The organism is Streptomyces sp. NPDC002156 (assembly GCF_053593675.1).
Genome location: NZ_JBSFDA010000038.1, coordinates 1 through 56,606, shown reverse-complemented (window position 1 = coordinate 56,606; position 56,606 = coordinate 1). Strand labels below are relative to the sequence as shown.

53 protein-coding genes (1 of these 53 running past the window's edge) are annotated in these 56,606 nt (G+C 70.5%); 36 read left to right on the top strand and 17 right to left on the bottom strand.

Annotated features, from left to right (window positions below):
• The 5 genes from ACWCRB_RS18200 to ACWCRB_RS18180 form a co-directional block, all read left to right on the top strand.
• A protein-coding gene (locus ACWCRB_RS18200) for an NAD(P)-dependent alcohol dehydrogenase (protein ID WP_450997004.1) crosses the window boundary here: on the top strand, positions 1-46 show its 3' end. Its footprint begins 1,022 nt before the window's first position; 46 of the gene's 1,068 nt are visible here — the last part of the coding sequence; its start codon lies beyond the left edge, outside the window; the stop codon is at positions 44-46.
• Between the two features lie 158 nt (positions 47-204).
• A complete protein-coding gene (locus tag ACWCRB_RS18195) occupies positions 205-1,581 on the top strand; it encodes an FAD-dependent oxidoreductase (protein ID WP_450997003.1) in 1,377 nt (458 codons plus the stop codon).
• A gap of 162 nt (positions 1,582-1,743) precedes the next feature.
• The gene (locus ACWCRB_RS18190; RefSeq protein WP_450997002.1) at positions 1,744-2,613 is read left to right on the top strand and encodes a branched-chain amino acid ABC transporter permease; all 870 of its coding nucleotides are present in this window, start codon (positions 1,744-1,746) and stop codon (positions 2,611-2,613) included.
• A 12-nt stretch (positions 2,614-2,625) separates the two neighbouring features.
• On the top strand, positions 2,626-5,157 hold the full coding sequence (locus ACWCRB_RS18185) for a branched-chain amino acid ABC transporter ATP-binding protein/permease (protein ID WP_450997001.1): 2,532 nt from the start codon (positions 2,626-2,628) through the stop codon (positions 5,155-5,157).
• Between the two features lie 35 nt (positions 5,158-5,192).
• Positions 5,193-6,401, top strand: a complete 1,209-nt coding sequence (locus ACWCRB_RS18180) for an ABC transporter substrate-binding protein (RefSeq protein WP_450997000.1) — start codon at positions 5,193-5,195, stop codon at positions 6,399-6,401.
• Between the two features lie 50 nt (positions 6,402-6,451).
• On the opposite strand, the gene ACWCRB_RS18175 is transcribed toward ACWCRB_RS18180, so the two are convergent.
• The 3 genes from ACWCRB_RS18175 to ACWCRB_RS18165 all read right to left on the bottom strand — a co-directional run bounded on the left by ACWCRB_RS18175 (position 6,452) and on the right by ACWCRB_RS18165 (position 9,141).
• Complete coding sequence (locus tag ACWCRB_RS18175; RefSeq protein ID WP_450996999.1) at positions 6,452-6,646, bottom strand: YbdD/YjiX family protein; 195 nt, start codon at positions 6,644-6,646, stop codon at positions 6,452-6,454.
• Positions 6,643-8,820 carry a carbon starvation CstA family protein gene (locus ACWCRB_RS18170; protein WP_450996998.1) on the bottom strand — a complete coding sequence of 726 codons (2,178 nt, stop codon included), beginning with the start codon at positions 8,818-8,820 and terminating at the stop codon, positions 6,643-6,645. The genes ACWCRB_RS18175 and ACWCRB_RS18170 overlap by 4 nt, the downstream gene beginning before the upstream one ends.
• 99 nt (positions 8,821-8,919) lie before the next feature.
• Entirely contained in the window at positions 8,920-9,141 is a 222-nt protein-coding gene (locus ACWCRB_RS18165; RefSeq protein WP_450996997.1) for a DUF3311 domain-containing protein, read from the bottom strand.
• 169 nt (positions 9,142-9,310) lie between these two features.
• Here ACWCRB_RS18165 and ACWCRB_RS18160 point away from each other — a divergent pair, with 169 nt between their 5' ends.
• The 3 genes from ACWCRB_RS18160 to ACWCRB_RS18150 are packed head-to-tail and all read left to right on the top strand — an operon-like array spanning position 9,311 to position 11,810.
• On the top strand, positions 9,311-10,873 hold the full coding sequence (locus tag ACWCRB_RS18160; RefSeq protein ID WP_450996996.1) for a sodium:solute symporter family protein: 1,563 nt from the start codon (positions 9,311-9,313) through the stop codon (positions 10,871-10,873).
• A complete protein-coding gene (locus ACWCRB_RS18155) occupies positions 10,870-11,508 on the top strand; it encodes a sigma-70 family RNA polymerase sigma factor (RefSeq protein WP_450996995.1) in 639 nt (212 codons plus the stop codon). The genes ACWCRB_RS18160 and ACWCRB_RS18155 overlap by 4 nt, the downstream gene beginning before the upstream one ends.
• Positions 11,505-11,810, top strand: a complete 306-nt coding sequence (locus tag ACWCRB_RS18150) for a hypothetical protein (RefSeq protein ID WP_450996994.1) — start codon at positions 11,505-11,507, stop codon at positions 11,808-11,810. The genes ACWCRB_RS18155 and ACWCRB_RS18150 overlap by 4 nt, the downstream gene beginning before the upstream one ends.
• Before the next feature lie 79 nt (positions 11,811-11,889).
• Here ACWCRB_RS18150 and ACWCRB_RS18145 read toward each other — a convergent pair whose 3' ends face one another.
• Positions 11,890-12,396, bottom strand: coding sequence for a MarR family winged helix-turn-helix transcriptional regulator (locus ACWCRB_RS18145; RefSeq protein WP_450996993.1), 507 nt, complete (start codon positions 12,394-12,396; stop codon positions 11,890-11,892).
• Positions 12,397-12,543: 147 nt separating this feature from the next.
• Between ACWCRB_RS18145 and ACWCRB_RS18140 the strand changes: the two genes are divergently transcribed.
• Complete coding sequence (locus ACWCRB_RS18140; RefSeq protein ID WP_450996992.1) at positions 12,544-13,677, top strand: ABC transporter substrate-binding protein; 1,134 nt, start codon at positions 12,544-12,546, stop codon at positions 13,675-13,677.
• 270 nt (positions 13,678-13,947) lie between these two features.
• Positions 13,948-15,177: an MFS transporter gene (locus tag ACWCRB_RS18135; protein ID WP_450996991.1), complete on the top strand. Its 1,230-nt coding sequence runs from the start codon at positions 13,948-13,950 to the stop codon at positions 15,175-15,177.
• Between the two features lie 135 nt (positions 15,178-15,312).
• Here ACWCRB_RS18135 and ACWCRB_RS18130 read toward each other — a convergent pair whose 3' ends face one another.
• Positions 15,313-16,224, bottom strand: a complete 912-nt coding sequence (locus tag ACWCRB_RS18130) for a LysR family transcriptional regulator (RefSeq protein WP_450996990.1) — start codon at positions 16,222-16,224, stop codon at positions 15,313-15,315.
• A gap of 120 nt (positions 16,225-16,344) precedes the next feature.
• Between ACWCRB_RS18130 and ACWCRB_RS18125 the strand changes: the two genes are divergently transcribed.
• From ACWCRB_RS18125 to ACWCRB_RS18085, 9 genes are all read left to right on the top strand, one after another.
• The gene (locus ACWCRB_RS18125) at positions 16,345-17,328 is read left to right on the top strand and encodes a fumarylacetoacetate hydrolase family protein (protein ID WP_450996989.1); all 984 of its coding nucleotides are present in this window, start codon (positions 16,345-16,347) and stop codon (positions 17,326-17,328) included.
• Positions 17,325-18,314, top strand: a complete 990-nt coding sequence (locus tag ACWCRB_RS18120) for a cyclase family protein (protein WP_450996988.1) — start codon at positions 17,325-17,327, stop codon at positions 18,312-18,314. The genes ACWCRB_RS18125 and ACWCRB_RS18120 overlap by 4 nt, the downstream gene beginning before the upstream one ends.
• Before the next feature lie 152 nt (positions 18,315-18,466).
• Complete coding sequence (locus ACWCRB_RS18115) at positions 18,467-19,615, top strand: FAD-dependent oxidoreductase (RefSeq protein ID WP_450996987.1); 1,149 nt, start codon at positions 18,467-18,469, stop codon at positions 19,613-19,615.
• The gene (locus ACWCRB_RS18110) at positions 19,612-20,640 is read left to right on the top strand and encodes an amidohydrolase family protein (RefSeq protein ID WP_450996986.1); all 1,029 of its coding nucleotides are present in this window, start codon (positions 19,612-19,614) and stop codon (positions 20,638-20,640) included. The genes ACWCRB_RS18115 and ACWCRB_RS18110 overlap by 4 nt, the downstream gene beginning before the upstream one ends.
• Positions 20,633-21,571, top strand: a complete 939-nt coding sequence (locus tag ACWCRB_RS18105; RefSeq protein WP_450996985.1) for a VOC family protein — start codon at positions 20,633-20,635, stop codon at positions 21,569-21,571. Before ACWCRB_RS18110 ends, ACWCRB_RS18105 begins: the two co-directional genes overlap by 8 nt.
• Before the next feature lie 10 nt (positions 21,572-21,581).
• Positions 21,582-22,508: a fumarylacetoacetate hydrolase family protein gene (locus ACWCRB_RS18100; protein WP_450996984.1), complete on the top strand. Its 927-nt coding sequence runs from the start codon at positions 21,582-21,584 to the stop codon at positions 22,506-22,508.
• Positions 22,505-23,248 carry an SDR family oxidoreductase gene (locus ACWCRB_RS18095; RefSeq protein ID WP_450996983.1) on the top strand — a complete coding sequence of 248 codons (744 nt, stop codon included), beginning with the start codon at positions 22,505-22,507 and terminating at the stop codon, positions 23,246-23,248. The genes ACWCRB_RS18100 and ACWCRB_RS18095 overlap by 4 nt, the downstream gene beginning before the upstream one ends.
• Positions 23,249-23,277: 29 nt before the next feature.
• Complete coding sequence (locus ACWCRB_RS18090; protein WP_450996982.1) at positions 23,278-24,033, top strand: CoA transferase subunit A; 756 nt, start codon at positions 23,278-23,280, stop codon at positions 24,031-24,033.
• A 20-nt stretch (positions 24,034-24,053) separates the two neighbouring features.
• A complete protein-coding gene (locus ACWCRB_RS18085) occupies positions 24,054-24,689 on the top strand; it encodes a 3-oxoacid CoA-transferase subunit B (protein WP_450997020.1) in 636 nt (211 codons plus the stop codon).
• Positions 24,690-24,761: 72 nt separating this feature from the next.
• On the opposite strand, the gene ACWCRB_RS18080 is transcribed toward ACWCRB_RS18085, so the two are convergent.
• The 4 genes from ACWCRB_RS18080 to ACWCRB_RS18065 all read right to left on the bottom strand — a co-directional run bounded on the left by ACWCRB_RS18080 (position 24,762) and on the right by ACWCRB_RS18065 (position 29,001).
• Complete coding sequence (locus ACWCRB_RS18080) at positions 24,762-25,580, bottom strand: IclR family transcriptional regulator (RefSeq protein WP_450996981.1); 819 nt, start codon at positions 25,578-25,580, stop codon at positions 24,762-24,764.
• A gap of 143 nt (positions 25,581-25,723) precedes the next feature.
• Positions 25,724-26,344 carry a TetR/AcrR family transcriptional regulator gene (locus tag ACWCRB_RS18075; RefSeq protein ID WP_450996980.1) on the bottom strand — a complete coding sequence of 207 codons (621 nt, stop codon included), beginning with the start codon at positions 26,342-26,344 and terminating at the stop codon, positions 25,724-25,726.
• Positions 26,345-26,445: 101 nt separating this feature from the next.
• Entirely contained in the window at positions 26,446-28,104 is a 1,659-nt protein-coding gene (locus tag ACWCRB_RS18070; RefSeq protein WP_450996979.1) for an FAD-binding protein, read from the bottom strand.
• A 243-nt stretch (positions 28,105-28,347) separates the two neighbouring features.
• Entirely contained in the window at positions 28,348-29,001 is a 654-nt protein-coding gene (locus tag ACWCRB_RS18065) for a TetR/AcrR family transcriptional regulator (protein ID WP_450996978.1), read from the bottom strand.
• A 123-nt stretch (positions 29,002-29,124) separates the two neighbouring features.
• Between ACWCRB_RS18065 and ACWCRB_RS18060 the strand changes: the two genes are divergently transcribed.
• From ACWCRB_RS18060 to ACWCRB_RS18015, 10 genes are all read left to right on the top strand, one after another.
• The gene (locus ACWCRB_RS18060) at positions 29,125-29,775 is read left to right on the top strand and encodes a TetR/AcrR family transcriptional regulator (protein ID WP_450996977.1); all 651 of its coding nucleotides are present in this window, start codon (positions 29,125-29,127) and stop codon (positions 29,773-29,775) included.
• Positions 29,776-29,890: 115 nt separating this feature from the next.
• Positions 29,891-30,040 (top strand): hypothetical protein, encoded by a 150-nt coding sequence (locus tag ACWCRB_RS18055; RefSeq protein WP_450996976.1) that lies wholly within the window; start codon positions 29,891-29,893, stop codon positions 30,038-30,040.
• Positions 30,041-30,068: 28 nt separating this feature from the next.
• The gene (locus tag ACWCRB_RS18050; protein WP_450996975.1) at positions 30,069-31,316 is read left to right on the top strand and encodes a cytochrome P450; all 1,248 of its coding nucleotides are present in this window, start codon (positions 30,069-30,071) and stop codon (positions 31,314-31,316) included.
• 5 nt (positions 31,317-31,321) lie between these two features.
• Positions 31,322-32,116 carry an SDR family NAD(P)-dependent oxidoreductase gene (locus ACWCRB_RS18045; protein WP_450996974.1) on the top strand — a complete coding sequence of 265 codons (795 nt, stop codon included), beginning with the start codon at positions 31,322-31,324 and terminating at the stop codon, positions 32,114-32,116.
• A 25-nt stretch (positions 32,117-32,141) separates the two neighbouring features.
• A complete protein-coding gene (locus ACWCRB_RS18040; RefSeq protein WP_450996973.1) occupies positions 32,142-33,305 on the top strand; it encodes an amidohydrolase family protein in 1,164 nt (387 codons plus the stop codon).
• Between the two features lie 27 nt (positions 33,306-33,332).
• The gene (locus ACWCRB_RS18035; RefSeq protein WP_450996972.1) at positions 33,333-34,544 is read left to right on the top strand and encodes a M24 family metallopeptidase; all 1,212 of its coding nucleotides are present in this window, start codon (positions 33,333-33,335) and stop codon (positions 34,542-34,544) included.
• On the top strand, positions 34,534-35,649 hold the full coding sequence (locus ACWCRB_RS18030; RefSeq protein ID WP_450996971.1) for a M24 family metallopeptidase: 1,116 nt from the start codon (positions 34,534-34,536) through the stop codon (positions 35,647-35,649). The genes ACWCRB_RS18035 and ACWCRB_RS18030 overlap by 11 nt, the downstream gene beginning before the upstream one ends.
• 71 nt (positions 35,650-35,720) lie before the next feature.
• Entirely contained in the window at positions 35,721-36,695 is a 975-nt protein-coding gene (locus ACWCRB_RS18025; RefSeq protein ID WP_450996970.1) for an enoyl-CoA hydratase/isomerase family protein, read from the top strand.
• Positions 36,692-39,043 carry a CoA transferase gene (locus ACWCRB_RS18020; RefSeq protein WP_450996969.1) on the top strand — a complete coding sequence of 784 codons (2,352 nt, stop codon included), beginning with the start codon at positions 36,692-36,694 and terminating at the stop codon, positions 39,041-39,043. Before ACWCRB_RS18025 ends, ACWCRB_RS18020 begins: the two co-directional genes overlap by 4 nt.
• A 34-nt stretch (positions 39,044-39,077) precedes the next feature.
• Entirely contained in the window at positions 39,078-39,395 is a 318-nt protein-coding gene (locus ACWCRB_RS18015) for a hypothetical protein (RefSeq protein ID WP_450996968.1), read from the top strand.
• Positions 39,396-39,589: 194 nt separating this feature from the next.
• Here ACWCRB_RS18015 and ACWCRB_RS18010 read toward each other — a convergent pair whose 3' ends face one another.
• Positions 39,590-41,047, bottom strand: coding sequence for an MFS transporter (locus ACWCRB_RS18010; protein WP_450996967.1), 1,458 nt, complete (start codon positions 41,045-41,047; stop codon positions 39,590-39,592).
• Positions 41,048-41,291: 244 nt separating this feature from the next.
• Between ACWCRB_RS18010 and ACWCRB_RS18005 the strand changes: the two genes are divergently transcribed.
• Positions 41,292-42,512 carry an MFS transporter gene (locus ACWCRB_RS18005; protein ID WP_450996966.1) on the top strand — a complete coding sequence of 407 codons (1,221 nt, stop codon included), beginning with the start codon at positions 41,292-41,294 and terminating at the stop codon, positions 42,510-42,512.
• 219 nt (positions 42,513-42,731) lie between these two features.
• On the opposite strand, the gene ACWCRB_RS18000 is transcribed toward ACWCRB_RS18005, so the two are convergent.
• Entirely contained in the window at positions 42,732-43,529 is a 798-nt protein-coding gene (locus ACWCRB_RS18000) for a VOC family protein (RefSeq protein ID WP_450996965.1), read from the bottom strand.
• Positions 43,530-43,732: 203 nt separating this feature from the next.
• Here ACWCRB_RS18000 and ACWCRB_RS17995 point away from each other — a divergent pair, with 203 nt between their 5' ends.
• The 3 genes from ACWCRB_RS17995 to ACWCRB_RS17985 all read left to right on the top strand — a co-directional run bounded on the left by ACWCRB_RS17995 (position 43,733) and on the right by ACWCRB_RS17985 (position 46,612).
• Positions 43,733-44,605: an alpha/beta fold hydrolase gene (locus tag ACWCRB_RS17995; RefSeq protein ID WP_450996964.1), complete on the top strand. Its 873-nt coding sequence runs from the start codon at positions 43,733-43,735 to the stop codon at positions 44,603-44,605.
• Between the two features lie 119 nt (positions 44,606-44,724).
• Entirely contained in the window at positions 44,725-46,212 is a 1,488-nt protein-coding gene (locus ACWCRB_RS17990; RefSeq protein ID WP_450996963.1) for an MFS transporter, read from the top strand.
• Between the two features lie 76 nt (positions 46,213-46,288).
• Entirely contained in the window at positions 46,289-46,612 is a 324-nt protein-coding gene (locus tag ACWCRB_RS17985; protein WP_450996962.1) for a DUF6332 family protein, read from the top strand.
• Here ACWCRB_RS17985 and ACWCRB_RS17980 read toward each other — a convergent pair.
• From ACWCRB_RS17980 to ACWCRB_RS17970, 3 genes are all read right to left on the bottom strand, one after another.
• On the bottom strand, positions 46,573-47,238 hold the full coding sequence (locus ACWCRB_RS17980; protein ID WP_450996961.1) for a response regulator: 666 nt from the start codon (positions 47,236-47,238) through the stop codon (positions 46,573-46,575). The two genes, ACWCRB_RS17985 and ACWCRB_RS17980, sit on opposite strands and share 40 nt — an antisense overlap.
• On the bottom strand, positions 47,235-48,494 hold the full coding sequence (locus ACWCRB_RS17975; protein ID WP_450996960.1) for a sensor histidine kinase: 1,260 nt from the start codon (positions 48,492-48,494) through the stop codon (positions 47,235-47,237). Before ACWCRB_RS17975 ends, ACWCRB_RS17980 begins: the two co-directional genes overlap by 4 nt.
• Positions 48,495-48,586: 92 nt before the next feature.
• Positions 48,587-49,294, bottom strand: coding sequence for a TetR/AcrR family transcriptional regulator (locus ACWCRB_RS17970; protein WP_450996959.1), 708 nt, complete (start codon positions 49,292-49,294; stop codon positions 48,587-48,589).
• Positions 49,295-49,480: 186 nt separating this feature from the next.
• Between ACWCRB_RS17970 and ACWCRB_RS17965 the strand changes: the two genes are divergently transcribed.
• Complete coding sequence (locus ACWCRB_RS17965) at positions 49,481-49,936, top strand: nitroreductase family deazaflavin-dependent oxidoreductase (RefSeq protein WP_450996958.1); 456 nt, start codon at positions 49,481-49,483, stop codon at positions 49,934-49,936.
• Between the two features lie 25 nt (positions 49,937-49,961).
• Here ACWCRB_RS17965 and ACWCRB_RS17960 read toward each other — a convergent pair whose 3' ends face one another.
• Complete coding sequence (locus ACWCRB_RS17960) at positions 49,962-51,170, bottom strand: geranylgeranyl reductase family protein (RefSeq protein WP_369032011.1); 1,209 nt, start codon at positions 51,168-51,170, stop codon at positions 49,962-49,964.
• Positions 51,171-51,305: 135 nt separating this feature from the next.
• Here ACWCRB_RS17960 and ACWCRB_RS17955 point away from each other — a divergent pair, with 135 nt between their 5' ends.
• Positions 51,306-52,661 carry a M20/M25/M40 family metallo-hydrolase gene (locus ACWCRB_RS17955; protein ID WP_450996957.1) on the top strand — a complete coding sequence of 452 codons (1,356 nt, stop codon included), beginning with the start codon at positions 51,306-51,308 and terminating at the stop codon, positions 52,659-52,661.
• 179 nt (positions 52,662-52,840) lie between these two features.
• On the opposite strand, the gene ACWCRB_RS17950 is transcribed toward ACWCRB_RS17955, so the two are convergent.
• Both ACWCRB_RS17950 and ACWCRB_RS17945 read right to left on the bottom strand, forming a co-directional pair.
• Entirely contained in the window at positions 52,841-53,896 is a 1,056-nt protein-coding gene (locus ACWCRB_RS17950; protein WP_450996956.1) for an NUDIX hydrolase, read from the bottom strand.
• Positions 53,897-54,038: 142 nt separating this feature from the next.
• Positions 54,039-54,242: a hypothetical protein gene (locus ACWCRB_RS17945; RefSeq protein WP_389348262.1), complete on the bottom strand. Its 204-nt coding sequence runs from the start codon at positions 54,240-54,242 to the stop codon at positions 54,039-54,041.
• Between the two features lie 210 nt (positions 54,243-54,452).
• Between ACWCRB_RS17945 and ACWCRB_RS17940 the strand changes: the two genes are divergently transcribed.
• Entirely contained in the window at positions 54,453-56,480 is a 2,028-nt protein-coding gene (locus ACWCRB_RS17940) for an NPCBM/NEW2 domain-containing protein (RefSeq protein ID WP_450997019.1), read from the top strand.
• The last annotated feature ends 126 nt before the right edge of the window (positions 56,481-56,606 follow it).

Genomic DNA, 56,606 nt, shown 5'->3' with positions numbered 1-56,606 from the left:
TCGCTCCGGCGGGGTGCGGGGACGGGCCGTTCTCGTACCCGACTGATCCGGCCGTCGCGACCGATGCGAATCGTGCGGCCCGCCCCGGCCTGAACTCGCACTGCCCGACCGTCCGCCGTCCGACCCCTCGACTCCAGAAGTGAGTTCAATTAGCGTCGTGTTTCATCCCGGTGACACGAAGCGGACGAAGGCGGTGGGCCCGCTATGGGTGCGGAATCAGTGGAGTCGGTGGAGCCAGTCGATCTTCTGGTGATCGGCGGCGGGATGGCCGGCCTCTCGGCCGCCGCGCAGGTGGCGGCCGAGGGCGGCTCGGTGGTGCTGGTGGAGAAGGCGGAGCGCGTCGGCGGCTCCGCGCGCTTCGCGGGTTTCGTGTGGACCGCTCCGACCATCGAGGAACTGCGCCGAGTCAATCCGGACGGCGACCCGGAGCTGGCCGAGGCCCTGATCGACGGGTTCGCGGACGGTGTCGCGTGGATCCGGTCGCTGGGTGTGGAGTGCCGGCCGCCGGTGCCCGTGCTCGGGTTCGGGCGCGGCCACCAGGTCGACACCAACCACTACCTCGACACCTGCGAGCGGCTGATCCGCGATCGGGGCCAGGAGGTGCTGACCGGCACCTGGACACGCGCCCTCCTCACGGAGAACGGCACGGTCAAGGGGGCGGAGTGCCTCCTGCCGGACGGAACCGCCCGCCGGATCGAGGCCACCTGGACCCTGCTCGCCACCGGCGGCTTCCAGGGCGATCCGGCCCTGCGCACCGAGCACATCCACGCCCAGGCCGCGGACATCGGGCTGCGGGCCAACCCGTACAGCCGGGGCGACGGTCTCGCGCTCGGGCGTGCGGCGGGCGCGGCGTTCGGCAAGAAGGACGCGGGGTTCTACGGGCATCTGATGCCGGCCGGTGTGTCCCTGGCCGACCCGGCGCGCTTCGTCGACCTGGCGCTCTACTACAGCGAGCACGCCCTGCTGTTCGACACGACGGGCGAGCGCTTCGTCGACGAGACGGTCGGCGACCATCTGACCACGATGGCGCTGCTGGAACGGCCGGGCGCCCGTGGCCTGTTGGTCGCCGACGCACGGGTGCACCGCGAGTGGATCAGCGCCTCGTACGTGGAGGGCATCCCCGGCGTCGACAAGTTCCAGCTCTGCCATCGCGCCGGGGCCCGCAGCGCGGTGGCGGAGAGCCTGGACGACTTCGCGTCGATGCCCGAGGAGTGGGGCTATCCGGGCGCCGTAATCCGCGACCGCATCAGGGAGTTCAACGCCACCGCGAGCACGGACGGCACCCGGACCCCCGGGCGGCTCCTCGACGGCAGGCCGCTCGACGAACCGCCCTTCTACGTCATCGAGGCGGCCCCGGCGATCACCTTCACCTTCGGTGGCCTGCTGATCGACGCGGGAGCGCACGCGCTGTCCGCGGACTCGGACGGGCACAGCCGGATCCCCGGCCTGCTGGCGGCCGGGGCGGACGCGGGCGGGCTGTACCGGCGCGCCTACGCCGGCGGTCTCGCTCCCGCCCTGGTGTTCGGCCTCGCGGCGGCACGCACCGCGCTCGGCGGGGCGCCGACCGTCACCGGCTTCTGAATCCCGGTCGCCCTACGGCACAAATCCCGTGCACGAGGCTTGCCCGTCCGGCACCGGAGTGCCTAGCTTACTGAATTGAGTTCACTTTAACTCTGCGGCTCGTGAGGTGATCATGCTTCCTGTATGGGTGGCGCGAATGTGCCCTTCCCCGAGGGAGGGGTTGTGAGTCAGTTCCTGCTCGTCCTGGTCAGCGGTGTGGCCAGTGGAGCCGTGTACGGCCTCATGGGTCTGGGGCTGGTCATCATCTACCGGGCCACGGACGTCGTGAACTTCGCGATGGCGTCCCTCGCGACCCTGGGCCTGTACGTGGCGGTCTCGCTGCACGACCGGGGCGTGGCGACGGTGGTCGGCATCCTCGCCGCCGTCGCGATCACCGTGGCGGCCGGTCTCCTGGTCCGCGAGACGGTCATCAGGCCGCTGGGGCAGGGCCAGCTGTTCTCCGCGCTCGTCGTGACGATGGGTGTGTCCCTGGTGCTGGAGAGCGTGGCCGGGTCGATCTGGGGCGACCAGCCCAAGGCCTTCCCCAACCTGGTCGACGGGACGGTGCGCTGGTCGGGCGCCGCGGTACCGGTCCAGAGCCTGGTGACGATCGCCGTCGCCGCCGTGGCGATGGCGCTGGTGGGCTATCTGTTCGCCCGCACCACGCTCGGCTCGGCCATGCGCGCGGTGGCGGAGTCGGCGGACACGGCCCGGATCGTCGGCCTCGGCGCCCAGCGCATCGCCCGGCTCTCCTGGGCCCTCGGCCTGGGTCTCGCCGCGCTCGCCGCCTGTCTGTACGCGCCCCGCTCCGGACTGGTGCCCACCGCCCTGGTAGCCCCGCTGTTCAGGGCCTTCGCCGGGATCTTCCTCGGCGGCCTCACCAGCATGTACGGGGCGGTCATCGGCGGGCTGACCATCGGCGTCCTGGACAACCTGGCGGCGAACTACGTCTCCGCGAGTTTCCGGGACACCTTCGTGTTCGCGTTCACCGTGCTGGTCCTGCTGATCCGCCCGCAGGGCATGTTCGGCACCCGCACCTTCCAACGGGTCTGAGGGGTCGCATCCATGGTCTTCAACCGTTCCCTCCTGGCGAAGGCCGCTCTGGGCCCGGCCGCAGGCGCGGTGCTCATGGCGTTCATGGCGTCCGGTGCCATCCCCGCGTACCAGATGTACTCGGTGGGGCTGGCGGCCGTGTACACGATCGTCGTGCTGTCGGTCGGTCTGCTGGCCGGCTGGTCGGGCATCTGGTCGGTGGGCCATCCCGCGTTCTTCGCCATCGGCGCCTACTTCGCCGCGTACGGCAGCGGCCACGACTGGACGCTGGAGGCGGTGGTCCTCGGGGCGGTCGCCACCGGTGCCGTCCTGGGCGGCTTCATCGGGTACGCGGGTGCCAGGTTCTCGGTGCTCTACATCGCCCTGCTGACACTCGCCTTCACCACGGTCACGCTGGAGCTGATCAACCGCTGGAGCAGCGTGACCGGTGGCGACCAGGGCGTCCCGGTGCTGCAACTGCGCAGTGTCCTCGGCCTGGGCACCGTCCTGGGCGGTGGCACCGACGCGCAGTACCTGGCGGTGGGCGCCGCCGCGGTGGTGCTCGGACTCGCGGTGCCTGCCTCCGCCTCGGGGCTGCGGATGCGGCTGGTGGCCGCCAAGTCGCATCCGCTGGCCGCCCGTACGATCGGGATCGCGCCCGAGGCGCAGTCGGCGCTGTCGTTCGCGGTGAGCGGCGCGTGCACGACGTTCGCGGGTGTGCTGCTCGGTCTGCTCACCGGGTTCGTCAGCCCGGATCCGTTCTCGCTCACCTTCGGCATCTCGCTGATCGCGGCGTGTGTGCTCGGCGGGGTGGGGACCATCGTCGGCGCGGTGGCCGGCGGCATCTACCTGACCTGGAACCCCTCGCTGTCGTCGGCGGTCGGTCTGCCCCAGCCGGTGGTGCAGGGCATCGTGCTGATCGCGGTGCTGCTCTTCCTGCCGGGCGGAGTCGTGCCGTTCCTCGCCAAACCGGTGCGCGCTCTCGTACGACGTGTTCTGCGACGGCCGGATGTCCAGCGCCCGTTGGCCCCCGAGCCGGCGGCGGACCCCGTACCGCTGCGGCCCGCGTCCGACAACACCGTCCTTCTGAACCTGGAGCATCTGTCCGTCTCGTACGGCGGGCTCAAGGCCCTGGAGGACGCCTCGCTGACCCTGCGGCAGGACGAGATCCTGGCCGTGATCGGGCCCAACGGGGCGGGAAAGACAACCCTGTTGAACGCCCTGTCGGGGCTGACCGGCAACGGCCGGGTGAGTGGGACCGCCGAGTTCGCCGGACGGCCGCTGCTGAACGCGAGGGCGACCGCGCGGCGACGGTTGGGCATCGGGCGTACGTTCCAGCACGCGGAGGTGTTCTCCGAACTGACCGTCGCCGAGAACGTGTTGTGCACCCGGCGCCGGGTCACGGCCCGGGACCGCGCCCAAGTCATGCGGCTGCTGCACTCCGTGGGCCTCGCGGACGTGGCGGACCGGCGGCCCACGGAGCTGCCGTTCGGGCTCCAGAAGCGCCTCGACCTCGCCCGGGCGATGGCCGAGGAACCCAAACTGCTGGTGCTGGACGAGCCGTTCGGCGGCCTCGACTCGGCTGAACGGGCCCTGCTGGCCGGGCACATCAGGCGGCTGCACGCGAACGGAACCGCCGTGGTGGTCATCGACCACGTCCTCGACGACCTGTTCTCCGTCGCCCACCGGGTGATCGCGTTCGACTTCGGGCGCACGATCGGCGGGGGCACCCCGGACACCGTTTTGCAGGATCCCAAGGTGCGGTCGTCGTACCTCGGGACGGTCGGCAACCGGGCCCAACTCCCTGAGCACGTGGGCGAACAGAGCATGATCCGGCTGCGCGGTGTCGGCCATGTCTACGGCGGTGTGGCCGCCCTGCGGGATGTCGACCTCAACGTCCGCAAGGGCGTCGTCCTGGGGATCGCGGGCGCCAACGGCGCGGGCAAGAGCACGCTGGCCGGCATCCTGCACGGTTCCCTCAAACCCGCCCACGGCGACCGGGAGACGGGCGGTGCCGTCCGCACCAGCCTGGCGCCCGAGGGCCGCGCCCTGTTCAAGACGCTGACCCTGCGCGAGAACCTCGAAGTCGCGGCGTACGCGGCGGGGATCACCGGCGCACCCCTGCGCGAGCGGCTGACGGAGACCGTCGAGTGGCTGCCGCCCCGACTGCGCGACCGGATGAACGCCTCCGCCGCCGGGCTGTCCGGCGGCGAGCAGCAGATGCTCGCCATCGCCCGGGCGCTCATCGTCCGCCCCGACGTCCTGATCGTCGACGAACCGGCGCTCGGGCTGGCCCCGGCGCTGGTCGACGAGGTCTACGACCGGCTGGTGCGGCTGGCCCACGACGGTCTGACGGTCGTCCTGCTCGAACAACTGCTCAGCCGCGCGATGTCCGTCTGCCACGAAGTGGCCGTGCTGCACGAGGGCGTCGTCGCGGCCCACGGACGGCCGGGCGACCCGGAGTTCGCCGCCCTCGCCGAAGCCGCCTACTTCAGCGGCGGCCTGGAAGCCGCCGCGACCGCCACGACCGCGGCGACCGCCGCCCGGGCACCCCAAGTGAACTGAAATCACGTCATGAACGAGCATGAACGAGGTGGATCGTGTTCCGGACAACCAAAAGATCTCGCCGCACCCTGGGAGCCCTCGCCGTCCTGGCCGTGGTCTCGCTGACCGCCAACGCCTGCGCCGACCAGGACTCCGCGGGCGCCGCCGGCAGCGATACGGAGATCCACATAGGCGCGTGGCTCCCCCTGACCGGGGCCACCGCCTCGTACGGCGTGCCCGAGAAGGCGGGCGCCGACGCGTACTTCAAGATGATCAACGCGGCCGGAGGGATCAACGGCCGCAAGGTCAAGTGGACGGCCAAGGACAACGCGGCCGACCCGCAGCAGACCGTGCAGATCGCCCGTGAACTCGTCGGCCAGGACAAGGTCGTGGCCATCGTGAACGCGAACGGCACCTCCCAGGCGGAGGCGGCCTTCCCGTTCGTCCTCACCCAGTCCAAGGTCCCGGTCCTCAACGAGGTGGGTGGCAGCGAGTCCTGGTACGACCCGCCGCGCGCCGGCCTGTTCGGCACGCAGACCCTGTACGAGGACCAGGCCGCCGCGGTCGCCGCGTGGGCGGTACAGGACGGCGCGAAGAAGATCCTCGTCGTGCACAGTGACCCGGCCGCGTTCGTGAACGTGGCCGAGCAGGTCGAGCCCGTCGCGAAGAAGGTGGACCCCTCGGTCGAGGTCGAGCGGCTGGCGGTCAAGTACCAGACCACCGACTACACCCCGGTGATCAGCAAGGTGAAGGCCGCGAAGACCCAGGCGGTGATCGTGATCCTCACCTCCCCCGAGGCCGCCGCCTTCCTGAAGGAGGCCAAGCTCCAGGGGCTCGACCTGCCCACCTACGCCTACGCGCCGGTGGCCGCCGAGTCGACGGTCTCGCTGGCCAAGGACGCCGCCGAGGGCCTCAAGGCCGTCCAGCTGGTGAAGGCGCCCTCGGACCCGGACCCCTCGGTGAAGGAGTTCCGCACCGCGATGGCCAAGTACGAGCCCGGTCAGGACGCCGGTTTCCTCGCGCTGTGGGGCTGGAGCAACGCGAAGGTGTTCGCCGAGATCGCCAAGACCATCAAGGGCCCCGTCACGTCCGAGGCCATCAGCGCGGCGTACGCGAAGGCGTCCTCCGTGGACCCGGGGGTGTCGCCGGTGATGAAGTTCGGCGCCAGCAACCACCTCGGCACGCGAAGTGTGCAGCGGGTGGAGGTGAAGAACGGCGTCTGGACGTCCGTCGGCGACTTCTACACTCCCCCGACGCGCGACTGAGCGACCGCTGTCCGGCCCTCGGAGTCGAAACGCCGGGGGCCGGCAGGGTGTCAGCAGCAGCGGCTCTGCGGGTGGGCCTCCCGGTGCCGGGTGCGCAGCACCTCGTACTCGCGCCGGGTCGGTACGGGGGTGTGCGGGTGGTGGCTGCGATGGCGCTCGCAGTGGCGGTCGTACTCCGCCTCTCCGGTCAGTTCACGCAGGTACCAGCGCACGTTCCGGAACACGGCCCGAACCTTGGCCTTCATGAGCGGGCCCCCACCAGCGGCTCGGAGGCCTGTGTCGGCAGGTCGATGCGGGATTCGACGTACGGCGTCTCGGTCGTCGGGAGCGGGACGGGCGAACGTACGGCCCGTACGCAGACCACGGCCGCGTTGGCGATGACCACCGTGACCAGCAGCAGGAACAGGGCGATCAGGACGCCGTCGACCGTGGAGTTGGTGACCACGGTGTGCATGTCGTCGAGGGTCTTGGCGGGCGCGATGACCTGGCCGGCGTCGATGCCGTCGGCGTACTTGGCGCGCTGGGCGAAGAAACCGACCCGGGGGTCGTCCGAGAAGATCTTCTGCCAGCCCGCGGTGAAGGTGATCGCGACCACCCAGGCCAGCGGGACTCCGGTGACCCAGGCCCAGCGCAGCCGCCCGGACTTGATCAGCACCGTCGTGCAGACGGTGAGGGCGACGGCGGCCAGCAGCTGGTTGGCGATGCCGAACAGCGGGAAGAGCTGGTTGATTCCGCCGAGGGGGTCGGTGGCGCCAGTGTAGAGGAAGTAGCCCCAGGCGGCCACGACGATTCCGCTACACAGCCAGATGCCGGGCTTCCAGTTGACCCGGCCGATGGGCTTCCAGACGTTGCCGAGCATGTCCTGGAGCATGAAGCGTCCGACCCGGGTGCCCGCGTCGACCGTCGTCAGGATGAACAGCGCCTCGAACATGATCGCGAAGTGGTACCAGAAGGCCTTCAGGGCGGTACCGCCGAAGACTCCGGAGAAGATCTCCGACATGCCGACCGCGAGGGTCGGCGCGCCGCCGGAGCGGGCGATCAGCGTCTGTTCCTCGACGGCCTTGGCCGCCTGGGTCAGCTGGTCGGGGGTGATGGTGAAGCCGAGGCCCGCGACCGCCTGGGAGGCGGACTCGGCGGTGGTGCCGAGGAGTCCGGCGGGGGCGTTCATCGCGTAGTACAAGCCCGGTTCGAGGGTGGCGGCGGCGATCAGGGCCATGATCGCGACGAACGACTCCATCAGCATGGCGCCGTAGCCGATCATCCGGACCTGGGACTCCTTCTGGATCAGCTTCGGAGTCGTCCCGGAGGCGACCAGCGCGTGGAAGCCCGACAGGGCGCCGCAGGCGATGGTGATGAAGAGGAACGGGAAGAGCGACCCGGCGAAGACCGGCCCGGCACCCGAGGAGGCGAAGTCGCTCACCGCGTCCGCCCGCATGACGGGGGCGGCCATCACGACCCCTACCGCGAGGAGCGCGATGGTGCCGATCTTCATGAAGGTGGAGAGGTAGTCGCGCGGCGCGAGCAGCATCCACACCGGGAGGACGGAGGCGACGAAGCCGTAGCCGACCAGACAGAAGACCAGGGTGGTCGGGCTGAGGGTGAAGGTGTCCGCGAGCGAGGAGTTCTGGATCCAGCTGCCGCCGACGATCGCGAGCAGCAGCAGCGCGACCCCGATGAGGCTGGTCTCGACGACCCGGCCGGGGCGTACGACATGCATCCAGAAGCCCATGAACAGGGCGATGGGGATGGTCATGGCGACGGAGAAGGTGCCCCACGGCGAGTGCGCGAGGGCGTTGACCACGACCAGGGCCAGCACCCCGAGCAGGATGATCATGATGGCGAACACCGCGATCAGCGCCGCCGCGCCGCCCGCCCTGCCGATCTCCTCCCGGGCCATCTGCCCGAGCGATTTCCCGTCCCGCCGCATGGACAGGAACAGCACCACCATGTCCTGCACCGCCCCGGCGAAGATCACTCCGGCGACGATCCACAGAGTGCCGGGCAGATACCCCATCTGCGCCGCAAGTACCGGTCCGACGAGCGGTCCTGCGCCCGCGATGGCGGCGAAGTGGTGGCCGAGGAGCACCCGGCGGTCGGTCGGCTGGAAGTCGACCCCGTCCTCCAGGCGTTCGGCGGGAGTGGCCCGGCTGTCGTCCGGCTTCAGCACGTGCCGGACGACGAAGCGGGAGTAGAAGCGGTAGGCGATGGCGTACGAGCCGAGGGCGGCCACCACCAGCCAGACCGCGGAGATCTCCTCGCCCCGGGCCAGCGCGAGGACGCCCCAGCCGACGGCGCCGACCAGGGCGACGGTCGTCCAGAGCAGGATCGAGCGCGGGGACATCCGGGATGATCCGGACGGCTGGTTCGGTGGGCCTTCCGGTGCCGGGAGGGCGGATTCGGGCATGGCTGAAGCGGACATGGCGGCTCCTCACCTGACGGTGACGGGTGGATGGCTGGACTGGGGTTCGAGGGACGGGAGCGGCTCAGCGGGAGTGACGTGGGCGGTCGGCCGACCTTGTCAGGGGTCGCTGGCGTCCTTCCTGGTCAGCGCGTACGCGGCGAGCAGGCAGAGCCCGCCGCCCGGTACCCAGGCGAGCTGGTACCAGTAGAAGAACGGTGTGCCGGCGAGATGCGGGCTCGCACCGGCGTACCAGGGGACCCACAGCAGCCCTGCCGCGGGCGCGAGGAGCAGTACGGCGACGGCGACCCGTCGTAGCCGTTGATGTCCGGTCCGTGCCATGACCTGCGCTCCTCTCCCGCTCGCTGTGGGTCTGTGCAAGAGTTGCCCACCCGCCGGAAACGGTTGACACCGAATTTCCAGAAGATTTCCCGTCGGTTCCCTGTCCTCCGAACCGGCCACCCGCGCAACTCTCCGGCGAGGGCTCCAGGCACACCAAGGACGGTGACCCATGGCGGACAGCGCCATGACCGCGACGTTCCTCGCCGTGATCGGCGGGGCGTCGCTGCTCGCCGTGACCGCACGCCGGCTGCGCCCGAACGACCGGCTGCCCTCGCTGGAGGGCTGGGCGCTGGCCGACCGGAGTCTCGGCCCGGTGTGGACCTGGCTGCTGCTCGGCGGCACGATCTTCACGGCGTACACCTTCACCGCCGTCCCTGGACTGGCGTACGGAAATGGCGCACCGGCGTTCTTCGCGGTCCCGTACACGGTGATCGTCTGCCCGCTGGCCTTCGTCCTCCTCACCCGACTGTGGGCCGTGGCGCGGCGGCACGGTTACATCACGGCCGCCGATTTCGTGCGCGGGCGGTACGGTTCACCGCCGCTGGCCCTGGTGGTCGCGCTGACCGGGATCCTCGCGACGATGCCGTATCTGGCGCTACAACTCCTGGGCATACGGGCTGTGTTGACCGCCGGGGGCCTCTACCCCCGGGGTGCCGCCGGGGACCTGGTCATGGTGGCGCTGTTCGCGGGGCTCGCGGTGGCGACGTACCGGCACGGGCTGCGCGCGCCGGCCGTCATCTCGGCGCTCAAGGCGGTGGCCGTCTTCGTCTCACTGACCGCCGTGTGCTGGCTGGTGCTCGACCGGTTCGACGGGCCCGGCGCGGTCTTCGACGGGGCGGCGCGCCGGCTCGGCGGCACTGACGCCGCCCACTCGCCCCTGCTCCTCTCCCCCGAGCAGCAGCCGGCGTACGCCACGCTCGCCCTGGGCTCGGCACTGGCGCTGCTGATGTACCCGCACGTCCTCACCGCCGGTTTCGCGGCCGACGGCACGCGTACCGTCCGCAAGGTCGCCGTGTCGCTGCCCGCGTGGACGGGGCTCCTTGCGCTCTTCGGTTTCCTCGGCATCGCGGCCCTGGCGGCGGGGGTCCAGGCTCCGGAGGGCGGTGCCGAGGCGGCCGTACCGATGCTGGTCGACCAGCTGATGCCGGGGCCGCTCGCGGGCCTGGTGTTCGGCGCGATCGTCGTGGGCGCGCTGGTTCCGGCGGCCGTGATGTCGATCGCGGCCGCCACCAGCTTCGTACGCAATGTGTACGTCGAGTACGTCCACCCGACGGCCACGCCCAAGCGGCAGGTGCGCATCGCCAAGGCGGTGTCGCTCACCGCGAAGGTGGGGGCGGTGGCGTTCGTGTTCGGGCTGCGCGACCAGGACGCCGTCAATCTCCAGCTCCTGGGCGGCGTCTGGATCCTGCAGATCTTCCCGGCCGTCGCCGTCGGGCTCGTCACCGGGCGGCTGCATCCGCGTGCGCTGCTCGCAGGGTGGGCCATCGGCATGGTGGCAGGAACGTTCATGGTGGTGCGCGAGGGCTTCTCGTCCATCGTGGCGTTCGGTTCCGCCGACCAGCCCCTCCAGATCTACGCCGGTCTGGCCGCCCTTCTGCTCAATCTGGCCGTCGCCGTCCTCGGCACGGCGGCCCTTGAACGTCTCGGCGTCCCGCGCGGCGCCGACGCGACCGACCTGCCGTCCCGCCTGATCGTCAGGCGGCGCCCCGAGACGGGAGCGAACAACCCGTGAGACGCAGACAGCCCACACACCTGCCGGTGCTGCCACCGGGGACCGCCGCCCTGGCCGAACCGGCCGTCACCGCGCCGTCGGTTCCCCGGCCCGCCGCCGCGAGCGAGATCCTGGCCCCGGTGGTCGGCGATCCGGCCGACCTCGAACGCGAGGCCGCCCTCGCCAGCCTGTTCGAGCTGCACTACTCCTCGATGCTGCGGCTGGCCGTCCTGCTCGGCGCGGACGACCCGGAGAACGTGGTGGCCGAGGCCTACTACCAGCTCTACCGGAAGTGGCGGCGGCTGCGGGAGACCGGGGCGGCGGAGGCGTATCTGCGCTCCACGGTGTGCAATCTGACCCGGATGCGCATACGCCACCTCCAGGTCGCCCGCCGGCATGTGGAGAACCCGCCCGCGCCGGAGGACTCGGTCGCCTCCGCCGAGAGCACCGCTCTGCTCCACGACGACCAGCGCGTACTGATCGGCGCCCTCCAGCAGTTGCCCGCCCGACAGCGCGAGGCGCTGGTCCTGCGGCACTGGCTGGGCCTCAAGGAGAGCGAGATCGCCGCCGCGATGGGCATCTCCTGCGGCTCGGTCAAGACGCACACCGCACGCGGCATCGCCGCTCTGACCCAGGCGATGGAGACACGGCGATGAACAACGATCACTTCACAGAACAGGACCGTACGGAACGGGAGTTGCAGGCCGCTCTGGAGACCCTGGCGGGCGGAGTGAGCGCCACTCCCACCCCGGACGCCTACCGCACGGCACGCGGCGACTGGCTACGCCGGGAGCGACGCCGCCGCCTCGTCCTGGCCGTACTGATCGCCGTCGTCTTCACCCTCGCCACCCTGATCGGCCTGTGGGTCCTCAACCACGCCCCGTCCGAACCCGGTGTCATCTTCTCCGGCACTCAAAGCGCGGTGATCCCGGGCGCGATGTCGGGGACCTCGCCCTGACCGACCAAGGGGCGCGGGGAACTGCGCGACCAGCCCCCACCGGGCCCGCACCAAACCAACAACCCTTCGCGGCACACCCCTACCGGCGCCGCCAAGGCAAACCCTCGACATCGTCATCCCCGGCGTCCACACGCCGCAACGCCGCGTTGATCGCCTCCCCGATCTCCGCAAACTCCCGCACCTGCTCGGCAGTCAACGCATCGAAAACGGCCCGCCGCACCGCGTCCACATGCCCAGGCGCCGCCCGCTCCAACAGCTCACGCCCCTGATCGGTGAGTACGGCAAGCTGGTTGCGCCGATTCACGGGATCGTCACGTCGATCCACGTGACCGGCCTGCTGAAGGCGAGTCACCGCATGGGTGAGCCGACTGCGGGTGATCTTCAGCCGCTCGGCCAGCTCGGACATGGTCAGAGCCTCGTCCGGGACGGACGACAGGTGGGCGAGCAGCGTGTAGTCGGCGTGGGTCAGGCCGGCGTCCCGTCGCAGCTGGCGGTTCAGATGGTCGGACAGGTGCGTGGAGAACTCGATGTAGGCGAGCCAGGCTCGCTGTTCCTCGGTGTCCAACCAGCGGGGCGTCGTGGGCATGGTCACATCCTAGGGCTGCGCGTTTGAACTTTCAAACTTCCTCCTCTAGCGTGCTCCGTATCGCAACGTTTGAAACATCAAACGATTGCGGGGCGCACTCACGCACCAACAACGCGCGCACCAGCACATGAGAGGCAGCACTACGCCATGAAGCACAGGAACAAGCTGATCGGCGCGGCCATCGCCACCGCCCTGGCCCTGACCGCCGTAGGTACGACCGCCATGGCCGGCCCCACCACTCCCCGGCACGCCACCGTCAGCGAGCAGGACCAGCTCCAGGCGCTCTACAAGGCCGCGAAGGTCGAAGGCAGCAAGGTCACCGTCTACATGGGAGGCGACGCCCCCGGCCAGTGGGACGGCCTGGCCGCCGCGTTCCGGCAGCAGTTCCCAGACATGAAGCTCAACCTGGTCACCGACCTGAGCAAGTACCACGACGCCCGGATCGACAACCAGCTCGCCTCCGGCAGGCTGACCGCCGACGCCGCGATCCTCCAGACCACGCAGGACTTCGACCGCTGGAAGAAGCAGGGCGACCTGCTGAAGTACAAGCCGGTGGGCTGGGACAAGATCTTCGCCAACGCCAAGGACAAGGACGGCTACTACACCGGCGTCTTCTACGGTGCCTTCTCCTACATCGTCAACACCAAGCAGCTCCCGGCGAAGGCGACCGACTTCAAGGGCACCGACCTGCTGAAGCCCGAGTACAAGAACAAGCTGATCCTGACCTACCCGAACGACGACGACGCCGTCCTGTTCGGCTACAAGCAGATCGTCGACGAGTACGGCTGGGACTACCTCGCCCGGCTGATCGAGCAGAACCCCAAGCTGATCCGTGGGGTCCCCGGCTCCGCCGCCGGAGTGGCGAGCGGTGACTACCTGGCCTCGATCGCCGTCGGTGGCGACGCCCGGCCGAACGGCGCCCAGGTCTTCTCCGACAGCGAGCGCTTCAACTCCTGGGCCCAGCGCGGTGCCATCTTCAAGGACGCCCCGCACAAGGCGGGCGCCAAGCTCTTCATGAGCTGGCTCGACTCCCAGGCCGTGCAGAAGAACGCCATCGCGACCTGGACCTGGTCCGTCCGCGAGGACGTCGCCCCGCCGACCGGCCTCAAGCCGCTGGCCTCGTACAGGAACACCGACCCGAAGGCGTTCGCGACGTTCATGTCCGACCGCGCGGCCGTCGAGCGCTTCCGTTCCCAGGTCGAGTTGTACTTCGGCCGGGTCGAGGGCGCCGACCCCGGCGACCCGACGGGCACGCTCGGCCGCACGCCCGGAGGCTTCTGACCACTGTCGAGCGCTCCGCCGCACACGGTTCGCGCCCCGCGCCCCTTCGGGGGTGCGGGGCAGGCTCATCCACCGCGTGGATGAGCCGGATACGGGATTCGGATCGCGGGGAGGATGGCGACGCGGCGTACGACGACCCATAGTCGTCCCTACCCGCACGCAGCTGTCCGGACCAGCCGCCGTCGTGCGGCCGTCCGCAGCATGCCGTGCGCCGTTGGCGCCCGTGAGAACCGGCATGCCCGCTCCCCCGATACCGTCCCTGGAGTCGCCATGCCCGGTCCCGTTCTGCCACTCCCTTCCGCCACGGTCGACGACGACGCGCCGTCCTCCTTGGAGGTCTCGGGCCCGGCCCATCTCCTGCGCGTGACCCTGCTGATGGCGGGCAGCTGTCTGCCGATCCTGGGCGCGGTGCTGATCGCTCCGGTGCTGCCGAAGATGCAGGACCACTTCGCGTCGGTCCCCGGCGCCAAGGCGCTGGTGCCCCTCGCGCTGACCGTTCCGGCGCTGGCGCTGGCGCTGCTGGCCCCGTTCGCCGGGGTGATCGTGGACCGGGTGGGCCGCAAGCGCCTGCTGATCATGGCGACCCTGCTGTACGCCGTGTTCGGTACGGCGCCGCTCTGGCTGGACTCGCTGGGCGGCATCATCGCCAGCCGCGCCCTGGTCGGGGTCACGGAGGCCGCGATCATGACGTGCTGCACGACCCTGATCGGCGACTACTACTCCGGCCGCCGACGGGTGAAGTACCTCGCCCTGCAGACCATGTGCGCCTCGGCGTCGGCCACCGCCTTCTTCGTGATCGGCGGCGCCGCCGGATCGGCCGGCTGGCGCATTCCGTTCTGGGTGTACGCGGTGAGCCTGGCACTCGCTCCGCTGATGGCCGCCGCGCTGCCCAACCCTGCGGCTCGACCGGCCTCCGGTTCCGAGGTCACGGCCGGTGCGGAGGCCCACCGCCCCTTCCCCTGGCGGCAGTTGGGAGGCATCTGCGCGCTGACCTTCTTCGGGGCGATGGTCTTCTACACGGTCCCGGTGGAGATGGCGTACCTCCTCGACGACCTCGGCGTGGAGAACTCCGGTGTGATCGGCCTGTCCACCGCCATCGCCAGTGCCGCCACCGTCGGCGGCGCGATCACCTTCGCCCGCCTGGGACGCTCCCCCGACCCGATGCTGCCCGCCGTCCTCGCGGTCTGCGCCGCCGGTTTCGGCCTGATGTTCCTCGCGGGCAGCGCCCCGCTGCTGGTCGCCGGGGCGGTCGTCAACTGCGTGGGCACCGGCATGCTCCTGCCGGCCCTCCTGACCAGCGCGATGTCGCGCCTCGATTTCGAGGACCGCGGGCGCGGAACGGGGCTGTGGATGGCAGCGTTCTTCGGCGGGGAGTTCATATGCCCGTTGGTGCTGCTGGTGGGCGAATCGGCGGTGGGGAGTCTGGCGGGTGCGGTGGGCTTGCTGGGCCTGGCCACGGCCTTCGTAGCAATCGGACTGAGGGCAGGACAGCCCACCTAGGGGCGCGGGGAACTGCGCGACCAGCCACCGACAAGCCGCAGTCGCCACTGCCACGGGATGTGCAACGGCGGGTGCGGCTTGTTCGTGGTTGCTCGCGCCCACGCGGCGGAGCCGCAAATTGACACAGCCCCGCGCCTAGGCGGGTCCAGTGAGCGTCGCTCCCACAGCCGCCGCCTTCTGGCGGAGCCAAATATGCGCCGCATCCTGCGCATGCACCGGATGCCACCACAACGCCTCCCGCACGGGAACCGCCTCGAACGGGCAGGCCAGGACACGCACCGCCGCGGAGCGGACCGCCTTGCGGGCCAGGCGCTCCTGGATCATCGCGACCCGCCGGGTGCCCTCGACCATGTGGGGCAGCAACTGGAAGGTCTGCACCGAGACCTCCGTCCGGGGGCTGATCCCTATCATGCTGAGCTGCCGGGCGACCGGGGCGTCGTAAGGGCGCTGGTAGACCGCCCAGGGCAGACGCGCCAGCTGGTCCAACGTCAGCTCGTCGCCGACCTCCGGGTTGTCGTCGGCGACCATGCACAGCCAGCGGTCCTGATGCAGGTCGACCGCGGGGAAGCCGTCGATCACGCCGTGCGGCATCAGGAGTCCGTCGACGGTGCTCAGCACGGTGGCGGTGTTGTCGACGACGGACGGCGCCGGGTGCTGGAAGGTGAGCCGGATACCGGGCGCCTCCTCGTGCAGGGCGCGGGCGAGCGCGGCACCGAAGACGGCCGCCCCGTAGTCGGAGGCGAGCAGGGTGAACTCGCGGGACTCGGCGGCCGGGTCGAAGTCGGCCTGGCTGGCGAAGACCCGTTCCAGCAGGTCGCACGCGGTGGCGCTGCGGTCCCGCAGGGCGGTGCCGAGCGGGGTCAGCTCGTAGGAGTTGCCGGTCCGGGCAAGCAGCTCGTCGTCGAAGTGGCGGCGCAGCCGGGACAGCGCCGCGCTCATCGCGGGCTGGCTGAGCCCGATGCGCTCACCCGCCCGGGTGACGTTGCGCTCCTCCAGCAGCGCGCGCAGGGCGAGGACCAGATTGAGGTCGAGTCTGGACAGGTTCACCGGGTACCACCTAGCGAGCGAGAGCCATCCATGCCATGGATTCGGCACATACAGAAGATTGATTTCCGTGATCAGTAGTTCGAGGTCAGAGTAGACCGCACCCCAGCAGAAGGAAATCTGATGGCAACGCTCGCGCAACCTGCCGGCCCGTTCGCGCTCGGCACGTTCTCCGCACCGGACGGGGAGCCGTTCCCCGGTCTCCTGGTCGAGGACCGGGTGCTCGACCTGAGCACGGCCCTGGACCGGGCGCCGTCCGGCGTCCGTGCCGTGGTGGAGCGGTGGGAGGAGACCCTCCCCGTCCTGCACACCCTCGCCGCCGACACCGCCCTCGGCTGGCGGCCGCTGGAGGGCCTGCGGGTGCACGCCCCGCTGGAGCCCCGGCAGATCTTCCAGTCCGGCGCCAACTACCGGCAGCACGTGATCGACCTGGAGGTGGCCCACCGCTCTCCGGACGACCCGCGCACGGTCGAGGAGGCGCGGGCCGAGATCGCCGCGGTCATGGACCGCCGGGCGGCCGAGGACCTGCCGTACGTGTTCATCGGCCTGCCGAGCGCGATCACGGGCCCGTACGACGATGTCGTACTCCCCTCCTGGGCCGAACAGCCCGACTGGGAGCTGGAGTTGGCGGTCGTCATCGCCAAGTCGGCTCACCGGGTACCGGTGGAGGAGGCCCTGGAGTACGTCGCCGGGTACACGATCGCCAACGACCTCACCGACCGCGCCACGGTGTTCCGCCGGGACATGAAGGCCATCGGCACCGACTGGCTGCGCAGCAAGAACGCCCCCGGGTTCACCCCGCTCGGCCCCTGGCTCGTACCGGCCGGGTCGATCGCGGACACCGGCGATCTGCGGGTCACCCTCAAGCTCAACGGCGAGACCATGCAGGACGAGTCCACCAAGGACATGCTCTTCGGTGTGGCACGGCTGGTGTCGTACATCTCGCAGACCGCCCAACTCCTGCCCGGCGACCTGGTGTTGACCGGCAGCCCGGCCGGGAACGGCATCCACTGGGGACGGCTGCTGCGCGACGGCGACGTCATGGAGGGCTCCATCACCGGTCTCGGCGTCCAGCGCACACGTTGTACGGCGGAGGAGTCGGCATGAGCCTCGACCACGCCAACCGCACCGGCGGCCTCGACCGTCACGACCCGGAAGGGGCCATCGCCGAGGCCGCCAAGTCGTACTCCAACTGGGGGCGTTGGGGCGAGGACGACGTGCTGGGCACCCTCAACTTCCTCGACGAGGCCAAGCGGCGCGAGGGTGCCGCGCTCGTCCGACGGGGCGTCAGTTTCTCGCTCTCGCAGCGGTTCGACATGAACGGGCCGCAGAAGGGCTGGCGCCGGCGCACCAACCCCGTGCACACCATGCTCGACACCGGCACCGACGCGGCCCTCGGCAACCAGGGCTTCCCGCACGGTATCGGCGGCGCCGACGACGTGATCGCGATGCCGTTGCAGTGCTCCACCCAGTGGGACGGGCTCGGGCACATCTTCGACCACGGCAAGGCGTGGAACGGCCGCGACGCCGAGAAGGTGGTCACCTCCGACGGCGACCTCGTCACCGGCATCGAGCACATGGCACCGTACGTCGCCGGACGCGGCGTACTCCTCGACGTCGGCCAGGTCATCGGCGAGCGGGGCGAGTTGCCCGACGGCTTCGCCATCACCGAGGAGCACCTGAGCGCCACCGCCGAGGCGCACGGGGTGACCGTCGGCCGGGGCGACATCGTCCTCGTCCGCACGGGACAGCTGACCCGTGCCCGGCGCGACGGCTGGGGCGACTACGCGGGCGGTCCCGCACCCGGCCTGTCGTTCACCACGGCGGGCTGGCTGCACAGCACCGAGATCACCGCGATCGCCACCGACACGTGGGGCCTCGAGGTACGGCCGAACGAGTTCGACCACGCCTTCCAGCCACTGCACCAGGTCGTCATCCCCAACATCGGCCTACTGATCGGCGAGATGTGGGACCTGGACACCCTGGCAGCGGACTGCGCCGAGGACGGCGCATACGAGTTCTGGCTCACGGCCGCCCCACTACCCATAACCGGAGCCGTCGGCTCCCCGGTCAACCCCATCGCGGTGAAGTAGCCCGCTCTGAAGTCCGGCGCGAGCCCGGGCGCCCCAAAGGGGCGCGGGGAACTGCGCGACCAGCCACACACAGCCCACACCCTACGTACCGCCCTCAACGGAGCACCCTGCCGCCCAAAGCCGCGCGGCCTCACCCCGGAGGTAACCCCGACATGGCCAACGGCCTCACCCGCACCGTCCTGATCATCGGCGGAGGAACCTCCGGCAACACCCTCACCGTCCTCCTGCGCCGAGCCGGCATCGCGGTCGACCTCGTCGAGGCGAGCCCCGACTGGAAGGCCGCCGCCGGTTCCGGCATCACCCTTCAGGGCAACGCCCTTCGCGTGCTCCGAGAGGTCGGCGTCCTCGGAGGCATCGAGAAGGACGGCTACGCGGCCGACGGCGTCGCCATCCTCACCCCCGACGGCACGGTGATCTACGCCCACGACGAACTCCGCACCGGCGGCGAGGACCTGCCCGCCCACATCGGTATGCAGCGGCCCGGGCTCCAGCAGCTCCTCATCGACCAGGTGCGCGCCTCGGGCGCCGGGGTCCGCCTCGGCACGACGGCCACCTCCTTCGCGCAGGACGGCGAGGGCGTGGACGTGACCTTCTCGGACGGTACGAGCCGCCGCTACGACCTGGTGGTCGGCGCCGACGGACTGCACTCCGCCACCCGCGACATGATCGGCATCACCGAGAGACCCGAACCCACCGGCATGGGCATCTGGCGCGCCCCCGCACGCCGTCCGGCCGGTGTCACCCGTACCGAGATGATGTACGGCGGTCGCTGTTTCATCGCCGGGTACTGCCCGACCAGCGAGGACACGGTCTACGCCTATCTCGTGGAGCGGGCCCGCGACCGGGCCGCGCTGGACCCCGACGCGTACGCCGACGAGATGCGAGCGCTGAGCGAGGGCTACGGCGGGGCGTGGGAGGAGATCCGCACCGCGTTCACCGATCCGAAGGCCGTCAACTACGCATACTTCGACCAGCTGTTGGTCGAGGGCCCGTGGCACCGCGGCCGGGTGGTGCTGGTCGGTGACGCTGTCCACTGCTGTCCGCCCACGCTCGCCCAGGGCGCCGCGATGTCCCTCGAAGACGTCCTGGTCCTGGCCGAGTTGCTGACCGGCCGCGACGGCTGGGACGACCAGCTCCTCACCGACTATCGCGTCCGACGGCTGCCCCGGGTGCGGATGGTCGTCGAGGCCTCCGTCCAGGTCGGCCGGTGGCTGCTCGAAAGGGCGCCCGACCAGGAACGCGGCAAGGACGTGGCGGCGCTGATGGGCCGCACGATGAGCGCTCTGAAGGAACTCCCGTGACCGAGCCCCTCTCGCCCCCGACGATCGACGTCCACGCCCATCTCCTGCTCCCGGAGGTCGAGGAGGCCGTCGCCGGCCGGCCCGGCCTCGCCGAGGCCCGCGCACTGGACGCCCGCCGCAACGGCCGGGCGGCCCTGGCCGTCAACGGCCCCATGGTCGGCGCGCGCGTGCCGAAACTGACGGACGTCGCCGTGCGCCTCGCCGCCATGGACGCGCAGGGCGTGGACATTCAGCTGGTCAGCCCGTCCCCGTCGCACTACCACTACTGGGCCGAGCCGCAACTGGCCGAGAGGCTCTGCCAGTTGGCCAACGAGGGCACTGCCGCGCACTGCGCGAAGGCCCCCGACCGGCTGCACGGCCTCGGCCTGGTCCCGCTCCAACACCCCGACCTCACGGTGGAGTTGCTCGACCACGCACTCGACCAGGGCCTGAAGGGCGTGGAGATCTCCTCGCACGCGCCCGGTCACGAGCTGTCGGATCCGGCGTACGAACCCTTCTGGTCCCGTGCGGAGGAGACGGGTGCCGTCCTCTTCCTGCACCCCTTCGGCTGCACGCTCGACGAGCGGCTCGACCAGTGGTACCTGTCCAACACCGTCGGCCAGCCCACCGAGAACGCGATCGCCCTCTCCCAGCTGATCTTCTCCGGCGTCCTGGACCGCCATCCGGGCCTGAAGCTGATCGCGGCGCACGGCGGCGGCTATCTGCCGACCCACGTCGGCCGCTCCGACCACGCCTGGCGGGTCCGCCCCGACGCCCGGGACTGCGAGCGGGAACCGAGCAGCTATCTCAAGCAGGTGTACTTCGACTCGCTCGTCCACAACCCGTACGTACTGCGGGAGTTGATCCGTGCCGTCGGCGCCGACCGGGTTCTGCTCGGCTCCGACTTCCCCTTCGACATGGGCACCGACGACCCGCTGGGCGCACTGCGCACGGCAGATCTGCCCGACCACGACTTCCACGCGGTGCGGGGCGGCAACGCCGCCGCCCTGCTCAACCTCGTCCGAGGAGGAACCCCCCATGAGTGACCGTCTGCTCACGCACCTCCGGCACGTCGACCTCGCCGTGCCCGACTACGACAAGCAGCTCGACTTCTACGCCGGTGTGTGGGGCCTGACCAAGGTCGCCGAGGACTCCGGGATCTCCTTCCTGGCCGCCGAGGGCTCGCCCGAGCAGTACGTCGTACGGCTGCGGAAGGCCGACGAGAAGCGGCTCGACCTGGTGTCCTACGGTGCCGGGAGTGCGGCGGACGTGGACGCTCTCGCTGAGCAACTGCTCGCCGGTGGCGTCCAGTTGGTGTCGCAGCCGGGCAAGGTGGACACGCCCGGCGGCGGTTACGGCTTCCGCTTCTTCGACATCGACGGACGCACGATCGAGGTCTCCGCCGATGTCGAGGTCAGGCAGCACCGCCGGATCGAGGAGAAGGAGGCGATCCCGGTCAAGCTGTCGCACGTCGTCCTCAACTCGCCGGACCTCGACAGGACCCGCGAGTGGTACGAGCGTCACCTCGGCTTCCGTCACTCCGACACGCTCAGCTCGCCGTACGTCGGTGACGTCATGCACTTCATGCGGATCAGCAACCAGCACCACTCCATGGCCATCGCCAAGGGCCCGCACACCTCTCTGCACCATGTCTCGTTCGAGATGCGCGGCCTGGACGAGTACATGCGCGGCTCCGGCCGGGTGATGCGGGCCGGTTTCCAGAAGGTCTGGGGCCCGGGCCGGCATATGGCGGGCGACAACACCTTCACGTACTTCCTCGACCCGCACGGCAACACCGTCGAGTACACAACGGAGTTGGAGCTGCTCGACGAGGACACCTGGCATCCCCACGTCTACGACTTCTCACAGCCCGAGGTCACCGACCAGTGGGGCACGGCGAACCCGATGAACGAACTGGTCGCCAAGGAGTCCTTCAACGACGTCGACCGCGGGGTGTTCGTCGCCCCGCCGGTCTGAGAGGCAACTCATGCGCATCGCCACTTACTTGCACGAGGGGCATCGCCACTGCGGCATCGTGGAAGGCAACGCCGTACGAGCCCTGCCGGACGGCACGTCACCGCTCGAAGCCGTCGACACCCGCCCCGTGGGCGCGCCCGTCCCCCTGTCGGAGGTACGGCTGCTGCCGCCGCTCCAGCCGCCCACAGTGCGGGACTTCGTCACCTTCGAGGAGCACGTCGAGGGCGTACGGCGGTCGGTGGACGGGGCCGCCGGGGTGCCGGAGCGGTGGTACGCGGCCCCGACGTTCTACTTCACCAACCCTTACGCGGTGTACGGCGCGCACGACGACATCCCGATGCCGCCGGGGTCGAGCGTGCTCGACTTCGAACTGGAGGTCGCTGCCGTGATCGGCAAGGAGGGCCGCGACCTCACCCCCGAGCAGGCCCGTGAGCACATCGTCGGCTACACGGTCTTCAACGACTGGTCCGCCCGCGATCTCCAGTCGGCCGAGATGAGGGTGGGCCTCGGCCCCTGCAAGGGCAAGGACACCGCCTCCACGCTGGGCCCGTACCTGGTCACCGCCGACGAGTTGGAGGAGTACCGCGACGCGGACGGTTTTCTGCGTCTGGAGCTGACGGCGGAGGTGAACGGCACGATCGTCGGCAAGGACCTGCTGTCCAACATGAGTTGGACGTTCGAGGAGATGGTCGCGTACGCCTCGCGCGGCACCGCCGTCCGCCCCGGCGACGTTCTCGGCTCGGGGACCTGCGGCAACGGCGGGTGTCTGGCGGAGCTGTGGGGCGTACGAGGGCGCCAGGACCCGGCGCCGCTCCGGCCCGGCGACACGGTGACGCTCACTGTGGAGGGCATCGGCAGCGTCTCCAACACCGTGGTGGCCGGGGCCGATCCGGTGCCTGTGCCGGTCGCCCGGCGGCGGCTGCGGGAGCGGCCGTGACCGGCGCCGGCCGGCAGCGGCTCCTCGGCAAGGTCGTGGTCGTCACGGGCGCGGCCGGAGGTCAGGGTGCCGCCGAGGCCGAGGCGCTGGCCCGGGAGGGCGCCCGGGTGATCGCCACCGACGTGACCGAGGCACCCGGCTGCCGGCGGCTCGACGTCACCGGCGAGAAGGAGTGGGCCGAACTCGCCGCCGAACTGCGGGAGTCGTACGGGCAGGTGCACGGCCTGGTCAACAACGCGGGCGTCACCTGGCGGGCCCGTATCGACGACGTACGCCCCGAGGACATGGCCCGGGTCCACGCGGTGAACGTCACCGGTCCGCTGCTGGGCATCCAGCATCTCGTGCCCTTGATGCGGCCGGGGGCGTCGATCGTGAACGTCGGTTCGTCGGCGGCGCTGACCGCCCACTATCCCGTCGCGTACACGGCCAGCAAGTGGGCGTTGCGCGGCCTGACGAGAACCGCCGCCATGGAACTGGGGCCGCGCGGTATCCGCGTGAACATCGTCCACCCCGGCTTCATCGAGACGGACATGACCGCCTTCGCCGCGCCGGGCTTCCGCGAGGCGAACCTCCTCGGAACGCCCCTCGGCCGCACCGGGAGCGTCGACGACATCGCCCCGCTCGTGACGTTCCTGCTGTCCGACGACGCGTCCTTCATCACTGGCGCCGAGATCCCGGTCGACGGCGGCCTCACCGCACACGGCGGCGCCAAACCGATCTCGGACGCCGTGCACCCGTAGAGCAAGAGCAGCAGAAAGGCCCACTCCCCATGGACAAGGTCCGTGCGAGCGCCGCCGAGGCGGTCGCCGACATACCCGACGGCGCGTCGCTGGCCGTCGGCGGCTTCGGTCTCAGCGGCATCCCCGACGTACTCATCCGGGCCCTGCACGCCCGTGGCACCACCGGTCTGCGGGTCGTGTCGAACAACTGCGGTGTGGACGGGCACGGACTCGGGGTCCTGCTGGCCGACGGCCGGATCGCCCGGGTGACCGGCAGCTATGTGGGCGAGAACAAGGAGTTCGCCCGGCAGTACCTGTCGGGCGAGTTGGAGGTGGAGCTGGTGCCGCAGGGCACGCTGGCCGAGCGGTTGCGCGCCGGCGGAGCGGGCATACCGGCCTTCTACACCCCGGCGGGGGTGGGCACGCAGGTGGCCAAGGGCGGGCTGCCCTGGCGCTACGCGTCCGACGGCACGGTCGCGGTGGCCTCCCCGCCCAAGGAGACCCGGGACTTCGCGGGTCGCGCGTACGTCCTGGAGCACGGCATCACCACCGACTTCGCTCTCGTACGGGCCTGGCGCGGCGACCGCCACGGGAACCTGGTCTTCCGCAAGTCCGCCGCCAACTTCAACCCGCCGGCCGCGATGGCCGGCCGGATCACCGTCGCCGAGGTCGAACAGCTCGTGGAACCGGGCGAGTTGAGCCCCGACGAGGTGCATCTGCCGGGCGTCTTCGTCCAGCGGGTGGTGGAGCTGACGGCAGCGGAGGCCGCCGACAAGCAAGTAGAGAAGAGGACCGTACGCGCATGAGCACCGCCCTCGGTACGCAACTGGGCTGGACCCGGGACGAGATGGCCGCCCGCGCCGCCGCCGAACTCGCCGACGGCTCCTACGTCAATCTCGGCATCGGCCTGCCCACCCTGATCCCCGGCCACCTCCCGCCGGGAGTCCAGGTGGTCCTGCACTCGGAGAACGGCATCCTGGGCACCGGCCCGTACCCGGCCGAGGACGAGGCAGACCCGGATCTCATCAACGCGGGCAAGGAGACGGTCACCGTCCTGCCCGGCGCCTCCTTCTTCGACTCGACGCTCTCCTTCGGCATGATCCGGGGCGGCCACATCGACACCGCCGTACTCGGCGCCATGCAGGTGTCCGTCGCCGGCGACCTGGCCAACTGGATGATCCCCGGCAAGATGGTCAAGGGCATGGGCGGTGCGATGGACCTGGTCCACGGCGCGCGTCGTGTGATCGTCCTGATGGAACACACCGCCAAGGACGGCAACCCGAAGATCCTCAAGGAGTGCACCCTGCCGCTCACCGGCGAGACCTGCGTCCACCGGATCATCACCGACCTCGGCGTCCTCGACATCACGCCGGAGGGCCTCGTACTCGTGGAGTGCGCACCGGGCGTGACGACCGAGGACATCGTGGACCGTACGGACGCGCCGGTGATCCGGAGGCCTTGAGCAGGCGTCGGAAGGTGGGGCACTCCAGTACTGCCGATCGACGTGCCGCGCACCTCGGGCGGACGGGACCGCTCAAGCGGGGCCGAGAACCCGCAGCGCACTGTGGGGGCGCCGGCCGGCGAAGAACTCGTCGGTGACGGCCCGGACCGCGTTGACGACCAGGGGTGCGACCCGTTCCACCGCGGAGCGTGCGTCGGCGACCACCGAGATCGCTCCAACCGCCCCTTCGGGCCCGCGGATGGCGAGTCCGAGGCAGGCGATCTCCGCGAAACACTCCCCATGGTCGAGGGCCAGCCCGTTCCGGCCGCGTACCGCGCCGAGTTCCCGATGCAGTACGTCGAGGCGGTCGATGCTGTGACGGGTGCGCCGCTCCATCAGGGGCGCGTACCGCGCGTCGATCTCCTCCGGGCTCAGCAAGGCGAGCATCGCCTTGCCGAGGCCGGTGCAGTGCGCGGTGGCTCTGCCTCCGACCCGCGAGGGCACGTCCACGGCTGCCCGGCCCCCGATCTTGTCCAGGTAGTAGATCTCCAGCCCGTCGAGCACCGCGAGATGCACGACCATCCTGGTCCGCATGGCCAGGTCGAGCAGTTGGGGCGCCGCGGCGGCACGCAGGGTGCTGTGTCCGGTCTCCCGTCCGCCCAGGCCGAGCGCCCGCGGTCCCAGCGCGTAGCCGGATTCCGTGTGGTGGAGCCAGTCCAGCCGGACCAGTTGGTCGAGTATCCGGTGGGCCGTCGAGCGCGGCAGCCGGGTCCGGCGGGAAACCGTCTCGAGTGTCAGGCGAGTCCGGGGGTGCTCGAAGAGATCCATGATCAACGTCACGCGCTCCATCATCGACGGAGGCAGTACGGGCCGTTCGGCCTCAAGACGCGAGCCGAGGTGAAGGGCAGACATCGTCGTCGGCACCTCTCTGCTGAAACTAGAATCTATTCCAGTTTGTTGCCGCCGCCAACGTACCAACGCGGACGTGCACAACCCAAGGGCCGTGCACGGGGAAATCGGCCGGTTCGCATCACCCGCCGCGGTGTGACGCCGGCTCAGCCTTCGTCGTACGGCGCGAGGATGAGCCTCGTCGCCAGCCGCAGGTCCGACTCGGCCTGCCGGGCGGTGATCTCCTGGGTGAGCATGGCCACGAACAGCCCCCACCAGCTGTAGATGAGCAGCCGTACGACACTGCGGTCCCGTTCCCCGGCCTCGCTGACGCCCAGGACCCGCAGCAGGGTCTGTCCGAGGCAGCTCTCGACGATGTCGAACCGGGTCGGGATCACCGCCGCGTACTCGCTGAACGCCGACAGGGCCGTCGCCGAGGCCAGCAGCGGGCTGTCCAGCAGCTTCACGCTGAGCGCGACGAGGGTGTCGGCCGCTTCGGTCGCCCGGTCCGTCGTCGCGTCGACGACCATGTCCACGCCGTGCCCTTCGAGGGTCGTCTCGATGTGCCACTCGAACACCGCGGTGAACAGATAGGGCTTGGACGGGAAGTAGCGGTACAGCGTGCCGAGGGCGACGCCCGCCTCCTTGGCGACGTCCTGCATCTGGATGCCGGCGAGCCCGTCACGGGCGGCGAGTTCGGATGCCGCGCGGAGGATGCGGACGCGGCGGGCGACCTGCCGCCCCGAGACCGGAGCGGCCGGCTGCCTCGGCTCGGTGCCTCTCCCCACATCTCCCCCAAGCGGTCGGGTGCGCAGGCGGGCGTGCACCGAGGCGGTGCCCCGTTCGCGCCGTCACCACGCTAGCAGCGCGGGTGCGACGGCCATGTGGGTCACCGCGACGCGTGGTTCGCCGCCACGTAGCCGAACACCGCCGACGCGGCGATGCTGGCTCCCGCGCCCAGGTACTTGCGGCCCATCACGGACGCGGTGCAGTTGCCCGTGGCGTAGAGCCCGTCGATCGGTGTCCCGTCGGTGTCGAGTACCCGTGCGAACTCGTCGCAGAGAAGTCCGCCGCTGGTGCCGATGTCCCCGGGATAGAGGGCGACCGCGTAGAACGGCGGCTTCGAGACGGGCCCCAGGCAGGGGTTGGGCTCGTGGGTGATGTCGCCGTAGTACTTCTCGTGGTCGCCCTCTCCCCGGTGGAAGTCCTCGTCGGCGCCCGCCGCGGCGAACCGGTTGAACCGCTCGACCGTCTTGAGGAGTCCGCCGGCGTCGATCCCGCACTGGCCGGCGAGGTCCTCAAGGCTGTCGGCGCGCTTCATCGCACCGCCGGCGATCCACTCCTGCGGTGTCCGGCCAGGGGGAGACATCCCGAACGGGTAGTGGGTGCGGTGCCGGGAGTCGACGACGAGCCAGGAGGGGATCGCGCCTCCGAACTCCCGCTCGTGTGCGTGCATGCGCTGGCCGGCCTCCTGATAGGCGACCGCCTCGTTGAAGTACCGACGGCCCGCTGCGTCGACGATGACCGCTCCCGGCTTGCTGCGTTCGGAGAGGCACATGTTGGGGGTTCCGTCGGGCATGATCCACGAGGGCATCCACCAGGCCTCGTCCAGCATGTCCGTCGCGGCTCCGTGGGCCATGGCGATCCGGATCGTCTCTCCGGTGTCGCCCGGGTTGGCCGAGGTCCACCGGTCGCTGGTGGGCCGCCCGCCCGCATGCCGTTCGCGCATCTCCTTGTCGCGGGCGAACCCGCCGGCGGCGAGCAGCACGCCCTCGCGCACTCGGACACGTACGTCACGACCGCTCTGGTGGAGGACGGCGCCGACGACCCGACCGTCCTGGACGACGAGGTCCTTCAGCGCGGACTCCAGCCACACGTCGACACCCTGCCGCAGCAGCACCTGGAGCAGGCGGGCGGTCCGTGCCGCCCCGTTCGTCACGAGCCGCTGCCCGCGGATCCGGCCGAGCGCCGTACGCAGCCCCACCCTGGCCAGGACCGTCAGCCCGATCCGGGTCCGCATCAGCATCATCGGTCCCGCCTCGCCGGTGTAGACGGTGAGGCCGCCGGAGACGCCGGGGCGGATGCTGTCCTGCCACGGCCCGAGCCGTCTCCTGTCGAAGGCCTTCGCCTCGATCGCCCTGCCGCGCGCCGAGCCGCCCTCGCAGCCCCGGACGCCTGAGTAGTAGTCGCTGTAGCCCTCGCAGCGCCGGAACTCCAGGCCTTCGGATTCGAGAAACTCGACCATCTCGACACCGGAGTTGATGTACGCCAGTCTGCGGGCGGGCGACGACGCCGGCCCCGCGTCACCGACGACGGTGTCGAAGTAGGCGAGCGCGGCATCGACCGAGTCGGGAACGCTCTCGCGTCGCATGAGCGGATTGTGGGGAAGCCACATCACGCCGCCCGACATACAGGTCGACCCGCCGAACAGTTCGGCCTTCTCCACGACGAGAACATCCTTGCCGAGCGCTCGCGCCCGCACCGCCCCGACGACGCCCGCACCGCTCCCCACCACCAAGAAGTCGGTCGAGTGATCCCATCCGGTCAACGACCTGCCTCCTCCGCTGCTCGGCGCGGCAGCCCAACTCCGGGTACCGGCACGCGAGTTCAACCGTAGGTTCGGGGGTCGGCCGACGCCTTCGCGCTCCCGCTGAGTGGAATCCGAACTGACGCCGACCGCGAGAGCCACGACGAGCCGGTCGCCGGTCGCCGCTCCGGTACGCGGCCGGGAACCGGCGTTCCGCCAAGTCCCCCTCGGCGACGGCCACTTCGTGACGTGAGCGGCTGCCGGTCAGACGCCGGGCGTCACCGGCGCCTCCCACACCGCGACGATCGCGTCGACGAGGCCGGTGGCGGCCTCATGCCACGTCGGCCGGAGGGCGACGGTGTCATCGGCGAGGGCCCGTTCCCTCTCGACGGAGATCTGGACGATCAAGTGCCGTGTCATGACGGCACGTTCGGCGCGCACTTCCGCGGTCAGTCCGGGCACGCAGCGCGTGAGGCCGTCCTCGAGTCTCCCCAGGGACGGGGAGGCGTCGTAGTACTCCTCCTCCGTGATCGCGTAGAGGGCGGGATCGGCCGAGACCTGCGCGATGAACCGGGCGTACCAGCTGGGACAGCCCAGGGTCTCCAGGTGCTCGGTGACGGGCCGGACCGAGCAGTCCACCCAGTCCCGCAGGTCGGAGGAGTCGCCGATGGCGGTCAGCATGCGTACGCGGACGACTTCGATCCGCTCGGCGTGCCTTCGGACGATGGCCCGCACCAACTCGGCCTTGGCACCGAAGTGGTAGCTGACGGCGGCGTTGTTGCCCTGCCCCGCGGCCTCGCTGATCTGACGGTTGCCGACCGCGTACACCCCGTGCTCGGCGAACAGCCCCTCCGCCGCGTCCAGGAGCGCTTCCCGTGTCGCCTTGACCTGAGCGTCCCGTCTCGTCCCGCTTGCCATCATCACCACCTTTCCGGGATCTCCGGCCCCCAGGCCGACCTGTCCCGTCGACCGACGAGCCCAAAACCTAAATCACTTCATTGATTTCCGTCCAGGGCCACCGCTCCCGGTACGGTGGCGGACATGGCGGGCAGAGGTGTCCGGGCCGAGCAGGTCCGAGCGACCCGGGAAGTCATCCGGAACACGGCGGAGCGGCTGTTCGCCGAGCGCGGGGTCCATGCCGTGTCGAACCGTCAGATCAGCGAGGCCGCGGGACAGGGCAACACCGCCGTGGTCGGATACCACTTCGGCACCAAGGCGGACCTGGTACGCGCGATCACCCGCCACCACACCGCGCGGCTCGAGTGTGTGATCGAGCGGCTGCTGGCCGAGACGGGCGATTCCACCGAACTCCGGGACTGGGTGGCGTGCTTGGTACGGCCGACCACCGAGTATCTGGCGGAGCTGGGCAGTCCCACCTGGTTCGCGCGGTTCTGCGCCCAGGTGATGGCCGACCCCGCGCTCCACGAGATCGTCGTCGACGAGACGCTCAACGCTGCCATGTGGCGGCAGATCCTCGACGGTCTGCACCGGTGTCTGCCCGACCTGCCGACCGTGGTGCGCGCGGAACGTACCGCCATGACCCGGCATCTGATCCTCCACATGTGCGCCGAGCGTGAGCGTGCACTCGCCCTCGGCACTCCGACGCCCAGGGCCAGCTGGCACGATGCCGGCACCGGTCTGGTAGACGCGATCGTCGGAGTGTGGACGGCCCCTGTCACAGAAGGTTCTTGACGGTCCGTCACGGACGACATCACCCACCGCCGCACCTCCGCGAAAGCTCCATCGCGCCCTCTCAAGAGATTTTGAATCAATCGATTGACTTAGGAACTGGGCAGGAGTTCACTCAGTGGCGCGGTCGACGGACGACCACACCGCACTTCCCTCCGGCGATGCGGAGCAGCCCGTGAAAGTAACCGTCGAGCAGGACAGGTGCGTCGCGGCCGGCCAGTGCGCGGCCACCGTCTGTCCCGCGCTGACGATCCACATCAAGGAATGACACCCCGGCCGACCACCAGAGGATGGACATGCCCGACGCACCGACAGACGCCGCAACGATCAGGGAAGCCCAGGCCCCCGAGTGGCCGATGCCCCGGGCGGAAGGCTGCCCGTTCGATCCTCCACCGGCCTTACGGACCCTTACCGCCGAGAAGCCGCTCGCGAAAGTACGGATCTGGGACGGCAGCACCCCCTGGATCGTCACCGGTCACGCCGCACAGCGGGCTCTGCTCAGTGATCCCCGGGTCAGCGTCGACGAGCGGCTGCCCGGTTTCCCGCACTGGAACGAGGGCATGGCGGCCGCGGTGTCGTACCGCCCGCGTTCCGTCTTCAACTCGGACGCCCCCGAACACTCCGGCTACCGGCGGATCATGACCGGCCCGTTCACCTTCAAACGGGTGGAGGCGCTGCGCCCGACCATCCAGAAGATCACCGACGACCTCATCGACAAGCTCCTTGCCGGACCGAAGCCGGCCGACCTCGTCCAGGAGCTGGCGCTCCCGCTGCCCACGCTGATGATCAGCGAACTGCTGGGTGTGCCGTACGAGGACCACGAGTTCTTCCAGGAGTACGCCTCCCGGGGGATCGCCCACAACGTGTCCGCCGAGGAGAGCGGGCGGAACTTCATGGCGCTCAACGAGTATCTGGTGCGGCTCGTCGAGCAGAAGGCCGCCGAGCCCGCGGACGACGCCCTGTCCGACATCGCGGCACGCGTCACCTCCGGCGACATCACCGTGTCCGAGGCGGCCATGATGGGCCTGGGACTGCTCATCGCCGGGCACGAGACCAGCGCCAACATGATCGGTCTCGCCACGGTCGCGCTCCTTGAACACCCCGACCAGCTGGCGGTCCTCCGCGACTCCGACGATCCGAAGGTCGTCGCGGGCGCGGTGGAGGAACTGCTGCGCTACCTGGGCATCATCCACGGCGGCCAGCGGCGGATAGCCAAGGAGGACATCGAGATCGGCGGGGAGGTGATCCGCGCCGGCGAGGGCATCGTCGTGGAACTCTTCAGCGCCAACCGCGACGCGCACGTCTTCCCCGAGCCCGACCTGCTGGATCTGCGCCGGCCGAACGCCCGTCAGCACAACGCCTTCGGCTTCGGCATCCACCAGTGCGTGGGACAGCAACTCGCCCGGGTGGAGCTCCAGGTCGTCTACGGCACGCTGTTCCGCCGCATCCCCACCCTCCGCCCGGCCGAGCCGCTGGACCAGATCCGGTTCAAGCACGACCGGCTCGCCTACGGGGTCTACTCGCTGCCCGTCACCTGGGGGTGACCACGATGGCCGAAGAACTGTCGGGAAGAGTCGCCGTGGTCACCGGCGGTGCGGCGGGCCTCGGGCGCGCGACCGTCGAACGGCTCCTGGAGGACGGGGCCCGGGTCGTCATCGCCGATCTCGACGAGAAGTCGGGCGAGTCCCTGGCCTCGGACCTCGGCCCGGACGTCCGCTTCCGTCGGACGGACGTCGCGGTCGCCGGGCAGGTCCGCGAACTCGTCGGGTTCGCGGTGGAGGAGTTCGGCGGACTGCACCTCATGGTCAACAACGCCGGCGTCTCGGGGGCCATGCACCAGAGCCTGCTGGACGAGGACTTCGCCGATTTCCAGCGCGTCCTCTCGGTGAATCTGTTCGGCGTGATGACGGGTACCCAGTCGGCCGCCCGGCACATGGCCGCGCACGGCGGCGGCTCCATTGTCAACATCAGTTCCATAGGCGGTGTCCAGGCCGGACCCGGGGTGTTGTCCTACCGCGCCTCGAAGGCAGCGGTCGTCCACTTCACCAAGTGCGTGGCTCTGGACCTCGCCGCCCACGACGTCCGCGTCAACTGCGTGGCGCCGGGCGGCATCCCGACAGGTCTGCTCGCCTCCGCGACAGCGGACGACGGAATCACCGAGCGTATCCGCGCCCACATGGCGGCCACTCAGCCGCTCAAACGACTCGGCACCCCCCGGGACGTCGCCGAAGCCGTCGCCTATCTCGGCGGTGACCGGTCGCTGCACGTCACCGGGACCGTGCTGACGGTCGACGGCGGAACCACTGCGGGCCTGAAGCCGATGCGGGCCGCCACCACCTCGTAGCACCACCCATGGATGGAGGACGACGATGTCCAACCAAGCCGACACGCTCTACCCGCCCGAGGGCCTCGGCGCGCCGAAGGACCGACAGGGGCACACAGGCAGCGCCCTGAACCTCCCGCCGGGCACCGAGATCTTCTCCGCCGACAACCACATCTCGCTGGCGGAGGACATCTTCGTCGAGAGGTTCCCCGAGCGGCTCAAGGACCAGGCACCGCGCATCTGGTACGAGGACGGCGCCTACGAGTTGGGCATGGACGGAAAGTCGTTCCTGCCCAAGGAGTTCAGCAGCGTCCTCATGCAGTACGACCCGCTCATGGGCGCCGGCTCGGACAACCTCGACGGCCGTCTGGAGGAACTCTCCTCGGACGGTATCGACAGGGAACTCGCCTTCCCCAACGCGCTGTTGGCGATGTTCTTCTACCCGGACCCCGAGGTCCGCGAGCTGACCTTCCGGATCTACAACGAGTACATAGCGGGCCTCCAGGAACGCTCCCACGGCCGCTTCTACGGTGTCGGGCTCATCAACTGGTGGGACGGGGCGGGTGCGCGCAGGACCCTGGAGGAGCTCAAGAGCCTCGGGATCAGGACGTTCCTGATGCCGCTGTCGGCGGGGAACGACCTGGAGGGCAACCCCGTCGACTACGCGAGCACCGCCATGCGTCCCGTCTGGGAGGCGATCGAGGAGGCCGGGCTGCCGGTCTCGCACCACATCGGCGAGAGCACGCTGAAGGCCCCCTGCGAGTCCAACGCCATCGCCGTCGGCATGGTCGTCAACGTCTCGCCGTTCCGGGAGGTGTGGGCGAAGTACATCTTCAGCGGCATCCTCGACCGCCACCCGGGCCTGCGCATCGGGTGGTTCGAGGGAGGGGCGAACTGGGTTCCCTCCGCCCTCCAGGACGCCGAACACATCCTCGCCTCCTACCGGCACATGCTGGACCGCCCGCTGGAGCACGACATCCGGCACTACTGGGACCACCACATGTACGCGTCGTTCATGGTCGACCCGCTCGGTCTCAAGCTGCTGGAGGACATCGGGGTGGACCGGATCATGTGGTCCGCCGACTACCCCCACAACGAGAGCACGTTCGGCTACTCGGAGAAGTCGGTCGCCATGGTGGTGGACGCCGTCGGTCCCGAGCAGGCCGCCCGCATCGTCAGCGGAAACATCAAGGAATACCTCGGCCTGTAGCTCCACGACCTTGTTACGGAGGCGGGTATGACCGTCATCGACATCCCGTCCGAACCCGACCTGGCCCGTATGGGCCGTGAACGCGGCGCGAAGCTGCGGGCCGCCATGGCCCAGCAGAGCGTCGACGCCCTGATCCTGCTCGGCAACACCGCGGTGAGCTATGCGACCGGGGTGAGCTGGCCGCTCGGCGACTCCGGTCTGGCCCACGCCGACCGTCCCGTCGCCGTGGTGGTGGCCGACGATCCGTGGGCCCATCTGTTCATGCCGTTCCGCGAGGGCACCTCCGCCGAGTCGCCGCTGCCCTCCGACCACGTCCACCCGCCGGTCTACCTGGAGTACGACGAAGGGGTACGGACCTTCGCGGCCGTCATCGCCGGCCTCGTACCCGCCGGAGCGACGGTGGCCGCCGACGAGCTGACCGGAGCGATGCGCAGAGCGGAGAAGTCGCTCTTCCCGGGCGGGCCGCCGAGCGACGCCGCACTCGTTCTGGCCGCCGCGAAGCTCACCAAGACCCCCGACGAACTGGCCTGCATCCGTACCGCCCTGCGGATCACCGAGCGGGCCATGGCCGACATCGCGGGGTCCCTGGCTCCCGGGATACGCCAGATCGACCTGTCGGCCGGTTTCGTCCGCCAGGCCTACGAGCACGGCGCCCAGGCGAACGTACTCGACCCCATCTGGCAGGTGATGCCGGAGTCCAGGGAGGCCGGCGTGTGGACCACCCACGGTGACCTGGCCCTTCCGCTGCTGACGACCGAGCGGGAGCTGGCCAGGGGCGACGTGCTGTGGACCGACGTGAGCATCAGCTACGCCGGGTACTGCTCGGACTTCGGCCGGACCTGGATCGTCGGGCAGGATCCGGCCCCGCGCCAGCAGGCGCAGTTCGGCAGGTGGTGGGAGATCCACTCCGCGGTGAAGGACGTACTGCGCGCGGGCGCCACAGCCGCCGACCTGACCAGGGCCGCCATCGCCGCGAACGGCGGTACGAAGCCCTGGCTTCCCCACTTCTACCTGGCGCACGGCATGGGCACCGACCCCGCCGAGATGCCCTTCGTCGGCACCGACCTGGGCGAGGAGTTCGACGAGCAACTGGTGCTGCAGGCAGGCATGGTGCTCGTCCTCGAACCCGTCGTCTGGGAGGACGGCACCGGCGGCTACCGCAGCGAGGAGGTCCTCGTGATCGAGGACGAGGGCTTCACGGCCCTGACCGACTACACCTACGCCCCCTATGGCCACTGAGGTCCTGCCGGACGACCGCGCTCTCCGCCTCGGGCGGCGGGAACGCGCGCTGGCACACATGGAAGCCCACGACCTCGACGTCCTCGTCCTCGCCCGCATGGCCAACGTCCGTTACGTCACCGGCTCCCCGGGACTGTGGACCGCGGGGACCCATCCCTTCTTCCCCGGCGCCGTGGTGGTCCGCGCCACCGGGGCCGTCCACGCCCTCATGACCTGGGACGAGGGGGTGCCCGACGACATCCCCCGGGAGCACCTCTACGGCCTGACCTGGAACCCCATGAACTGGGTGACGGCGCTCCAGGGCATCGAGGGAACGGCCACGGCACGGCGGGTGGGCACGGACACCATCTCGCCCACCTTCGCCCAGCTCCTGCCCTACGCCTTCCCCGCCGCCGAGCTGGTCGACGGCGAACCGGCCATGCGTGCCGCCCGCCGGGTCAAGACGCCCGAGGAGGTGGTGGCCCTCCGGGAGGCCATAGGGGTGGCCGAGGCCAGTCTGGCCAAGGCGGTGGCCGAACTGCGGCCGGGCGTCACCGAGCAGCACCTGTCCGGCGTACTGCTGGAGGCCGCCGCGGCCGGAGGTGTGAGCACCCCGGCCACCCAGGAGGTCGCCTGGGTGACCTCCCGGGAACACCCGTGGCGGAAGGTGAACAGTGACCGGCGGGTGGGCGCGGGCGACCTCGTGGCCTTCACCTCGGGAGTGGTGGCCGGTGGATACATCGGCGAGGTCGCGCGTACCTGGCCGGCCGAAGGCGGGAACCCGGGTTCCCTGTACGGGCGTTGGGACGAGCTGTGGGCCCGGCTCCTCGACGCCTGTCGTCCCGGCGCACCGGCCGCCGACCTGCTCGCCGCATACGACACGGCAGGCGAGCCGCTGCCCCCGATGCCCGTCGCCCGTGGCCTGGGCCTGGGTTTCGACCCGCCCGTGGTCGCCTCCGGCCTGCCTGCCACGGCAGCCGAGGAACGGCTCGAACCCGGCATGGCGCTGGCCGTGACCGGCTACGTCTGGCAGGAGGGCGTAGGAGCCGTCCTGGGACGCCAGGCCGTGCTCATCACCGACGACGGAGCCGAACTGCTCACGTCGAGCCCCGTCTGGAAACCCTAGTCCGGCGGGTCGGGGCCGGAGCCCCACGACCCCGACCCGCCCTCGCACAGCCGGGGAAAGGACCCCAGTACATGGCTGACACCACGCGTCCCTCGGCGGAGGAGATCATCCGCTACGAGAAGGACCCCAAGACGAAGATCGCCACGCTCACCCTGGACCGGCCCGACGCCCTCAACGCCCCTACCGCAGCGGCCCGGTTGCGCTTCGCGGAGCTGCTGCACCGGGCCAACGTCGACGACGAGGTGAAGGTCCTGGTGATCCGGGGCGTCGGCGACGATCTCGGCTCGGGCGCCGACATCGCGGAGACCATGGAGATGCACGCCGCGCCCACCTCCGGACCGCTCCTGGCGGAGCAGGGCATCGGCGAGGACGACGACGTCCGCTATCCCCCCAAGGACTCCTACCGCTACGGCGGCACCCCCGCCCAGTGGTACGCGACTCCCCCGGGCGGCTGCCGCAGCCTCCAGGAGTTCAAGAAGATCAGCATCCTGGAGGTCAAGGGCTACTGCTACGGCTGGCACTTCTACCAGGCCGCCGACGCCGACCTGGTGATCTCCTCCGACGACGCCCTCTTCGGCCACCCCTCCTTCCGGTACATCGGCTGGGCGCCCCGGATGTGGACCTGGGCCCAGACCATGGGCCTGCGGAAGTTCCAGGAGATGGTCTTCACCGGCCGGCCGTTCACCGCGCAGGAGATGTACGAGTGCAACTTCCTCAACAGCGTCGTCCCCCGGGGCGAGTTGGAGGCGGAGGTGGAGAAGTACGCACTGGCCTGCGCGCGCACCCGGCCGACCGACACGGTGTTCATGCAGAAGGTGTTCTTCGAGATCTTCAAGCAGCACCAGGGCGAGTACATGGGCTCGCTGCTCACGGGTCTCTTCGAGTCGATCGGAGGCATCGCCCGGGCCGACGGCAACGACCTGATGCTCAACGAGGAGACGGTCGACGGCGGGATCGCCAACGCGGTCAGGGGCAACGACGACCGGTTCCCGCCGGACTTCCGCCTCAGCAAGTCGGGACGCAAGCGGGAAGGCGGCGGCTCATGAGTCCGACTCCCGTCGAACCGCCGCTCAGCGGCTGTCTCGTCGTGGACCTGTCCACGGGAATCCCCGGCGCCTACTGCACGAAGCTGCTGGCCGACGGCGGTGCGGAGGTCGTCAAGGTCGAGTCGCCGCAAGGCGATCCGCTACGACGGTGGTCGGCGTCCGGCGCCACGATCGAACCCGGCGACGACGGGGCGCTGTTCAGCTTCCTGGCCTGCTCGAAGGAGAGCGTCGTCGGCGAACCGGACCTGATACGAGGGCTCCTGGAATCGGCGGACGTAGTGGTGTGGTCGCCGGGCTCGCCGCTGTCCCCGCAGCAGATCCACCGCACCCACCCTCACCTCGTGGTCACGTCGATCACGCCGTTCGGACTTGAGGGACCGTGGCGCGACCGCGCCGCCACCGAGTTCACCCTGCAGGCCTGGTCCGGCGGAATCATCGGACTGGGGCGCGGCGCGCCGGACCTGGCGCCGGTCTTCGTCGGGGGCCAGGCCGGTGACTGGGTGTCAGGGGCGTACGCCGCCGCCGCGACGATGGCAGTACGACTGCGCGCTCCCGGCACGGGCGAACTGGTCGACCTCTCCATGCTCGAAGCCCATGTCCTGTCCCTGACCTACCACCCGGTGACGTTCTGGGACATGCTGGACCGGCCGTGGCAGCAGACCCGCAGGCTGAACATGCCGGGCGTGGCCACCGCCAAGGACGGACTCGTGGCGCTCGGCTGTTCGACAGCCCAGCAGTTCTTCGACTTCTGTGCGATGGTCGGCCACCCCGAGTGGATCGACGAGAAAAACCCGTTCTCGATAGTCCAACGGGCCACCGAGGTCGCGCCGGTCGTCCAGGAGTGGATCTCCGGCCGCACGGTCGCCGAGATCCGCGAGCTGGCCACGGCGTTCCGCATCCCCAACTCCGCTGTGGTCAACGGTGCCAACGCTCCGGGCATGGACCACTTCGAGGCGCGCCGGAGCTTCCTGCCCAACCCGCGCGACGGCTTCCTCCAGCCCGCTCCTCCCTTCCGCCTGGAGCCCGCCCGGCTACGGCCCGCGGCCCCGGCTCCACGCCTCGGCGAGCACACCGAGAGCCGCCGGGTCGCACAGCGCGCGCCTGGCAAGAAGGACACCGGACTGTCGTTCAGCAGCCTGCGGGTCCTGGACATGACGGCCTTCTGGGCCGGCCCCTCCTGCACGCACGCCCTCTCCCTGCTCGGCGCCGAGGTGATCCATCTGGAATCCACCTCGCGACCCGACGGAACCCGCCTGATCGCGGGCGTGGCGCCCTCCGTCGACCAGTGGTGGGAGAGGTCGCCGATCTTCGCGGGCCTCAACACCGGCAAGAAGAGCCTGACGCTCGACATCCGGACCGAACAGGGCCGGGACCTGCTGCGCCGACTGGCCGCGACCTGCGACGTGATCGTCGAGAACTACACCCCGCGGGTCCTGGACCAACTCGGCCTGGACTACGAGGCGGTACGCGCCGCCCGCCCCGACACGATCATGGTCCGGATGCCCGGCTTCGGCCTCGACGGACCGTGGCGCGACAACGCCGCCTTCGCCTACGTCATCGAGGACGCGGCAGGACTGACCTGGCTCACCGGCCACCCCGACGGGAATCCGGTCGAGCCCTACTCGATCGGCGACCCGAACGCGGGCGTCCACGCCCTGAACGGACTCCTGCTGGCCCTGGAGCACCGGCGCCGCACCGGCGAAGGAGCGCTGGTGGAGGTGGCGATGGTCGACGCCGCGCTCAACGTGGCCGCCGAGCAGGTCATCGAGTACTCGGCCTACGGCGCACTGCTGGAACGGGCCGGAAACCGGGGGCCGACCGCGGCCCCACAGAACCTCTATCTCACCGCGGACACCGACGAGTTCGGCGGCAGGGACTCCTGGGTGGCGATCGCCGTGGCCACGGACGGCCAGTGGGAGGCGCTGTGCGACGCCCTCGGCCGCCCCGACTGGACGATGGACCCGGATCTGTCCACCGCCGACGGGCGCCACTCGCACCACGACGCCATCGACGGGCATCTCGCGGCCTGGTGCGGAGAGCGCGGCGCGGACGTGATCGTCGACCGTCTCTGGCCCGCCGGTGTCCCGGTGGGCAAGGTGCTGCAACCGCATCGCCAGGCCGAGTTGGAGCAGTTGCGGTTCCGCGGCTTCTTCGAGGAGGTCGACCACCCCGTGGGCGGCCCCGCCCGCTACAGCACTTGGCCGGCGCGACTCTCCCACGACCGTGTACGCCGTGCCCCGCTGCTCGGCGAGCACAACCACGACCTGCTGACCGAACTCGGGCTCACGGAGCGGGAGATCGCCGCACTGGAGGCCGACGGGGTCATCGGCCGGACACCGACCCGCTAGAACGAAGAAGAAGGAAAGGAAGGAACGAGTCGCGATGACACCACGGATCGGGATCGGGATGATGCTCGCGAGCACGGTGGACAGCACCAGCGTGGTCGTCGTCCGCTGGGCAGCCGGTGACCGGGAAGTGACCTGCGGAGGCGCGCCGATGGTCGACCCCGCACAGGACGACCCCGGCACCGGACAGCCCCTCGACCCCGCCCAGTCGGCCGGAACCCTCCTCGGCAAGCGCTACGCCACCGAGGACGGCACAGTCGAACTGCTCTGCACCAGACCCGGTCAAGGCACCCTCGCGCTCGGCGGTGTGCCCCTGACCGTGAAGAGCGCCAAACCGTTGCCCGCGTCGGACTGACGCGCATGGACCTCACGATGCTCCTCGACATGGCGACCGAAGGGTTCGGCGACCGCACCCTGGTGGGCGGGCTCACGGCCCGCGAACTGCACGACGCAGCACGTTCCAGCGCTCTCCGCGGACCTGACCGACGCTGCGCCGCCGAGGTCCCGCACCCGGGTAAAGCAGACGGTCCGGGTACGGGACCCAACGCCTCACGCCTTCGTCGCCAGAACCCCCGAGCGCACCTCGACACCAGCGCGCTCTCCCGACCGGATGAACAGCCCGAGGACGAATCCCACGGCGGAGCAGACCCCGACAAGGGCGAAGCCCCGCATGTACGCGTCGCTGGTACTGAACGGCGTACCAGGCACGAGTGAGTCGCTCAGGAACACCGCCACGACCGACGTACCCCCGATGGTGAACACCGTCCGCACGACCATGTTCAGCCCCGTGGCCCCGCCGGTGTCCTCCTCCGGTGTGTCCTCGATGATCAGGATCGGGATCGCGGCCAGGACGAACGACGTCGCAACACCGAGGAACGCCACCGACACGACCACTCCCGTGAGCGTCTCGTGGAACAGCGCGAGGCCGAACGCGGTGGCCAGACCGAAGACACTGCCGATGATCAGCGTCCGCCGACCACCCGCACGCGCGGCCGTCCAGCCGCTCACCGGGGACAGCAGGAAGCCGAGCCCCGCGATGCCGAACAGGACCCATGCCGCCTCGGACGCGCTGAGGCCGAGGCCGACCGGTGCCATCTCCGGGGTCCGCATGAGTGCTTGGAGGAGTGGACCGGTGGCACCCACGATGCCGACCGCGAGCACGGTGGTCGCGAGCATGGTCAGTACGGACCTCCGCCCGGCGAGGCGACGCACGTCGATCATGGGGCGCTCGACGTTCCGTTCCCACGTCCACCAGATCGCCAGCAGCACGACGCCGACCGTGAGCGCGGCGATCGTGCGGCTGTCCGACCAGGACCGGGTCATGGTGTTCTGAACGCCGAACAGCACCAAGGTGATCGCCGGGATCAGCAGCACGCTCGCGAGCCAGTTGACGCGCCTCGCTCCGGCGACCGCGTTCGAGCGAGGGAGCAGCGAGCAGCCGATCGCGGAGAGCAGGGCGGCGGCACCGGCGACGACGGGAAGGTAACGCCAGCCCGCCGAATCGATCAGCGGACCGGCCACGACGGCACCCGTCGCTCCGCCGAGTGTCGCGGCCGCCACGGTCATCGCGACCACTACGGGCACCTGCTTGCGCGGAACGGTTTCTCGGGCGAGGCCGAAGCACAGGGGGAGGACGCCGCCGGACACGCCCGCGATCGCTTGGCCGGTGACGACCCCGGCAAGCGTGTCCGTGGAGAAGGCGCTGGTGACCGACCCTGCCGCGGAGACCAGCAGTACGGCGACGAGCACCCTGCGGCGTCCGTGGCGGTCACCGAGTCGGCCGCAGAACACCGCGGAGACGGCGGCGACCAGAATGAACGCGGTCACCGCCCAGCCGGCGTGGTTGAGGGTCGTACGGAAGTGGGCGATCAGCGCGGGAAGCGCGCCGACCATCGCGGTCGCCGCGAAGCCGCTGACGGCGCCCGCGAGGACCAGAAGTCCTAGGAGAACGGGGAGGGAACGGAAGGGGCGGCGGACACCGGTACTGGTTTCTGGAGATGCTGACATCTCGGTCTCTCTCAGTTGGGCGGTGGGGAGTGATCGCCTTGCTCTGAAGGTCTCTCCGGCGGCAGGAACCGACCCGGGGACTGGGCCGCTGCTCCCGTGGGAGGACCGGTTCGCCTCGGAGCGTGACAGCGCCGTGGACCGGCGGCCAAAGACAGGTCCCGCTGAGTGGTGAGGGACTGTCAGGGGCGCCTCGGGGGCCGTCGGCGCCCTTGCTCCACCTCGATCAGCCCCCTAGCCTGACTTTGTGCCGCAAATAAACAAAGCCCGAACGCACAACGCCGTGCCGGGCCACGACCTCAGCCGGCTCCGCCTCGCCCTCACCGTGTTCTTCGCCCTCGACGGCTTCGTCTTCGCCGGCTGGGTCGTCCGTATCCCGGCCATCAAGGAACAGACCGACGCCTCCGCCGGCGCCCTGGGCCTCGCTCTTCTCGGTGTCTCCGGCGGAGCCGTCGTCACGATGATCCTCACCGGCCGCCTCTGCCGTCGCTACGGCAACCACCGGGTCACCGTCGCCTGCGCCGTCCTCCTCTCCCTCAGCGTCGCCCTGCCGCCGCTGACCCACTCCGCCCCGGCACTCGGCGCCGTCCTGCTGATCTTCGGCATGGCCTTCGGCGGCATCAACGTCGCCTTCAACAGCGCCGCCGTCGACCTGGTGCGGGCCCTGCGACGGCCGATCATGCCCAGCTTCCACGCCGCGTTCAGTCTCGGCGGCATGATCGGCGCCGGGCTCGGCGGACTCGTGGCCGGAGCACTGTCCCCCACGCGACACCTGCTCGGCCTCACCGTGATCGGACTGTGCGTCACCGCCCTGGCGGGCCGCACCCTGCTGCGCATCCAGCCCCCGGTACCACGGGAGAGCGCGGTGGAGAAGGAACAGAAAGAGCAGAGGGAGGCGGTGCCGCAGCGTCTGGACACCCACACCCGTGGACTCGTCATCGTCTTCGGCCTGATCGCCCTGTGCACGGCATACGGCGAAGGAGCCCTCGCCGACTGGAGCGCCCTGCACCTCGAACAGGATCTGCACGCGTCTCCGGGCGTCGCGGCCGTCGGCTATTCCTGCTTCGCACTCGCCATGACCATCGGCCGGCTCACCGGCACGAGGCTGCTCGAACGGCTGGGCCAGACCCGTACGTTGATATCCGGCGGCACGACCGCCGCCGTCGGCATGCTCCTGGGTGCGCTCGCCCCGTCCCTGTGGGTGGCGCTCGTCGGCTTCGTGATCACCGGGCTCGGTCTCGCCAATCTCTTCCCTGTCGCCATCGAACGCGCGGGCGCGCTGGCCGGTCCCGACGGAGTCGCGGTCGCGTCCACGCTCGGCTATGGCGGCATGCTTCTGGGACCACCCGCCATCGGGTTCATGGCGGAGTGGTTCTCACTCCCCGCCGCCCTCACCAGCGTCGCGGCGCTGGCCGCCACGGCAGCCGTGATCGGCTTTGTCACCCGGCGTGCGACATCGGCGTCGTGATGTCCGGGGCCGAGACTTCACCAGGGTGTCGTGGCCGCCGCTGACGACCGCTTCGATCCACGGGGCCGGACGGTTTCGTCCCGGCGGCGCGCGGACAACAGCGTGCCGCCGGGGTCACAGACGATGCCGACGCCAGGGGGCACCCCGGCCCCGGTTCCCGCAGCGCGCCGGGTCGCCCCCGACCCAGGCCCCACCCACCGGACTCGCGCCCCCGTGGGCTCAGCCCTCGGCCGGAGCCAGCACCACGAAGTCCGCGTTCGCCGGATCGAGGCACACGGCCAGCCGGCCGACACCCTCCGCGTCCACGGGCCCCATCTGCACGCTGCCGCCGTTCTCCGTGACCTTGGCGACCGCGGCGTCGCAGTCGGTGACCGCGAAGACCGGATGCCAGTACGGCCGCCCGTCCGCCAGGGCGAGATCCTCCTCGCGGACCTGCATCAGGCCGCCCTGCATACGCTCCTCGGGAAGCCCGGGAGCGGTGATGAGGGTGTACGCGCCCCCGCCACCCGGCATCTCCATCTCGCTGTACCACCAGTCGAAGACACCGCCGTAGAACTCCTTGGCGGCAGCCGCGTCACGCGTGTACAGCTCGGTCCAGGTCAGGGAGCCCGGCGCGTCGGCCAGCTCGAACCCCGAGTTCTTGCCCGCCTGCCAGACCGCGAACTGACCCCCCAGCGGGTCGCTGTACTGGGCCATCCGCCCCCAGTCGTCGAGGTCTCTCGGCGCCAACCGCACCGTCCCGCCCGCGCGCTCCACAGCCTGGGTCGTGGCGTCCGCGTCGGTGACGCTGTAGTAGATCATCCAGGCCGAGCGAGCGCCTTCCTCCGTCAGCTTGCCGAGCCCGGCGACGACCTTGCCGTCCTTCCGGAACATCCCGCCTTCCATGTCCTCCCCCGCGCCCATGGACTCGTACTCCCAGCCGAGCACCGCGCCGTAGAAGGCCGCGGTGGCGGGGACATCGGGGGTGCCGAGGTCGAGCCAACAGGGGGAGCCGGGAGCGAGGTCGGTGGTGATCACGGCGATTCCCTTTCGCAGATCGTTGTGCCATCAGCCTGACACCCGCCACTGACAATCGCGCGTCGACGCTTCACGGCACGGCCCGCACCACCGCGCAGCCAACCCGGCCCCTCAGTCACACCTCGCCCACAGTCCCTCCCTGTCTTCGCTCACGCCACGAAACCCGGTTGCCGGACCACAGCACCCCTGCGAGAGTCCGGGCCATGCCCGCCTCCCCCGCACCCTCCTCCATGCACTTCTCCGCGTACGACGGAACCGAGCTGGCCTGTCGAGTGCTCGGCGAGGAGCGGGACGGGCCGCCGCTGGTCTGTCTGCCCGGCGGCCCGATGCAGGACTCCGTCTATCTCGGGGACCTCGGAGGCCTGTCCGCGCACCGCCGCCTGATCATGCTCGACCTCCGGGGCACCGGCCGCTCGGCCGCACCGCAGGACCCCGCGTCCTACCGCTGCGACCGCCTCGTCGACGACGTCGAGGCCCTGCGCGAGCACCTGGGCCTCGACCGGCTGGACCTGCTCGGCCACTCCGCCGGCACGAACCTGGCCCTGCTGTACGCGGCCCGTCACCCCGAGCGGGTCGGCAGGCTCGCGCTGGTCACCCCGAGCGTCCTGGCACTCGGCATCACCATCGCCGGGGACGTCCGGGTCGCGACGGCACGACTGCGCCGGGACGAGCCCTGGTTCCCGGAGGCGTTCGCGGCCCTGGAGGCACTCGTCGCCGGCCGGGCGGGCGCCGACACCTTCCAGGTCATCGCCCCGTTCTGGTACGGCCGTTGGGACGAGGCCGCCCGTGCCCACCGCGCCGCGGAGGACCGGCAGCGCAACGACGAGGCCGCGGCCGTCTTCGCCTCCGAGGGCGCCTTCGACCCGGCGGCCACCCGGGCGGCACTTGCCCGCCTAGCCTCACCGGTCCTGGTGCTGGCCGGGGAGGTCGACCTCAACTCCCCGCCGCCCGCGATGACCGAGATCCCGGGCCTGTTCCCGCACGCCGAACTGGTCGTCCAGCCAGGTGCCGGGCACTTCCCGTGGCTGGACGACCCGGACCGGTTCGTGGAGACCACCGAGAAATTCCTCAGCTAGAGAACCACCACGACCTCGAACGGAGCCCGCCCACAACACCCACCTGCCACCACCCGAGCCTTTGTTGCGTAAACATTAAATGCATTTGCATTCGATGCACATGCATGTACTGTCTCCGCATGACCTCTCCGCTCACCACTCCGGCGACCGACGGACGCTGGACTCCCCGCCTGTGGGGCACCCTGCTGGTGCTCTGCGCCGCGATGTTCCTGGACGCGCTGGACGTGTCGATGGTCGGCGTGGCGCTCCCGTCCATCGGCTCCGAACTCGGCCTCTCCACCTCGACGCTGCAATGGATCGTCAGCGGCTACATCCTGGGATACGGCGGACTCCTGCTCCTCGGCGGCAGGACCGCCGACCTGCTCGGCCGCCGTCAGGTGTTCCTGGTGGCCCTCGGCGTCTTCGCGCTCGCCTCACTGCTCGGCGGACTCGTCGACTCGGGCCCGCTGCTGATCGCCAGCCGCTTCATCAAGGGACTCAGCGCCGCCTTCACCGCCCCGGCCGGCCTGTCCATCATCACCACGACCTTCGCCGAGGGCCCGCTGCGCAACCGGGCTCTGTCCATCTACACCACCTGCGCGGCCACCGGCTTCTCGATGGGCCTGGTGCTCTCCGGCCTGCTCACCGAGGCGAGTTGGCGCCTGACCATGCTTCTCCCCGCGCCGGTCGCCGTCCTCGCCCTGTTCGCGGGCCTCAAGCTGCTGCCGCGCAGCGAACGCGAGAAGGACCACAACGGCTACGACATCCCCGGCGCGATCCTCGGCACCGCCTCGATGCTGCTGCTGGTCTTCACCGTCGTCCAGGCCCCGGAGGTCGGCTGGGCATCGGCCCGCACACTGCTCTCCTTCCTCGCCGTCGCCGTGCTGCTGACCGTCTTCGTCCGCGTCGAACAGCGCTCCGCCGGACCGCTGATCCGGCTCGGTGTGCTGCGCTCAGGACCCCAGATCCGCGCCCAGCTCGGTGCGATGGCGCTCTTCGGCTCGTATGTCGGATTCCAGTTCCTGGTAACCCTGTTCCTCCAGTCGCTGCTCGGCTGGTCGGCGCTGCACACGGCGCTCGCCTTCCTGCCCGCCGGGGCGATCGTGGCCCTGTCCGCGACGAAGATGGGCGCGATCGTCGACCGGTTCGGCACCCAGCGGCTGATCGTGGCGGGCTTCGCCCTGATGATCACCGGGTACGCCCTGTTCCTGCGCGTCAGTCTCGACCCGAGCTACGCCACCCTGATCCTGCCGTCGATGGTGCTGATCGGCGGGGCCTTCGCGCTGGTCTTCCCGTCGCTCAACATCCAGGCCACGAACGGCGTCGACGACCATGAACAGGGCATGGTCTCCGGCCTGTTGAACACCTCGGTCCAGGTCGGCGGCGCGATCTTCCTGGCCGTCGTGACGGCGGTCGTCACCGCAGGCACGCCCGACAACCCCTCACCGCAGGGGGTCCTCGACGCCTACCGCCCAGGCCTGATCGTGGTGACGGGCATCGCCCTCGCCGGCCTGCTGGTCACACTCCCCGGGCTGCGCACCCGGAGGCCGGGACAGTCCGTCGTCGTCGCCAAGTCCCTTCAGCAGCAGGAGAACACGACGACCGAGCGCGTGGCCGCCCGCGACTGACCGGAGGACCTCTCCAGCATCCGTGCCCGGCCGGGGCTGCTTGCCCGGCCGGGCATCCGCCTGTTTCACTCGCCGGATGGACAACTACGGGGGACATCTGGGGCAGGGCCGTACGCGAGGCTCCCAGGCTCGGCGGGACGCGGTCACCGTGGAGATCGGATACGCCCTGTGCAGCGCCCTGTTCCTGGCTGCCGTCGTCTTCGGGGCGGTGGCCGGACCGGCGTGGGTCTTCGGGCTGCCGGACACCGTGCAGGACGTGCTCGTCGCCTCCGGAGCGACGCTGGGCGCCGTCCTGTTCGCGGTGCGCGTGGTGAGCGTACTGAACCGCTTCACCCGCGAGACCGACAACAGTGTCGCGGCTCAGCCGAGCCAGCCCGGCCTGACCAACCCCGACTCGTAGGCCAGCACGACCAGTTGGGCCCGGTCCCGGGCGCCCAGCTTCACCATCGTGCGGCTCACATGGGTCTTGGCGGTGAGGGGGCTGACGACCAGACGGCGGGCGATCTCCTCGTTGGACAGGCCGATGCCGACCAGCGCCATCACCTCCCGCTCCCGCTCGGTGAGCCGGGTCAGGGCGTCGGCGGCGGCCGGTTCCTTCGAGCGGGCGGCGAACTCACCGATCAGGCGCCGGGTGACCCCGGGCGAGAGCAGCGCGTCGCCCGCGACCACCGCCCGTACGGCGCGCAGGAGTTCCTCCGGCTCGGTGTCCTTCACCAGAAAGCCGGAGGCACCGCAGCGGATCGCCTCGAAGACGTACTCGTCGAGTTCGAAGGTGGTCAGCATGACCACCCGGACGTCGTTCAGTTCGGCGTCGTCGGTGATCCTGCGGGTCGCGGCGAGCCCGTCCAGGACGGGCATCCGGATGTCCATCAGGACGACATCGGGACGCAGTTCGCGTACGCCGCGCAGCGCCTCCTCCCCGTCGGCGGCCTCCCCGGCCACCTCGATGTCGGGCTGTGCGTCGAGCAGCGCCCGGAACCCCGCGCGGACCAACGACTGGTCGTCGGCGAGCAGTACACGGATCACCGGTCCTCCTTCACCGTCGTCACCTTGAGCGGCAGCACCGCCAGCACCCGGAAACCGCCGTCCGCGCGCGGCCCCGCCTCGATCGTGCCACCGAGGGCGGCGGCCCGCTCCCGCATCCCCGCCAGCCCGTTCCCACTGCCGCCCGCGTCGGCGCCGGTCGCGGGCCCGTCGTCGTCGACGCGCAGCCGCAGGACGCCGTCCGCCGCATCGACCCGCACGCGCGCGTGCCGCGAACCGGAATGCCGTACGACATTGGTGAGGGCCTCCTGCACGATCCGGAAGGCGGCGAGATCGGCACCCGGCGGCAGCTTCGGCACCTCGCCCCGCACCTCGACGGTCAACCCTGCCCCGGCCGCCTGCTCCACCAGCTCGGGCAGCCGGTCGAGCCCCGGCGCCGGAGCGCGCGGCGCGTCACCCGGCGTACGCAGCGTGTCGAGCACCTGACGCACCTCCCCGAGCGCCTCCTTGCTGGCCGCCTTGATGGTCGTGAGCGCGGTACGGGCCTGCTCGGGGTCGGAGTCGAGCAGCGCGAGACCGACCCCGGCCTGCACATTGATGACCGAAATGCTGTGCGCGAGTACGTCGTGCAACTCGCGCGCGATCCGCAGCCGCTCCTCGTCCGCGCGCCGCCGGGCAGCCTGGGCGCGTTCGGCCCGCTCCCGGTCCCACTGCTGCCGCCGCACCCTGACCAGCTCGGCGACCGCCACGATCGCCACCACCCAGGCGGCGACCACGATCTCCTGGCCCCAGGCGGCGGGCTCGTCCCCGGACGGCGGCAGCCACCGGTACAGCCAGTGCGCGATCAGCACATGCCCGGCCCAGAGCATCCCGACGGCCGCCCACGCCGCCTTGCGGTGCCCGGCGACGACAGCGCTGAAGCAGCCCAGCGCGACGGTCAGGAAGACCGGCCCGTACGGATATCCGGCACCGAGATAGATCATGGCGGCCGTCGCGGTGCCGAAGGCGACCAGCACCGGGTGCCGATGCCGCCACAGCAGCAGTCCCGAGCCGACGACGAGCAGGACACGCGCGAAGAGGTCCAGGTCGGCGCGCTCGCCCACCTGCTGCTCGGCGGCGTACTTCGAACCGGCGAGCACGAAGACCGTCAGCAGTACGGTGGAACGCCAGGGCCACCGGCCGACGTCCTGGTCCGTCCCGGACCCGCCCTGCCCGTCACCACGGTTCCCCCACGGCGGCCCCTGCCCCCACCACCGGGGCGGGCCTCCCTCGCGTCCGCGTACGCGCTGCTCGTCCATGTCAGCCACGCTAGACGGCACCACGCGGCGACGGCGTCCGCCGGGCGAGGTGACCAGCCGTACTCCCCGGGAAGTATGAGGCCGCCGGTCGTCTACCGCTTCTCCGGGAACACCAGCCCCACCCCGTGCGCGATCCGGCTCACGGAGTGCCGGAAGAACGTCTCCCGGTCCTCCACCACGCGGTTGAACTGGCCGAACAGCTCGAACCCGACCAGCCCGTACACCTGGGCCCAGGCCGCGACGAGCGCCGCCACCACCTCCGCCGGAAGGTCGGGGGCGAGGTCGGCGGCCAACCGCTCGGCCTCCGGGCGCAGTTCGGCGGGGACCGGGGTACGCGCCACACCGACGCTGCGATGGGCGTCCCGCACGATGCCGATCAGCAGCAGGCCGACGCGCGAGGCGGCCGGCACCGTCGTGTCGGGCGCCTTGTAGCCGGGGACCGGCGAACCGTAGATCAGCGCGTACTCGTGCGGATGCCCGAGCGCCCAGCCGCGCACCGCCTCGCACACCGCGACCCAGCGGCGCAGCGGGCCTGCGCCGGCGTCCGCGACGGCTGCGTGGGCGGTCTCGGCGGCCTGGCCCAGGGAGTCGTAGGCGTCGATGATGAGAGCGGTCAGCAGGTCGTCACGGCTGGGGAAGTAGCGGTACAGCGCGGAGGAGACCATGCCGAGTTCACGGGCGACGGCGCGCAGCGAGAGCTTGGCGGCGCCTTCCGCCGCCAGCTGTCTGCGCGCCTCGTCCTTGATCGCCGACGTGACCTCGATCCGGGCGCGGGCGCGGGCTCCTTGTGCGGTGCTCATACGTGCGAGTGTTCCACGTTTTCGGAGCAGTGCACACAAACGAGAGCACCGAACTAAAAAGAGAGCAGTGCTCTTGCTTTGGATCACCGATCTCCGACAGACTGCTCTCAAGCGAGAGCAGTGCTCTCGCAAGCACCGCTCTCGTACGACCTGATTCCACGCACGACCTGACTCCCGGAGGACACCATGTCGTCGCCGTCGGCCCACTACATCAAGCCCAATGCCTTCGACCGGGCCACGAACAACCTCATCGGCTGGCTCGCACGGCGCGGCGTGAGCCTCATGGGCAGCGCCGAGCTGTCGGTGCTCGGCCGCAAGAGCGGCGAGTGGCGCAAGGTGCCCGTCAACCCGCTGCCGTACGAGGGCGGCCCGTACCTCGTCTCGGCGCGCGGGCACTCCGAGTGGGTGCGGAACATGCGGGCCGCCGGCGGCGGACGGCTCAAGGTCGGCCGCCGGGTGCAGGAGTTCACCGCGGTCGAGCTGCCGGACGCGGAGAAGGCGGTCGTGCTGCGCACCTACCTCAAGAAGTGGGGCTGGGAGGTGGGGCGCTTCTTCGGCGACGTCAACGCCGACTCCACCGACGAGGAACTGCTCGCCGCCGCCCCCAAGCACCCCGTCTTCCGGATCACCGTCAAACCGTGAACACCCCGCGTGACCTGTACGGCGGTCAGGGCCGGTCGAGCGCGGTCAGGGCGCGCCCGGCCATCGGGTGGGTGCGCACCAGTTCGCCGAGTGAGGTGGAGCCTCGGGTGATGTCCCGGAAGGCGTTCCAGGCGGGGCGGAAGCCGGTCAGGGCGGCGTGGAAGACACCGGGGCGCCGCTCGAACGCCTTCAGCATGCTCCGGCCGACGGCCATCTCGACGCCGAGCCCCGCCTTGATCGCGAACGCGTAGTTCAGGGCCTGGCGGCGCGTGTCCACGGCGTCGTGCGCCTCCGCGATCCGGACCGCCCACTCCCCCGCGAGCCGCCCCGAGCGCAGCGCGAACGAGATGCCCTCGCGGGTCCACGGCTCCAGCAGGCCCGCCGCGTCCCCGCAGACCAGCACCCGGCCGCGCGAGAGCGGCGAGTCGTCGGCCCGGCAGCGCGTCAAGTGGCCGGAGGAGATGCTCGGTTCGAAGCCGGCCAGCCCCAGCCGGGCGACGAAGTCCTCCAAGTACCGCTTGGTGGCCGCGCCTTCACCGCGCGCGGAGATGACGCCCACGGTCAGCGTGTCCCCCTTGGGGAACACCCACCCGTAACTGCCGGGCATCGGGCCCCAGTCGATGAGCACCCGCCCCTGCCAGTCCTCGGCGACCGTCTCCGGCACCGGGATCTCCGCCTCCAGGCCGAGATCCACCTGGTCGAGTTTCACCCCGACGTGTGCTCCTATGCGGCTGGCGCTGCCGTCGGCGCCCACAACTGCACGCGCGAGCACGGTCTCGCCGCCCTGCAGCACGACGGCGACCGTCCGCCGGTCCGGCACCGCCGAGCCGTGCTGCTCGACCCGCGACACCGTGACGCCCGTACGCAGTTCGGCGCCCGCCTTCTGGGCGTGCTCGACGAGCTGCTGGTCGAACTCGGGCCGGTTGATCAGACCGAACAGCATCTGCTTGGAGCGGCGGGTGCGGGTGAAACGGCCGTTGTTGGAGAACGTGACCGCGTGCACCCGGTCCTGGAAGGGCAGTTCGAAACCGGGCGGCAGGGAGTCGCGCGAGGGGCCGATGATCCCGCCGCCGCATGTCTTGTAGCGGGGCAGTTCCGCTTTCTCCAGCAACAGCACTGTGCGGCCCGCGACCGCCGCCGCGTACGCGGCCGAGGCCCCCGCGGGTCCCGCACCCACAACAACGACGTCCCACACCCGCGCCACGTCGTCCGCCGAAGAGTTCTCGCTGCTCACGATGGTCTGCTGCTCCTGATCCACGCGCCTGCCGCACCTGTTCCTCCGCATCCTACGGCGGGCGTCGCCACAGTCCGCTGTGGGAGGATCACAGGACTTCCTCCGTACAACGTCGCACCCACAAGGAGCGTGCCCATGTCCTCGAATCCGGTCGCCGAGACCGTCGCCTCCCTCATGCCGAGGGCTCGGGCGGAGCTGACCGAACTGGTGGCGTTCAAATCGGTGGCGGACTTCGAGCAGTTCCCGAAGAGCGAGAGCGAGGCCGCCGCGAACTGGGTCGCCGACGCGCTGCGGGCCGACGGCTTCCAGGACGTGGCCCTGCTCGACACCCCGGACGGCACGCAGTCCGTGTACGGCTACCTGCCCGGCCCCGAGGGCGCGAAGACCGTCCTCCTGTACGCCCACTACGACGTGCAGCCGCCCCTCGACGAGGCTGGCTGGGTCACCCCGCCGTTCGAGCTGACCGAGCGAGACGGCCGCTGGTACGGACGCGGCGCCGCCGACTGCAAGGGCGGCCTCATCATGCACCTGCTCGCGCTGCGCGCCCTCAAGGCGAACGGCGGCATTCCGGTCAACGTCAAGGTGATCGCCGAGGGTTCGGAGGAAATGGGCACGGGCGGTCTGGAGCGGTACGCCGAGGAACACCCCGAGCTGCTGGCGGCCGACTCGATCGTCATCGGCGACTCCGGCAACTTCCGCGTCGGTCTGCCGACGGTCACCGCGACCCTGCGCGGCATGACCCTCGTACGCCTCCGGATCGACACCCTCGAAGGCAACCTGCACTCGGGCCAGTTCGGCGGGGCCGCGCCCGACGCGCTCGCCGCGCTGATCCGCGTACTCGACTCCCTGCGTGCCGAGGACGGTTCGACAACGGTCGACGGGCTCAAGGACGAGACGTCGTGGGACGGACTGACGTACGACGAGGAGCAGTTCCGCAAGGACGCCAAGGTGCTCGACGGCGTCGAACTGATCGGCTCCGGCTCGGTCGCCGACCGCATCTGGGCGCGCCCCGCGGTCACGGTCCTCGGCATCGACTGCCCGCCGGTGGTCGGCGCCACCCCGTCCGTGCAGGCGAGCGCCCGCGCGCTGGTCAGCCTGCGGGTGCCGCCGGGCGTGGACGCGACGGCGGCGGTCAAGCTCCTGGAGGCGCATCTGACGGCGCACACGCCGTGGGGCGCGCGGGTGAGCACGGAACAGATCGGCCAGGGCCAGCCGTTCCGAGCCGACACCACCAGCCCGGCGTACACGGCGATGGCCGAGGCCATGGCGATCGCGTACCCGGGTCAGGAGATGCAGTACGCGGGCCAGGGCGGCTCGATCCCCCTCTGCAACACACTCGCCTCGCTCTACCCCCAGGCGGAGATCCTCCTGATCGGCCTGAGCGAGCCGGAGGCCCAGATCCACGCGGTGAACGAAAGCGTCTCCCCGGAAGAACTGGAACGCCTGTCGGTAACAGAGGCCCTGTTCCTCCAGAGCTACGCGGCATCCTGAGCCACCCGCAAGAACCGGCGCCCGCAGCCACCCGGCGGGTCGCGCCCCTGGCCAGGGGCGCCTCCCCGCACACCGGCAGGCGTACGGCGCCGTGGCTGCGGTCGCCGTGATCCGGACGGCAGGGCCGGGGGCTGGCCGGCGGGCCGGACCCCGCTCACCTGCGTCGACCGGCCCCGGGCCTACTCCACCTCGACCTCCCCCACCGCCACCCCCGCCTCCAGATAGAGCGCGGCGCCCCGCTCGCGCGCCCGCAGCGCCCCGCGCAGGCGCTCGTAGCGGACCGGCGGGAGCAGGCCGGCGGCCTCCTCCTCGGTGACGAAGCGCCAGTCGCGCAGTTCGGGGCCGGGGAGCAGCAGCCGGCCGGCCTCGGCGCTGTCGAGGCGCCCGCCGTCGAAGAGGAGGCGCAGTCCGCCGTAGCCGGGCGGCGCGGGCGGCTCCCAGTCGATGACGAGGAGACGGGGTACGTCGGTGAGGTGGATGCCGGTCTCCTCGGCGACCTCGCGGATGCCCGCGCGCGCGGGAGCCTCGCCCCGTTCGACGACCCCGCCGGGGAACTCCCAGCCCGCCTTGTAGGTGGGGTCGACGAGCAGCACCCGGTCCTGCTCGTCGAACAGCAGGACCCCGGAGGCCACCGTCTCGCCGGTGGGTTCCGGGGTCTGCACGATGTCGCACACCGGCGCTGTTCCGGCGCTGACGGCTTCGGCGATCCGCACGGCCGTCTCGTACGGAGTGAGGGCGCTGGTGTCGACCGGGTGGGCGTCGGCGGTGAGCCAGGAGGCGAGCGCCGTCCGGTACGGCTCTATCTGGTCGTACGACCACTGCCGTACCCGTATCTCCCCGTCGGGGAGGTCCGGTGGGACCTCCCGGGTGGCTATTCGCTCGCGCAGGATCGTTTCCGCCGGGGCGAGGAGCACATGCCGGACCGTGATCCGGCGAGCGGCGAGACCGCCGAAGATCTCGTCGCGGTACTCCTGTCGCAGCAGCGTCATGGGCACCACGAGGGTGCCACCCAGCTCGGCGAGCATGGCGGCCGCGGTGTCCACGACGAGCCGCCGCCAGATCGGCAGGTCCTGGAAGTCGCCGACCTCGGCGAGGCGCTTGGGCGGCAGCAGATGTGCGAGTGCCCCACCGATGACCTCGGGGTCGAAGAGCGTGCTGTTCGGGATCAGTTCGATCAGTTCTCGTGCGGTGGTGGTCTTCCCCGCACCGAACGCGCCGTTGACCCAGACGATCACGTTTCCCCCTCTTCTGTTGGACCCCTGAGGCTTGCCCGCTCCACCCTGCCACGGAAACCAGATCACGTTGAGGCCGCCGACACAGTGACGCCGGTGCCCCGTCTCACGGGACACCGGCGCCACTTTCACCACTTACGGCACGTCAGCCAGTGGTGCTGTCGCCTCCCAGCGCGTCGTCGTCCACGGCCAGGCTGTCGCTGGCGACGGTGTGGTCGAGGGCACTGAGCGTGTCGTCCACGTTCAGATCACCCAGGGCGTCGGCCCCGAGACCGTGGGACGGGGTGATCGCCGCGACGACGAACCCGGTGGCGAGGGAGGCGATGGCGAGCATGCTGCGCTTCTTCATGCCCGGATCAACTGCGGAACCGGGGCCGGGGTCACGCCCTGATCGACTCCGGCTCCGGTCCGACCCCGGTCCGGCTCCAGCCCGACTCCTGCCGAGCCCCCCGGACATCGGAGGTCTGGCTGCCCGCCGGTATACGGCCTACCGTGAACGCACACCGATGACGCGGACATGACGTCATCCCATATCTCGCGAGTACGGAGGAACGTAATGATGCGTCACCTTCACACCCGCACAACCCGTCACAGAGTGATCGGAGCATTAGCCGCGACGACTCTGCTGTTCACCGCCGGGTTCACCGCCCCGGCACTGGCCGCTCCCCCGGAAGCCACGCCCGCCCTTCCCGCTCCGACCGCCGGCCTGGCACTCACCCCTCCGATGGGCTTCAACAACTGGAACTCCACGCACTGCCGGGCGGAGTTCAACGAGGCCATGGTCAAGGGGATCGCGGACATCTTCGTGGCGAAGGGCCTCAAGGACGTCGGCTACGAGTACGTCAACCTCGACGACTGCTGGGCCCTGCCGCAGCGCGACGCCGACGGGAAGCTCGTGCCCGACCCCGTCCGATTCCCCAACGGGATCAAGGCGGTCGCCGACTACGTGCACGCCAAGGGGCTCAAGCTCGGCATCTACACCAGCGCGGGCACGAAGACGTGCAACAGCGCCGGGTTCCCGGGGGCGCTGGGCCATGAGTACAGCGACGCCCAGCAGTTCGCCGACTGGGGCGTCGACTACCTCAAGTACGACAACTGCAACAACCAGGGTGTGGACGCCAAGCTGCGCTACACGACCATGCGCGACGCGCTCCTGGCGACCGGCCGGCCCATCGTCTACAGCATCTGCGAGTGGGGCCAGAACAAGCCCTGGGAGTGGGCTGCGGACGTCGGCCAGCTGTGGCGTACGACCGGGGACATCAGCGACACCTGGGGTTCGATGCTGTCGATCCTCAAGAGGAACCTGCCGCTCGACCGGTACGCCGGTCCCGGCCACTGGAACGACCCGGACATGCTGGAGGTCGGCAACGGCGGCATGACGGACACCGAGTACCGCTCCCACTTCTCGATGTGGGCGATCATGGCCGCACCCCTCCTCATCGGCTCCGACCTGCGGTCCGCGTCCGACGAGACCTTCGACATCCTGGGCAACCGCGAGGTCGTCGCCGTCGACCAGGACCCGCTCGGCCGACAGGGCACGGTCGTCTCGTCCGAGGGCGGCGGCTGGGTCGTCGCCAAGGAGATGGCGGACGGCAGCCGCACGGTGGCCCTCTTCAACGAGACCGGCAGCGCCAAGCGGATCGCGACGACCGCGGCGGCCGTCGGCCTGCCCGCCGCCGACGCGTACACCCTGCGCGACCTGTGGCAGCACCGCACGTACAACACCGCGGGCACCGTCTCGGCGACGGTCCCGGCACACGGCACGGTCCTCGTACGGGTGGCCACCGACCGGCGCTGGTCCCAGTACCCGCCCTCCGTCGAACTCGCCCTCGACAACGCCCTGTTGGTCGAGGCGGGCACCCCGACCACCCTCACGACGACGCTCACCGACCTGGGCCGCACCCCGGCCACCCGTGTCTCGGTGGCCCTGACAGCCCCCGAGGGATGGACAGTTCGCGCGAAGTCCCCGACCAACGCCCCCGTCGTACGACCCGGCGCGTCCCTGCGCACAAGGTGGACGCTCACACCTGCACAGGGGACACCCCCAGGCTCGTACGACCTTGCGCTCAGGGCGAGTTACCGGTCACCGGCCGGCGCACGCGTCGACAGCGCGCTGCCGCTGACCGCGTCCGTGGTGGTGGCGCCGCCCGCTGGCATCTCATCTCTCGGCGACCTGCCGTGGCTGTCGGCGACCAACGGGTACGGCCCCGTCGAACGGAACACCAGCAACGGGGAGAGCGCGGCGGGCGACGGACACCCGATCACCGTCGGCGGTGCGGTGTACGCCAAGGGACTCGGCGTCCACGCGGCAAGCGCCGTCGAGTTCTACACGGGAACGACCTGCGAGACGGTCACCGCGGACGTGGGCGTCGACGACGAGAAGGGCGCCAATGGCACCGTCGCCTTCGAGATCTGGGCGGACGGTACGAAGGTCGCCTCCACCGGCGTCCTCACCAACGCCATGCCCGCCGAACACCTCTCGGCGGACGTGACGGGCGCCCGCACGATCCGCCTGGTCGTGACCGACGGCGGCGACGGGATCGACTCGGACCACGCGGACTGGGCGGATGCGGTGGTGAGTTGCTGAGCCGGACGGTCGCCGGCACTCACGACCACTGAACCGTTTCCGCGCTCAGCCGACCCGGGAGGGAAGAGAGGGGGTGCGGGTGTCGGCCGATGAAGGACCGTTCCGGCCGACACCTGCACCCACCCC

Bases quoted from the DNA above. Each gene is read 5' to 3' on its own strand.
- ACWCRB_RS18020 (WP_450996969.1), top strand. From the start codon at position 36,692: ATGAGTCCGACTCCCGTCGAACCGCCGCTCAGCGGCTGTCTCGTCGTG.
- ACWCRB_RS17970 (WP_450996959.1), bottom strand. From the start codon at position 49,294: ATGAGCACCGCACAAGGAGCCCGCGCCCGCGCCCGGATCGAGGTCACG.
- ACWCRB_RS18010 (WP_450996967.1), bottom strand. From the start codon at position 41,047: ATGTCAGCATCTCCAGAAACCAGTACCGGTGTCCGCCGCCCCTTCCGT.
- ACWCRB_RS18125 (WP_450996989.1), top strand. From the start codon at position 16,345: ATGGCAACGCTCGCGCAACCTGCCGGCCCGTTCGCGCTCGGCACGTTC.
- ACWCRB_RS18045 (WP_450996974.1), top strand. From the start codon at position 31,322: ATGGCCGAAGAACTGTCGGGAAGAGTCGCCGTGGTCACCGGCGGTGCG.
- ACWCRB_RS17955 (WP_450996957.1), top strand. From the start codon at position 51,306: ATGTCCTCGAATCCGGTCGCCGAGACCGTCGCCTCCCTCATGCCGAGG.
- ACWCRB_RS18150 (WP_450996994.1), top strand. From the start codon at position 11,505: ATGAACAACGATCACTTCACAGAACAGGACCGTACGGAACGGGAGTTG.
- ACWCRB_RS18120 (WP_450996988.1), top strand. From the start codon at position 17,325: ATGAGCCTCGACCACGCCAACCGCACCGGCGGCCTCGACCGTCACGAC.
- ACWCRB_RS18040 (WP_450996973.1), top strand. From the start codon at position 32,142: ATGTCCAACCAAGCCGACACGCTCTACCCGCCCGAGGGCCTCGGCGCG.
- ACWCRB_RS18080 (WP_450996981.1), bottom strand. From the start codon at position 25,580: ATGTCTGCCCTTCACCTCGGCTCGCGTCTTGAGGCCGAACGGCCCGTA.
- ACWCRB_RS18035 (WP_450996972.1), top strand. From the start codon at position 33,333: ATGACCGTCATCGACATCCCGTCCGAACCCGACCTGGCCCGTATGGGC.
- ACWCRB_RS18185 (WP_450997001.1), top strand. From the start codon at position 2,626: ATGGTCTTCAACCGTTCCCTCCTGGCGAAGGCCGCTCTGGGCCCGGCC.
- ACWCRB_RS18170 (WP_450996998.1), bottom strand. From the start codon at position 8,820: ATGTCCGCTTCAGCCATGCCCGAATCCGCCCTCCCGGCACCGGAAGGC.
- ACWCRB_RS18100 (WP_450996984.1), top strand. From the start codon at position 21,582: ATGCGCATCGCCACTTACTTGCACGAGGGGCATCGCCACTGCGGCATC.
- ACWCRB_RS18060 (WP_450996977.1), top strand. From the start codon at position 29,125: ATGGCGGGCAGAGGTGTCCGGGCCGAGCAGGTCCGAGCGACCCGGGAA.
- ACWCRB_RS17965 (WP_450996958.1), top strand. From the start codon at position 49,481: ATGTCGTCGCCGTCGGCCCACTACATCAAGCCCAATGCCTTCGACCGG.
- ACWCRB_RS18025 (WP_450996970.1), top strand. From the start codon at position 35,721: ATGGCTGACACCACGCGTCCCTCGGCGGAGGAGATCATCCGCTACGAG.
- ACWCRB_RS17995 (WP_450996964.1), top strand. From the start codon at position 43,733: ATGCCCGCCTCCCCCGCACCCTCCTCCATGCACTTCTCCGCGTACGAC.
- ACWCRB_RS18165 (WP_450996997.1), bottom strand. From the start codon at position 9,141: ATGGCACGGACCGGACATCAACGGCTACGACGGGTCGCCGTCGCCGTA.
- ACWCRB_RS18135 (WP_450996991.1), top strand. From the start codon at position 13,948: ATGCCCGGTCCCGTTCTGCCACTCCCTTCCGCCACGGTCGACGACGAC.
- ACWCRB_RS17945 (WP_389348262.1), bottom strand. From the start codon at position 54,242: ATGAAGAAGCGCAGCATGCTCGCCATCGCCTCCCTCGCCACCGGGTTC.
- ACWCRB_RS17940 (WP_450997019.1), top strand. From the start codon at position 54,453: ATGCGTCACCTTCACACCCGCACAACCCGTCACAGAGTGATCGGAGCA.
- ACWCRB_RS18065 (WP_450996978.1), bottom strand. From the start codon at position 29,001: ATGGCAAGCGGGACGAGACGGGACGCTCAGGTCAAGGCGACACGGGAA.
- ACWCRB_RS18050 (WP_450996975.1), top strand. From the start codon at position 30,069: ATGCCCGACGCACCGACAGACGCCGCAACGATCAGGGAAGCCCAGGCC.
- ACWCRB_RS18175 (WP_450996999.1), bottom strand. From the start codon at position 6,646: ATGAAGGCCAAGGTTCGGGCCGTGTTCCGGAACGTGCGCTGGTACCTG.
- ACWCRB_RS17990 (WP_450996963.1), top strand. From the start codon at position 44,725: ATGACCTCTCCGCTCACCACTCCGGCGACCGACGGACGCTGGACTCCC.
- ACWCRB_RS18160 (WP_450996996.1), top strand. From the start codon at position 9,311: ATGGCGGACAGCGCCATGACCGCGACGTTCCTCGCCGTGATCGGCGGG.
- ACWCRB_RS18140 (WP_450996992.1), top strand. From the start codon at position 12,544: ATGAAGCACAGGAACAAGCTGATCGGCGCGGCCATCGCCACCGCCCTG.
- ACWCRB_RS18115 (WP_450996987.1), top strand. From the start codon at position 18,467: ATGGCCAACGGCCTCACCCGCACCGTCCTGATCATCGGCGGAGGAACC.
- ACWCRB_RS17975 (WP_450996960.1), bottom strand. From the start codon at position 48,494: ATGGACGAGCAGCGCGTACGCGGACGCGAGGGAGGCCCGCCCCGGTGG.
- ACWCRB_RS18090 (WP_450996982.1), top strand. From the start codon at position 23,278: ATGGACAAGGTCCGTGCGAGCGCCGCCGAGGCGGTCGCCGACATACCC.
- ACWCRB_RS18145 (WP_450996993.1), bottom strand. From the start codon at position 12,396: ATGCCCACGACGCCCCGCTGGTTGGACACCGAGGAACAGCGAGCCTGG.
- ACWCRB_RS18105 (WP_450996985.1), top strand. From the start codon at position 20,633: ATGAGTGACCGTCTGCTCACGCACCTCCGGCACGTCGACCTCGCCGTG.
- ACWCRB_RS18195 (WP_450997003.1), top strand. From the start codon at position 205: ATGGGTGCGGAATCAGTGGAGTCGGTGGAGCCAGTCGATCTTCTGGTG.
- ACWCRB_RS18015 (WP_450996968.1), top strand. From the start codon at position 39,078: ATGACACCACGGATCGGGATCGGGATGATGCTCGCGAGCACGGTGGAC.
- ACWCRB_RS18030 (WP_450996971.1), top strand. From the start codon at position 34,534: ATGGCCACTGAGGTCCTGCCGGACGACCGCGCTCTCCGCCTCGGGCGG.
- ACWCRB_RS17985 (WP_450996962.1), top strand. From the start codon at position 46,289: ATGGACAACTACGGGGGACATCTGGGGCAGGGCCGTACGCGAGGCTCC.